Source organism: Microtetraspora sp. NBRC 13810 (assembly GCF_030268685.1).
Taxonomy (GTDB): Bacteria; Actinomycetota; Actinomycetes; order Streptosporangiales; family Streptosporangiaceae; genus BSRQ01.
In genome coordinates this window covers 108,858-164,759 of record NZ_BSRQ01000004.1, presented here as the reverse complement: position 1 = coordinate 164,759, position 55,902 = coordinate 108,858, and the positions used below count along the sequence as shown (strand labels likewise).

Here is a 55,902-nt window from a genome sequence, read left to right as displayed (position 1 = left end):
TATGGAGTGGGCCGCCTGATCCTCCCGGCCCCGTCCTACCGGTGAATCGCGCGCTTCGCCCGTGGTGACCACGTATCTTCCGGCGAGGCGGCCGGACGAGTGGTGTGGGTCACACTCCTATGCGGCCGTCGGAATGTGTGGCCGGGACACATAGTTCGCGATCTGCGGACGACCTATCGTTCCCGGGCACGGCGGCCTGGCGTGAGCGCTGGGCCGGCGCGGACCCGAGATGGTGAAGGAGGGGTGCATGACGGCGTTGACGCCGATCCTGTCGGCCCGGGGACTGGCCAAGGAGTTCCGGGGCTTTCGCGCCGTCGACGGTGTCGATCTCGATGTCGCCGAGGGCAGCGTGCACGCGCTCGTCGGGCCGAACGGCGCGGGCAAGACGACGCTGTTCAACCTGCTGACCGGGTTCCTGAAACCCACCGCGGGACGGATCACGCTCGGCGACCGCGACCTGACCGGCAAGCCGCCGGAGCAGGTGGCGCGGCTGGGCGTGGCGCGGTCCTTCCAGATCACCAGCCTCTTCGCGCAGATGACCCCGCGCGAGCACGTGGAGCTGGCACTGGCCTCCGGCACCGGGCTCGGCTGGCGCTTCTGGCGCTCGGACCGGCTGCTGGCCGCCAAGCGGGACCGTGCGATGGAGCTGCTGGACCGGGTCGGGCTCGCCGGCTACGCCGAGGTGCCCGCCGGATCGCTGGCCTACGGCCGCAAACGGGCCCTGGAGCTCGCGCTGGCGCTGGCCCTTGACCCCAAGGTGCTGCTGCTGGACGAGCCGACCGCGGGCATGGGCGTGGAGGACATCGACCGCACGGTCGAGCTGGTGCGGAGCGTGCGCGCCGGCCGCACGGTCGTGCTGGTCGAGCACAACATGAGCGTGGTGTCCAGGCTCGCCGACCGGGTCACCGTGCTGCAGTTCGGCCAGGTGCTGGTCGAAGGCCCGTACGCCGAGGTGCGGCGGGACCCCCGAGTGATCAACGCTTACCTGGGAGATGCCGATGCTCCGCATTGACGGCCTGTCCGCCTGGTACGGAGAGGCCAGGGCGCTGGACGACGTCTCCATCGAGGTGGCCGCCGGCGAGGTGGTCACGCTGGTCGGCCGCAACGGCGCCGGCAAGACGACCCTGCTGCGCAGCGTGATGGGCCTGGGCGGCTCCGGCCTGCGGGTCAGCGGGGACGTCACCTTCCTCGACGCGGGCATCGCCGCCCTGCCCGCGCACCGCAGGGCCAGGGCGGGACTCGGCTACGTGCCCGACGACCGCGGCATCTACGCCACGCTCAGCGTGGAGGAGAACCTGACCCTCCCGCCGCGCGTCGGCCCCGACCCGTGGTCCCTGGCCAAGGTCTACGAGACCTTCCCCCAGCTGCGCGAACGCCGCAGGTTCCCCGGCACCAAGCTGTCCGGCGGCGAGCAGCAGATGCTCGCGCTGGCCCGGGTGCTGCGGATGGGGGCCCGGCTGCTGCTGTGCGACGAGCCGACCGAGGGGCTGTCCCCGCTGATCGTGCAGCAGATCGGCGACATCCTGCGCGCCGTCAAGGCCCAGGGCGTGACGGTCCTGCTCATCGAGCAGAACGTGCACTTCGCGTCCTCCGTGGCCGACCGGCACTACCTGATCGCCGAAGGCCGCATCGTCGAATCGCTCGGCAACGCGGAGGTCAAGTCCCGCGAGCACGAGCTCCTCGCATACCTCGGAATCTGAACCCCCCAAGGAGACGGAAATGACACACCGCGTCACAAAGGCCGCCGCACTGTCCGTGTCGGCGATCCTGCTCGCCGCCGGCTGCGGCGGCGGCCCCGGCGGCGGCGGGGGCAAGTTCAGCGACGACGGCATCACCCTCGCGGTGCTCAACGACCAGTCCGCGATCTACGCCGACCTGTCCGGCAAGAACAGCGTCGAGGCCGTCAAGATGGCCATCGAGGACTTCAAGGCGAAGTACGGCGACAAGGCCGTCGTACAGAAGATCGACGTCGTGTCGGCCGACCACCAGAACAAGCCGAACATCGCCAACTCCAAGGCCCAGGAGCTGTACGACCGGCAGAAGGCGGACGTCATCCTGGACGTGCCGACCTCCTCGGCCGCGCTCGCGGTGGCCAACGTCGCCAAGGCGAAGAAGAAGCTCTACATCAACATAGGCGCGGCCACCACCGAACTCACCGGCGCCCAGTGCAACAAGTACACCTTCCACTGGGCCTACGACACCTACATGCTGGCCCAGGGCACGGGGGACACCGTGACCAAGGAAGGCGCCAAGGACTGGTACATCGTCTACCCGGACTACGCCTTCGGCCAGGACATGGAGAAGAGCTTCTCCACCGCCATCAAGGGGGCCGGCGGCAACATCGTGGCCAGCGACCCCACGCCGTTCCCCAACGACAACTTCTCCACCTTCCTGATCAAGGCGCCGGGGCTGAGCCCGAAGCCGGCGGTGCTGGGCACCATGCAGGCCGGCGGTGACCTGGTCAACCTCGTCAAGCAGTACAACGAGTACAAGCTGCGCGACAAGGGCATCGGGCTGGCCGTCGGGCTGATGTTCATCACCGACATCCACTCCCTCGGCCCGGACGCCCTGGCCGGCACCACGTTCACCGACGCCTGGTACTGGAACGCGGACCCGGCCAACCGCGCCTGGGCCGACAAGTTCCAGCAGCGCACCGGCACCCGGCCCTCCTTCGCGCACGCGGCCAACTACTCCGCCGCCCTGCAGTACCTGGAGGCCGTGCAGCGCACCGGCACCGACAACTCCGACGAGATCGTCAAGGCGCTGGAGAACTACAAGTTCGAGGACGTCTTCGCCAAGAACGGCGAGGTGCGCGCCGCGGACCACCGCATGATCCACGACGTCTACCTGGCCGAGGTCAAGCCGGCCAAGGACGTCGCGGAGCCGTGGGACTACGAGAAGATCATCAAGACGATCCCGGCGGCCGAGGCGTTCAAGCCGCTGTCGCAGAACACCTGCAAGTTCTGACCCCGCCCGGGCACGGCCGGACCGGCCCCGGCTGTGACCCGTCCACCCCTTCCCATCCTCTCCGGAGGTGAACGTGCTGCAACAGGCATTCAACGGCCTCGTGGGCGGAGCGTTCTACGCCCTGCTCGCCCTGGGCCTCGCCGTCATCTTCGGCATGCTGCGCGTGGTCAACTTCGCCCACGGCGCCTTCTACATGCTCGGCGCGTTCGGCGCCTACATCATGCTCAGCGAGTGGGGCGTGAGCTTCTGGCTGGCGCTCGTGCTGGTCCCCGCCGTGCTCGCCGTCCTGGGGATCGTGCTGGAACGCCTGCTCATCCGCCGCCTGGCCGACCTGGACCCGCTCTACAACTTCCTGCTCACCTTCGGGCTCACCCTCATCCTGCAGGACCTCGTCCGCAGCAGGTACGGCGTGCAGTCCCAGCCCTACCCGCAGCCCGCCGGGCTCACCGGCACGATCGACCTGGGCCCGTTCACCTACCCGGCCTACCAGGTGTTCGTGCTCGCCGTCTCGGTCGCGGTGTGCGTGGCCGTGTGGGCCGTGCTCGCCCGGACCAGGGTGGGCGTGATCGTCCGGGCGGCCACCGAGCGGCCCGAGCTCACCCGTTCGCTCGGCATCGACGTCGGCCGCTGGGTGGCCCCGGTGTTCGGGTTCGGCGTCGCGCTGGCCGGTCTCGCCGGGGTGCTGGCCGCCCCGATGCGCGCGGTCAACCCGCTCATGGGCGCCGACCTGATCATCACGGTGTTCGCGGTCGTGGTGATCGGCGGCCTGGGGTCGATCTTCGGCTCGGTCGCCGCGGGCTTCGCGATCGGGCTCATCGCCGCGATCGGCAACCTCTACGTGCCCGCCCTCTCCCAGACCCTGGTGTTCATCCTGATGGCCGTCGTGCTGCTGTGGCGGCCGGCCGGTCTGTTCGGACGTGAGGAGGCGCTGTCATGACCCGCCCGGCCCTGGCGTCCGGCCGCAGGAACCGGCTCGTCCTGCTGGTCGTCGGCCTGGTGGCGGCGCTGTCGCTGCCCTGGCTGATCTATCCGCCGGTCGCCCTGGACATCGCCTGCTGGGCGCTGTTCGCGGTCGCCGTGGACCTGCTGCTCGGTTACACCGGCCTGCTCTCCTTCGGGCACGCCGCCTTCTGGGGCGGCGCCGCCTACATCTCCGGCCTGATCGCGCTGAACACCGGCCTGCCCTTCCCGGTCGCCGTCCTCGGCGGCGCCGCGGGCGCGGCCCTGCTCGCCCTGCCCATCGGCTACCTGTCCGTACGGCGCAGCGGCATCTACTTCGCGATGGTCACCCTGGCCTTCGCCCAGATGGTCTACTTCGTCGTCAACCAGTGGCGTGACGTCACCGGCGGCGAGAACGGGCTCCAGGGCATCCCCCGGGAGTTCTTCGGCCTGGACCTGTCCGATCCGTTCTACTTCTACTATTTCGCGCTTCCGCTGATCCTGCTGGGACTCCTCGCCGCCTGGCGCATCGTGCACTCGCCGTTCGGCCGGGTGCTGACCGCGATCCGCGACAACCCGGCCCGCGCCCGCGCGCTCGGCTACCCGGTGGACCGGTACAAGCTGCTGGTCTTCGTCCTGTCCGCCGCGCTGTCCGGCCTGGCCGGCGGCCTGTTCGCGATCAGCCACGGCTTCTCCTCGCTCCAGGAGGTGAACTGGACCACCTCCGGAAACGTGATCATGATGGTGGTGCTCGGCGGCATCGGCACGCTGTGGGGCAGCGTCATCGGCGCGGCCCTGGTCGTGGAGCTCAACGACTATCTCGCCACCGCCGGCTTCGAGGAGATCGGGCTGGTGACCGGCGCCATCTTCGTCGTCATGGTGCTGCTCTTCCGCAAGGGCATCTGGGGGACGGCGCGCGACGCGCTGCGCCGCCGGGAGGCCCGGCCGTCCGGGGAGGATCCCGAGCCGGACGCGTCCGCCGAGGCGGGCACGCCCGCCGCGCCCGTGGAACGGGCCGGCCGGTGATCCTTCCGGCGTCTCCCGTGTCTCCTGTGTCTGTGCCGAGTCTCACGTCGAATGTGCCCAGGGGGGCCAAGTGGTGGCAGAAATGACGAAGCAGACGGCCGTGCGCGCCGTGCCGGACCTCGACCTGACCGGCAGGCGGGCGCTGGTGACCGGCGGCGCCCGCGGCATCGGCCGGGCCTGCGCCCAGCGGCTGGCCGCGGCCGGCGCCGAGGTGGTGATCGCCGACCTGCACCGGGACGCGGCCGAGGAGGTCGCCCGGGAGATCGGCGGCATCGCGCAGGCGGCGGACCTCGCCGACCCGGCCGCGATCGACCGGCTCGACTGCTCGGTCGACATCCTGGTGAACAACGCCGGCCTGCAGCACGTGGCCCCGCTGACCGAGTTCCCGCCCGAGCTGTTCAGCCGGATTCTCGCCGTCATGGTGGAGGCGCCCTTCCGCCTCACCCAGCGCGCCCTGCCCGGCATGTACGAGCGGGGCTGGGGCCGGATCGTCAACATCTCCTCGGTGCACGGGCTGCGCGCCTCGCCCTTCAAGTCGGCCTACGTCACGGCCAAGCACGGCCTGGAGGGCCTGTCGAAGGTGATCGCCGTGGAGGGCGCGCCGTACGGTGTCACGTCCAACTGCGTGAGCCCGGCCTACGTGCGCACGCCGCTGGTGGAGGGCCAGATCGCCGACCAGGCGAAGGCCCACGACCTGCCGCCGGACGAAGTCGTGGAACGGGTAATGTTGACCCGTTCCGCGGTGAAACGTCTGATAGAGCCGGAGGAGGTGGCCGAGGTCGTCGCCTTCCTGTGCACCGAGCAGGCTTCGATGGTGACCGGCGCCTCGCTGACGATCGACGGCGGATGGACCGCCCAGTAGCAGGCGCGGGCCGCAGGACGTCCGAGCCGTTCCTGGAACTCCTGGCCCGCGAGGCTTCCCCGGTCGAGTTCGAGGGACCGCTGATCGAGGCCAGGGCGGCCGGGGCGAGCCGCGAGGCGATCGAGGACCTCGAACGCCGCAAGCTGGTCGCCCTCCAGGTCCGCTCCCTGCTGCGGCACCGCGCACGGCGAGAGGCGGAGCTGTCCGCGCTGTTCGACACCGCGGGCGACCTCGCCGCCCTGCGCGACGTGGACGCGGTGCTCGACGCGATCGTGCGCCGCGCCCGCCAGCTCCTCAACACCGACCTGTCCTACATGACCCTGCACGACGGCGAGCGGGGCGACACCTATATGCGGGTGACCGACGGGTCGGTGTCGGCGGCCTTCCAGCGGCTGCGGCTGCCGATGGGCGCCGGCCTCGGCGGGCTGGTCGCGCAGAGCGGCGTGCCGTACGCGACCGCCGACTACTTCAACGACGAGCGGTTCCAGCACCTGAACGGGATCGACGTCGCGGTGCGGGAAGAGGGCCTGGTCGGCATCATCGGCGTGCCCATGCTGCTCGGCGGCCAGGTCATCGGGGTGCTGTTCGCCGCCGACCGCAGCCCCCGGCCGTTCGCCCAGGAGGAGGTGGCGCTGCTGTGCTCGCTCGCCGCGCACGCCGCCATCGCCATCGACAACGCCAGGCTGCTCCAGGAGACCCGCACCGCGCTGGAGGAGCTGAGCCAGGCCAACGAGTTCATCCGGGCGCACAGCGCCGACGTCGAGCGCGCGGCGCAGGCCCATGACCGGATGACCGACGTCGTGGTGCGCGGCGGCGGCGTGGCCGACGTGGCGGCCGTGGTCACCGACGTGCTCGGCGGCGCGCTCCTCGTGCTGGACGCCGACGGCCGCCGCCTCGCCGACGTCGGCGCGATCGGCGACCTGGACGACGCCGAGGTCGGCAGGGCCGTCGCCTCCTCCAGGGTGCTCGGCCGCTGCGTCCAGCGCGGCGACCTGTGGGTCACCTCCGTCGCCACCGGCACCGAGACCCTCGGCACGCTGGTCCTGCGCACCCGCGCCGACGTGACCGCCACCGACCAGCGCATCCTGGAACGCGCCGCGCTCGTCACCGCGCTGCTCCTGCTGTTCCAGCGCAGCGTCACCGACACCGAGGCCCGGGTGCGCGGCGAGCTCCTCGACGACATCATCGCCGGCCGGGTCGCCGACGCCGACGGCCTGGCCCGCCGCGCCAGGCGGCTCGGCGTGGACGTCGAGGCGCCGCACGTGGTGGTCGTGGGCCGGATCGACGCCGACGACGAGGGCCACCGGCGGCGGGCCGCGTTCTGGGCCGCCTCGCACGCCGCGGCCAACCACGGCCTGGCCGCCTCCCGGGGCGCGGAGATCGTCCTCATGCTCCCGGGAGACCAGCCGGGCCTGGCCGCCCGCCAGGTGGCCAAGGAGCTGACCTCCGGCCTCGGCAGCGTCGCCACGGCCGGCGCGGCGGGACCGGTCGGCCCCGAGGGCATCCCCGCCGCGTTCGAGGAGGCGCGCAGGTGCGCCGACGCCCTCCAGGCGCTGGGCCGCACCGGCGAGGGCGCGGGCGCCGGAGAACTGGGCTTCGTCGGCCTGCTCATCAGCGACCGGCGCGACGTGTCCGCGTTCGTGACCCAGGTGATCGGACCGGTGCTCGACTACGACAGCCGCCGCCGCACCGCCCTCATCCAGACCCTGCGCACCTACTTCACCACAGGATGCAGTCAGTCCAGGACGGCCGAGCAGATGCACATCCACGTCAACACGGTCATCCAGCGGCTTGACCGGGTCGGCCGCCTCCTCGGCGAGGGCTGGCAGGACTCCGAACGCGCCCTGGAGATCCAGCTCGCCCTGCGCCTGCACGCCCTGCGCTCGGCCCACCTGTAGCGCGCCCGGCCCCGGAAGCAGCTGCGCGCGCGGCCCGCCGGGGCGGGCTCGGCGCCGCGTCAGCCGCGCAGGTAGGTGAGCACGGCGAGGACGCGGCGGTGGTCGTCGGGGGCGGGGGAAGGTCCTCTGCTCGACGTACTGGGACAGGATCAGCACGGGCAGACCGGGGTGACGGCGGCGCAGGTCGAGGGCCGCGCGCAGCCCTTCGTCGCGGAACTCCGGCGGCATGCGGATATCGGTGATCACGATGTCCGGCGGGTCCTCGGACACGGCGGCGAGCAGCCCCGCCGCGTCGGCCACCGCCCGGACACCGTGCCCGAAATGGGTGAGGATGTGGGTGAGCCCCTCGCGCAGCAGGGCGGAATCCTCTGCGACGACTACACGCACGGCAGCTCCACGCCCAGTACTGTAGGCCCGCCCGCGGGGCTGGTCAGGGTGATCCGCCCGTTGAGCACGGAAACGCGGTCGGCCAGCCCGACCAGCCCGCTGCCCCGCCCCGAGTCGGCTCCGCCGGCGCCGTCGTCCCGGACCTCCAGCACCAGCACGCCGCCCCGCAGCCGCGCCCCGACCCAGGCCTGCTCCGCCCCGCTGTGCCTGCTCACGTTGGTGAGAGCCTCGCCGACGACGAACCAGGCGGCCGCCTCCACCGGCGCGGGCAGCCGGATGGGCAGGTCGACGCCGACATGGACCGGCACGGCACAGCGGTCGGCCAGCTCGGCCACGGCCGGGGCCAGGCCGTGCTCGGTCAGGACCTGGGGATGGCCCAGGGCGCCCGCGACCACGTCACCGCCCCGGTCGCCGTCGTCGCGGCCGGGGCGGCGGCGCTGCCGGACACGGTCGCGGCGGCGGCGCGCCGGGCGCCGGGCGTGACGGCCGCCGTGCGGGTCAAGCGGACCTCCGCCTACGACCGGGAGGACGGCATGGTCCGGCAGCGCGCCGCCTGGTACGTGGACGGCCCGGACGTGACGCGGGTGTTGCGCCTGCCCGTCACGGCGGGTTCGGCGGCCGGCCTGACCGGCGGCGCGGTCGCGGTGGCCCAGACGGTGGCCGACGCCCACGGCTGGCGGGTGGGCTCCCAGGCGACGCTCCGGCTCGGCGACGGCGCCGCCGTACGGCTGCGCGTGGCCGCGACGTACCGGGACCGGCTGGGGCTGCCCGCCTTCCTGCTGGCCTGGCCGCTGGCCTCCGGGCACACTGCGGTGCCCGCACCCGACGCGGTCTACCTGGCCCTCGCCCCCAAGGCCACCGCCACCGCCACCACCGCCACCGCCACCCCCACCGCCACCACCGCCAGCGCCGCCGCCGTGATCGAGGCGGTCGAGGCGGCCGTGCGGCCTCTCGGCGGGACGGTGGTCCCCACCGCCGTCCACCTGGCCGCGGTGGACGCCGAGTTCGACTCGCTCGCCCGCCTGGCGCTTCTCGCGATCATCGGCATGGCCGTCGTCTACACCGGCATCTCCGTCGCCAACGTGCACCTGATGGCCGCCACCGGCCGCGCCCACGATCTGACCACGCTCCGGCTCGCCGGCGCGACCTGGGGCCGGCTCTTCATGATCGCGGGGTGCGAGGCGGCCCTCACCGGCGTCGCCGGCGCGCTTCTCGCCTGCCTGGTCACGGCGGCGACCCTCGCCGCGGTCGCGGTCGCGGTGCGACCCCTCGTGTCCACCGTGCCGCTCGCGATCCCCTGGCCGCCCCTGCTCGCGACGGCCGCCGCCTGCGTCATCGCGGCCCTCCTCGCCGGGCTGCTGCCGATGGCCGGAGGCGCCCGCCGCCGGTGAGGACCGGCCGTGGACGGGGGGCGGCCCGATTCGGTTACGCTTCGCGCCTGAAGTATGGGAGCACGAGGGAAACGCGGGCCCGCGTGCTCCCGTCGCGGCCAGAGGTATTCACCCCCTATTAAGGAGCCATCGACCGATGGAGGAGATCGACCGCCGGATCGTGACGCTGCTGGCCGCCGACGGGCGGATGAGCTTCACCGATCTGGCCAGGGAGACCGGGTTGTCCGTGTCGGCCGTGCACCAGCGGGTGCGACGGCTGGAGAAGCGCGGAGTGATCCGCGGGTACGCGGCGCTGGTCGACCACGACGCGATCGGCCTCCCGCTCACCGCCTTCGTGTCGATCAAGCCGATCGACCCCTCCGCGCCGGACGACGTGCCCGAGCGGCTCACCCACCTGGCCGCGATCGAGTCGTGCTACAGCGTGGCGGGGGAGGAGAGCTACATCCTCAAGGTACGGGTCACCTCCCCGCTGGGCCTGGAGGAGCTGTTGCAGCAGATCCGCGCCTCGGCCAACGTCTCGACCCGGACGACGGTGGTGCTCAGCATCCCCTACGAGCACCGCGCGCCCGGTCTCACGCCGGGCGAGGAGGCGAACGGCCCCGCCTGACACGCCCGCCGTCTGACACGTCCCCGCCGCCGGTCGCGCTCCCTGGGGGGCCGGTTGTCCGTTCGCCGGTGGCGGCCGTGCGGCTTCAAGCTGGCGGACCATGTTCTAGAACAGAATTCGGTTACGATGCGGACAGGTCTCATGCTCGACCTGCCCCACGGGCCAGACACGCTCGACGTGCTGCGGGCCAAGGTGCGCGCCGCCGTCGGTCGCGCCCCGCAGGCGTGCCCGGCACCGCGGTCGCCTCGACCTACCCGCGGCCCCCGCGGCGCTCGCCCAGCAGGCGCTGACCGTCCACACCGCCCCGGCGGGCGGCTCGCGCTCGGCGTGGGCCTGTCGCACAGGGCGACCCGGACCGAGCCGGGCCGCACCCGGAACCTGCTGAAGACCCTGCTGTGACGCGGGAACCGATGCCCCGGGACCGGCCGGACCGGGACATCGGGACGGAAGAAGGGCGAACGTCACCGGCGAAGCAAAATGTGGACGCTTGGGGGAGGGGAAAACTCGACGGACCTGCTAGGGTGAGAGTTTGTCGTCACAACAAGCACACAGGCCCGGAGACTCCCATTACCACCAATATTAACGGAGCGGCGGCTCGCCGTCAAGCAGAGCTGGCCAAGGAGCAGGACTACGTGTCGCGGCTCTACCGGCGACTCGACGCCTTGCGCGAGCACACGCGGCGGCAACTGGACGGCGTGCTCGCCCAGGGCGGGGGAGGCACGATGCAGAACCGCTCCGAGCGTGACTCCTTCGCCGACATGTACGCCCAGCGCCTGGCGCGGCTGTGGGCGGTGGAGAGCGGCCTGTGCTTCGGCCGCCTCGACCACGCCGACCAGACCTCCCTCTACGTCGGCCGGATCGGGCTCTCCGACGACGAGCGGCGGCTGCTGATCGACTGGCGCGCGCCGGTCGCCCAGCCGTTCTACCGGGCCACCCCCGCCGCGCCGATGGGCGTCACCCGGCGCAGGCACCTGCAGACCAGGGAACGGCGGGTGACCGGGATCGACGACGACCTGCTCGACCTGGACAACCTCGCCGACGCCGACCGTGCCACGCTGAACGGCGAGGCCGCCCTGCTCGCCTCGCTCGGCGCGGCGCGCACCGGCCGCATGCGCGACATCGTCGCCACCATCCAGGCCGAGCAGGACCGGATCATCCGCGCCGACCTCGGCGGCGTCCTGGTGGTCCAGGGCGGCCCGGGCACCGGCAAGACCGTCGTCGCCCTGCACCGCGCGGCCTACCTGCTCTACACGCACAGGGACAAGCTCGCCAAACGCGGCGTGCTCATCCTCGGCCCCAACCTCACCTTCCTGCGCTACATCGAGCAGGTGCTGCCCTCCCTCGGCGAGACCGACGTGCTGCTGTCCACCGTGGGCGAGCTGTACCCGGGGATCACCGCCAGGGCCGTGGAGCCCGCCGCCGTCGCCGCGGTCAAGGGGGACGCGCGGATGGCGGGCGTCATCGCGCGGGCCGTACGCGACCGGCAGCGGGTGCCGCGCCGGCCCGTGGAGATCGACCTCGGCGACCGCCGGCTCGTCCTGGACGGGCGCGCCTTCGAGGCGGCCAGGAACAAGGCCGCGCGCTCGCGCCGGGGACACAACGAGGCCCGCGCGGTCTTCGTACGGCACCTGCTCAACGCGCTGGCCCGCCAGTCGGCCAAGCAACTCGGCCGGGGCGTCATCGACGACGAGGAACTCGCCGACATCCGTGAGGAACTGCGCACCGAGCCCGCCGTACGCGCCGCGCTGAACAAGATGTGGCCCTACCTCACCCCGCAGCAGCTCCTCATCGGCCTCTACACCTCCCCCGAGCGGATCGGCTACGCCGCCGCGGACCTCACCCCCGACGAGCGGGCCCTGCTGCGCCGCGAGCCGCCGCGGGCCGGCGCGGACTACTGGACCGAGGCCGACGTGCCGCTGCTCGACGAGGCGGCCGAACTGCTCGGCGACATCGACGAGCACGTGCTGCGGGCCAGCGCGTGGATGGCGGAGGAGGAGCGCGCCGCGGCCAGGGAGGCCGAGGAGGAGGAGCGCGAGCTGCAGCTCAAGTACGCCAAGGAGGTGCTGGAGCTGACCGGCATGGCCGACATCATGGACGCCGAGCGGTTCGCCTCCCGGCACACCGGCGACGCCGACTACCGCACCACCGCCGAGCGCGCCGCCGCCGACCGCACCTGGACCTTCGGCTACGTGATCGTGGACGAGGCCCAGGAGCTGTCCCCGATGGCCTGGCGGGCGGTGATGCGCCGCTGCCCCGCCAGGGCCATGACCATCGTCGGTGACATCGCCCAGACCGGTTCCACCGTCGCCCCGCGCTCCTGGGCCGAGATGCTCGCCCCCTACACCCAGGGCCGCCACCGCGAGGAGACCCTCACCGTCAACTACCGCACCCCCGCCGAGCTGATGGCGGTCGCCGCCGACGTGCTGCGGCTCATCGGCCCGGAGCTGAAAGTGCCCTCCTCGGTGCGCGAGGCCGGCGCCGCGCCGTGGGCGCTGGAGGCGGCGCCGGCGGACGTGGGCGAGATCGCCGGCGAGGAGGCCGCCGGAGAGGGACGGCTGGCGGTGCTCGTCCCCCGCTCGCTCGCGGCCGAGGTGGGCGCGGCGGTGACCGCGTCGGTGCCGGGCGCGGTGGCCGGGCCCGGCGCCGCCGCGCTGGACGCGCCGGCCGCCGTGCTCACCGTCGCCGACGCCAAGGGGCTGGAGTTCGACTCGGTGATCGTGGTGGAGCCGGGGCTGATCCTGACCGAGTCCCCGCGCGGCGCCGGCGACCTGTACGTGGCGCTGACCCGGGCCACCCAGCGCCTCGGCGTGGTGCACACCGGACGGCTCCCGCAGGTCCTCTCCCGGCTGAACGGACACCCCGGACACCCCGGACGGCTCGGCGGCCGGTAGGGGCCGCGTGTCGCCGCTCCGGCGTGGCACCACCCGGGGCGGCGGCCTTCCGCGCCCCTCGCGTCCCCGGAACCGGGGCCCGGCGAAGCGGCGCCCTGCGGCCTCTTGACCGTCTTCGTGGCCCACTCGCCCACGGGGTCCTCGTACATGGCGCTGTAGGCGGTGCTGCCGTCCTTGTTCTCGTTCGGTTTGGGGTTGCCCGGTTCCGTGCTCCTTGCGTGCGCCGGCCGTTGACCGGTGGATGACCGGTAAGCGGCGGAACGGGGGGCGGCGGCAGGGGGATTCCGGAGACTCGGCCACTCCCTGTCATCGGCCGACAAACGGCTGCCGGCCTGCGGATTCGCTGTCTCCCGGATCGGCAAAAGAAGGCCACAGCCAAACATTGCTTTCTCGCTGATCGGGGCACGGTTGACATCTGAGCTGAGGTCGGTAGTTTGCTGCGCAGTCCAGCACGGGACTGGCCGGTTGGCCGTCTCTGACATCGTCGGATCCTGCGCCCGTGACGGAGTGCGACTTCGTCCGTACAGCCAGGCGCAGGGCCGGTGATCCGTCGAGTCGGGGCACCCCAGCCGGGCGGGGGGTTGGACCCGGGACGGGCCCGGATGCCCAGTAGACAACGGAGTTCCGAGCTCGCCGCCGACGGGACGGATCCGGTCCGAAGGGTCTCCGGGCCCTCTTCCCGTTCCGTGCAGGTCACCGCACGCGTCGGGTGACCCTGGTGGCGGCCGGCCATCGGGGTCACCCCGCGACGCGGCGCCGATCGCGGTCCGGGGGCGCGATCGCGGCGGACGGCGCCGGAAATCAGGGCGTACCCCTTTCGTGCCACCGGGTTCGGGAAACGCACCCGGGAGCGGTAGCGTTTCGGCTATACGGTCAGGAGCACCCGCCGGCGGCGCCCCGACCAGTGCCGACGCAAGGAGAGCCCCCTCTCGTGGTGCAGGACAAGACTGGCGCCCCGGCCGCCGCCCCGGCCGCCGTGACACCCCCCGAGACGACAGCCGCGACACCGCGGGGCGCGGCCTTCCCCGGCGGTCTTCCCGCGCGGGTGGCCGCCGCCGTCGCCGGCGGCCTTGCGCTGTTCCTCGCCTTCCCGCCGATCAGCCTGTGGTTCCTGGCGCCCCTCGGCATCGCGCTGCTGACCCTGTCGGTGCGCGGCGTCCGCCTCCGGCGGGCCCTGTGGCTGGGCTACGTCGGCGGCGCGGCGTTCCTGCTGCCCACGCTGGCCTGGGTGCGCCCGATCGGGTACGACGCCTGGGCGGGCCTGGTCGCCATCGAGAGCCTCTACTACGCCGTGATGAGCGTGGGGGTCGCGCTGGTCTGCCGGCTGCGCTGGTGGCCGCTGTGGGCCGCCTGCCTGTGGGTGCCGACGGAGTGGGCGCGCGGCGCCTTCCCGTTCGGCGGCTTCCCGTGGGCGCGGGTCGGCTTCAGTCAGGGCGAGTCGGTCTTCACGCCCTACGCCGCGCTCGGCGGCGTTCCGCTGGTCACCTTCGCCGTGGCCCTGTGCGGCACGCTGATCGCCCTGACCCTGGCCTCCGTACGGCGGGGCCAGGCGCGCGACGCGGGCCGCTCTCGCGGGCTCACGCGTCTCCTGGCGCTGCCGGTGGCCGGGGCGCTGGCCGTTCCGCTGCTCGCCTACGCCGTGCAGCGGCCGGGCGGGGAGGGCGGCCGGACGGTGAACGTCGGCATCGTCCAGGGCAACGTGCCGGGCCGCGGCATGACCCCGATGGGCGACGAGCCCGCCGTGGTGCTGCGCAACCACACCGGCAAGCTGCACGAGATGGCCCAGGCGGTCCGCGAGGGCAAGCTGCCCAGGCCCGACCTGGTCGCCCTGCCCGAGAACTCCACCGACATCGACCCCTACCGTGACGCCTACGCCAACGCCACCATAGACGCGGCGGTCAAGGACGTCGGAGTGCCCGTCCTGGTCGGCGCGGTCGTCGCGATCGGCGACGAGCACCGGGCGACCCGCAGCCTGGTCTGGGACCCGGCCACCGGCCCGGGCGCCTTCTACGACAAGCAGAAACTGGTGCCCTTCGGTGAGTTCACCCCCATGAAGGACATCGTGCTGAAGCTGTTCCAGCGGGCCAACCTGGTGGGACGCCAGTCGGTGGCCGGCGACCGGGACGGCGACCTCAGGATGGGCCCGGTCACCGTCGGCGCGGTCAACTGCTATGAGGTGGCCTTCGACGGCGTGGTCCGCGGCACCGTGCGGGCCGGCGGCTCGCCGCTGGTCGTGCAGACCAACAACGCCACGTACGCCCTGACCAACCTGCCCCCGCAGCAGCTCGCCATGTCCCAGCTCCGCGCGGTGGAGCACAACCGCCCGGTGATCACGGCGGCGACCACGGGGATCTCCGCCTACGTCACCCCCGATGGTCATGTGGCCTGGGAGACGCGGGAACTCGTCCCCGACATGAATGTAGTGACTGTCCCGGTACGTACCGAATTGACCATCGCCACGAGGGTGGGCGCGGCGCCCGAATGGGCACTCATAGCACTGGGCGCCGGCGCCGTGGCCGCCGCGTTCTGGCAGGGCAGGAGACGCCGGGGCGAACTCGCGGAAGGCGGGGACTCGTGATGGAGCGGATGCTGGGCAGGGTCCTGGTGATCGTCCCGACGTACAACGAACGGGACAACCTTCCGCAGATCGCCGCGAGGCTCCGGGCCGCCGTGCCCGAGGTGCACCTGCTCGTCGTCGACGACGCCAGCCCCGACGGCACGGGCGAGATCGCCGACGCGCTCGCCGCCGGGGACGACCACGTGCACGTGCTGCACCGGGAGGCCAAGCAGGGTCTCGGCGCCGCCTACATCGCCGGATTCCGCTGGGGTCTGCGGGAGGGCTACGACGTCCTGGTCGAGATGGACGCCGACGGCTCCCACCAGCCCGAAGAGCTGCCCAGGCTGTTCGACGCGCTGCTGGACGGGGCCGACCTGGTGATCGGGTCGCGGTGGGTGCCGGGCGGCAAGGTGGTCAACTGGCCCGGCTCGCGGGAGTTCCTGTCCCGCGGCGCCAACCTCTACACCCGGATGATGCTGGGCGTGCCGGTCCGCGACGCCACGGCCGGGTTCCGGGTCTACCGCGCGGGCACCCTGGAGAAGATCGGCCTGGACGACGTCGAGTCGCAGGGCTACTGCTTCCAGGTCGACCTCACCCTGCGCACGGTCCGCAACCGGCTGCGGGTGACCGAGGTGCCCATCACCTTCGTCGACCGCACGGCCGGCCAGAGCAAGATGAGCCGGAACGTCGTGGCCGAGGCCCTGTGGCGGGTCACCGTCTGGGGCGTCACCGGGCTCCCCGGCCGCTTCGGCCGCCCCCGCTGACCGGCGGCACCGCCCCGCACCCCCGGGATCCGCCCGCGTAGGCTGGTGGAGAGGCGTTCCACGACCGAGCGCGGAGATCCTGAAGGCGCGCCGCCGGGCCCGGCCCGGCCGCCCGCCGGGGAAGAAGGATCCGATGCACGCGACCGAGACCCACCCGGTGCGCAGCGCCCAGCGGGTCATCGACGAACTCCAGGCCCGCGGGGTGCGGTACATCTTCGGGGTGCCCGGAGCGAAGATCGACCAGGTGTACGACGCCCTGGCCGACGGGGGACCCCGCCTGGTCGTGTGCCGCCACGAGCAGAACGCCGCGTTCATGGCCGCGGCCGTCGGCCGGCTGACCGGCATCCCGGGCGTCGTCCTGGTCACCTCGGGCCCCGGCACCGCCAACCTCGCCACCGGCCTGGTCACGGCCGACACCGAAGGCGACCCCGTGCTGGCGCTGTGCGGCGCGGTGCCGCGCGCCGGGCGGCTCAAGCGCACCCACCAGTCGATGAACGCCGAGACGCTGCTGGCGGCGGTCACCAAGTACACCGGCGAGGTCGACGACCCCGACAACGTGCCGGAGGCGGTGGCCAACGCCCTGCGCGCCGCGGTGACCGAACCCCGCGGCGCGGCCGCCCTCATCCTGCCGAGCGACGTCATGGCCGCCCCCACCGCCGAGCGCATCGCCAGGCCGCCGGCCGTGGGAGCCCTCGGCCCCGCCCCGGCCGCCGGCGTCGAACGGGCCGCGCGGCTGATCCGCTCGGCCCGCAGGCCGGCCCTGCTCGCCGGCGCGCGCGGCGCGGGACCCGCCGCCTCCGCCGCGGTGCGCGCGCTGCTGGCCGGCATCCCCGGCCTGCCGCTGGTGGAGACCTTCCAGGCGGCGGGCCTGGTGTCCAGGGAGCTGGAGTCGCACTACCTGGGCAGGGTCGGGCTGTTCAGGAACCAGCCCGGCGACATGGTCATCGGCGCCGCGGACGTCGTCGTCACCGTCGGCTTCGACCCGGTCGAGTACGACCCCGCCCTGTGGAACGCCGGAGCCCGGGAGATCGTGCACGTCGACTCGATCCCGGCCCAGATCGACAACCGGTACCAGCCCGCCCTGGAACTGCGCGGCGACGTCGCGGCCACGGTCGGCGAGCTGGACCGCGCGCTGACCGGTCTCACCCTGAACGACGAGCACCGGATGGAGATCGCCGCCCAGCGCCAGGCCCTCGCCGCGATCGACGACATCGCCGGGAGCCGCGACCACGGCCTGACCGGGATGAACCCGACGGCCCTGGTGCTGCGGCTGCGCGAGGAGCTCGCCGACGACGCGACGGTGACCTGCGACGTGGGCTCCAACTACGTCTACATGGCCCGCCACTTCCGCGCCTACCGGCCGCGCCACCTGCTGTTCAGCAACGGCCAGCAGACGCTCGGCGTCGCCCTGCCGTGGGCGATCGCCGCGACGCTCGTCCGCCCCGGCACGCAGGTCGTCTCGGTCTCCGGCGACGGCGGCTTCCTGTACTCCTCCATGGAACTCGACACCGCGGTACGCCTGGGGGCGACGTTCACCCACGTGATCATGCGGGACAACGGCTATGACATGGTGGGATTCCAGCAACTCCTCAAGTTCGGCCGCAAGGTCGGCGTCGAGCTGGGCGACCTCGACGTCGTCAGGTACGCCGAGGCGTTCGGGGCGCACGGCCACCGGGTGCGCTCCTCGGAGGAGTTCGTCCCCACGCTGAGGCGGGCCCTCGCCGAACCCGGCCCCTCCGTCGTCGACGTGCCGGTCGACTACACCCACAACACCGAGCTGTACGCCCATCTGTCCGACGATCCCTTCGAATAGCCGCATCGGGAGGCAGCGATGAAGGAGCCCGCCGCGCGCGACCGCTTCGGCGCGTGGGTGCGCACCGTGCTGGCGCACCACCACGGAGGCGGCGGCGACCCGGACGTCTCCCGCGTGATCTACCAGACCTCGACGATCGGCGCCCTGCTCGACGGCATCTACGTCGGCGACGTGACCGTCGCCGAGCTTCTCACCCACGGCGACTTCGGGCTCGGCACGTTCAACCGGCTCGACGGCGAGATGGTCGTCCTCGACGGCGTCTGCCACCATCTGCGCTCCGACGGCCGCGCCACCGTCGCCGCCCCCGGCGAGCGCACCCCGTTCGCCGTCGTCACCGGCTTCCGCCCCGAGACCCGCCTGTCCGTGACGTCCCCGGCCGGCAGGGACGCCGTCGTCGCGCTCATCGACCGGGCCGTCGGCACGAACAACCTCATCCAGGCCGTCCGGATCGACGGGACGTTCGCCCGGATGCGGACCAGGACGGTCATGGCCCAGACGCCGCCCTACCCGCCGCTGACCCGGGCGACGGAGAACGAACCGGTCACCGACCTCACCGGCGTCACCGGCACCCTGGCGGGCTTCCGCACCCCGGACTACGAGCAGGGCATCTCGGTGGCCGGCTACCACCTGCACTTCCTCGACGCCTCGCACCGCCGCGGCGGGCACGCGCTGGACTTCGAGCTGGCGCATGGGGAGATAGCGGTCGGCAGCTCGTCGGAGCTGCACCTGAGCCTGCCCAGGACGGAGGCGTTCCTGAACGCGAGGCTGTCCCTGGAGAACATCGCGGCACACGTCAGGAAGGCGGAAGGCGGCTGAGGGGGAGCCGGGGAGGAGGCCACGCCCCACGGCCCGCGGCGGGGCCGATACTTCGAGGACCCCCGATCGGCCGCACCCGCTCGGGCGCGCCGCCGGGACCGGATCCACTTCGCCCGCGGTGCGCCGTGCGCGGTTGCCGGTATCGGATCGGTTTTGCCTGCGGCGCGCCGTGCGCGGTTGTCGCTACCGGATCGGCTTCGCCCGTGGCGTGCCGAGGCGGCGGGGGCTGCGAAGATCGGCGGGTGGTTTTGCGCCGGCGTGGAACGCCGGGGCGGGTTTCGACGTTGAGTCTCCTATACGGCTGCCGCGTTGATTGAGGAAGAGATGCGCCTACTGTTGTTCCTCGCGTTCCTGGTGGTCCCGGTCCTGGAGATCTGGGTGCTCATCCAGGTCGGAGAGGTCATCGGGGGATGGCCCACCGTGGCGCTGCTGCTGGCCGACAGCCTGCTGGGCGCGTGGCTGGTGCGCCGGGAGGGCCGCCGCGTCTGGCGCAGCCTGCAGGACGCGCTGACCTCGGGCCGGATGCCCGACCGCGAGCTGGCCGACGCCGGCGCCGTGCTGGCCGGTGGCGCGCTGCTGCTGACCCCCGGCTTCGTCACCGACATCGCCGGCTTCCTGGCCGTGCTGCCCTTCACCCGGCCCGCCGTGCGCAGGCTCGCCCGCTGGTTCTTCACCCGGCGGATGAAGGCGATGGCCGCCGCGGCGCAGCGGCAGGGCGCCGCCGGATCCCCGTTCGGCCAGGTGCCGTTCGGCGGCTCACCGTTCGGCGGCCCTTTCGCCGAGCGCGAGGACAACCGCGGCCCGGTCATCCACGGCCAGGTCATCCGCGAGCAGGACCGGGACGAAGACCCCCGCCCGCCGCAACAGCGGCTGCCCTGACCGCCCTGACCATGGGGCGGCCCGGCGAGCTCGCCTCCAACCGACGTGCAGAGCAGGAGTGGCAGGGCGTGCTGACCGACGCCGACCGGCGGAGCCTAACCCCGATCTTTCACTCGAACATGACCCCGTACGGCGAGATCCAGCTGCGAACCGATCGCCGCCTGGAGCTGACCAGTCTGCCGGGCGAAGCGGGGCTTGATCAGCAACCGAACGGCCAGCGGCTTTAACGAGCCGTGGGGTTCGGGTCCTCGCCACTGGCCGTTCCGGTGCAGGTAGGCACTCTCGGGATGCGGATGCGGGTGTTCGCCCGCGTCCGCACCGTCGTGTCCTCTGGGCTGGCGATTGTGGCCCGGTCAACGTCGTGCCAGCCAGTCGGCGATGTCGGTGACCACGGCCGCGTCGACGTGCTGGGGCTTGTCGTAGTCCGCGGGCGTGGACGGGCCTGAGCCGGGGAAGAACAGGTGGTCGTCGGCGTCGTAGACGCGGATGGTGACGTCCGTACGGTGGGCGAGGCCTGCCTGCCAGCCCGCGAGGTCGTCGGCGACGGTCACCTGGTAGTCGCGGCCGCCCTGCAGGATGAGCATCGGCTTGTCCAGCGCGGCCGCGGTCGCGACCGGGTCGTAGCCGCGCAAGTCCAACCAGTACGCTCCCGAAAAGCCGAATGGCAGGTCCGCGGCGGGTGTCTCGGCCGACAGCTGAGGGCTGTCGACGAGTGCGGCCTGCCGCGTGATCGCCTCGACCGCGGCCTGCGCACCGGGATCGAGCGAGGCGAGATGGCGGACGACGCGAACGGCGGCCCGGTGCATCGGCTGGGTGTCACCGGCCAAGATCACCAGCCCGGCCACGGACGGCTCGGCGGCGGCGACCCGCGGGGCGACCTTGCCGCCCATGCTGTGGCCCACGACAAACACCCGCCCGGCGTCGACGGCCGGGCGGCGCTGGAGCAGGCGGATGGCCGCGACGGCGTGCGGGACGTACTCGTCGCTCATCGTGAAGTCCGAGATTGCCGCCACCTGGGCGGCGTGGGTGTGGGTCACCTCGTGATCCTGCCCCTGTTGACCAACCAGCCAACGCCGGACCGCACACAGCACCTGTTCAGCCCGATCTTCTTCCCGGTCGAACAGCCACCCGCCGACTCCGAATCGGGCCCAGATCGTCCTGACCCATGTGCGTGATAAGCACATCAGCAAGGCCGGCGCAACGAGCGCCGCCGGGCGGTCGGCATGAGCGCCGTGGCGAAGGTCACCGCCCTGCGCGGTGGAGGCGTCAGCCTCGCCGCGGCCGCCGACGCCTTCCTCCTCCCGGACGGCAGCACACGCACGCAGGGCCCGCTGTTCCTGTCCGAACGCCGCCCGGTCCCCGCCCGCCGTCCGGCGGCCGCCGACATCTGCCCGCACACCGGCCGCGCCCGCCTCGGCTACGACCGCGCCCGCGTCCTGCTGGAGAAGTACGCCGGGCTCGACCTGCACCAGCTGCGCCACAGCGCCGCCACCCACCTCGGCGAAGCCGAAGTCCCGCTGCAGCTCATCATGACACTCGCATAGCCAATGACATGGCACTCCGTTCGGTGCTCGTTGACGACCCCAGGCCAGGTGCCGGGCGGCTGGTGTCGCGTACCAGCGGGTGCGGTCGCGCGACCGGCAGCGCGTCCAGCCCCGCCGCGGAGTGCCACGTTAACTTGACACCTCCTCCCATCGCCGGTCATCGCCGGCTGCGGCGGGGATGGCGTTGTCGATGAGGACGGCGGCGATGGCGGCGGCGGTGGGGAAGGCGTCGGCGTTGAGGACCCGGGTGCGGGCCGCGGCGCCGTCGATGAGCAGGGCGAGCTGCTCGCCGAGCTGTTCGGGGTCGGCGGCGCCGGCTTCGCGGGCGGTGTCGGCGAACCGCGCGGCGACGGCTTTCTTGTAGTCGCGTGCGTACTGGGACGCGGGGTGCTGGGGGTCGTGGAGTTCAACGGCGGCGGCGATGAAGGGGCACAGGGGGGTGGTGGGGGGGATGTCGAAGGCGGCGAGGAGCCGTTCGCGGGGCGTGAGGTCGGTGCGGTCGAACACGCCGGACAGAACGGAGGGGTCGAACCGGCGCAGGTACTCGGCGACGATTTCGTCCTTGCCGGTGAAGTGCTGGTAGGCCGTGCGCTTGGACACCTCGGCCGCCGCGCAAAGCTCGTTCATGCCGGTGCGGTTGACGCCCTGCTCGCGGAACAGCTGCTGGGACGCACTGAGGATGCGCTCGCGGGCGCCCCGGCCGCGACGGCGGCCCTTGGGGCCCTTCTCCATCTCCGTCATGGGTCCATGGTACGCCGCTGGGTAACGACCGGTGTACATAGTTTGCGTCCCGGCCGTCCACCCCGTACCGTAAGCACACAGATCGGTGTACATAACATCGTCACCCCTGGTGCGCAGGGCACCACCGACCCAAGGGAGCGACTATGGGAAAGCTTGACGGCAAGGTCGCGGTCATCACCGGCGGCACCAGCGGCATGGCGCTGGCCGGCGCGAAGCTGTTCGTCGATGAGGGAGCGCACGTCTTCATCACCGGCCGCCGCCAGGAGGCCCTGGACGAGGCCGTGAAGCAGATCGGCCGCAACGTCACCGGCGTCCGGGGCGACGCTGCCGACCTGGACGACCTGGACCGCCTGTACGACACCGTCAAGCGGGAGAAGGGAAGCCTCGACGTGCTGTGGGCCAGCGCCGGAGGGGGCGAGCCCGCCCCGCTCGGCGAGATCACCGAGGCCCAGTTCGACACCTGGTTCGGGCTCAACGCCCGCGGCACCCTGTTCACCGTCCAGAAGGCCCTCCCGCTCTTCAACGACGGCGGCTCCATCCTCATGACCGGCTCCAACGCCTCCCTCGGCGCCTTCCCCGGCTGGAGCGTCTACGCCGGCAGCAAGGCCGTCCAACAAGCCTGGGCCCGAATCTGGCTCAACGAGCTCAAGGACCGCCGCATCCGCGTCAACGTCCTGACCCCCGGCCAGGTCGCCACTGCCAAGCAGGAAGAACTCTTCGACGAGGCCACCAAGCGCCAGTTCGAGTCCCTCATCCCCCGTGGCCAGATGGGCCGCCCCGACGAAATCGCCACCGTCGCCCTCTTCCTCGCCTCCGACGACTCCAGCTACGTCAACGGCATGGAACTCGTCGCCGACGGCGGCACCACCGCCATCTGAACCGACAACACACAACCCCAGGGCAGGACATCTTATGAGCAACATCAGCATCATCGGCACCGGGAACATGGCTCGCACCATCGGCGCGCGGGCGGTAGCGGGCGGCAACACCGTCGAGGTCATGGGCCGCGATCAGTCCAAGGCCGCTGACCTGGCCAAGGCTCTCGGCGGCAGCGCCACGACGGGAGAATGGGGCACCGCCCCGGCGGGGGACATCGTCATCGTGGCCTTGTTGTACGACAGTGTCGTGCCGGTCGTCGCTCAGTACGGAGACGCTCTCGCGGGCAAGGTCATCGTCGACATCAGCAATCCCTTCAATTCCACGTTCGACGGGCTAGCCCACCGCGAGGAGACCTCGATCGCGCAGGAAGTCGCCAAGGCGGCCCCGGCCGGCGCCAGCGTGGTGAAGGCGTTCAACACCATCTTCCGTCATGTCCTGGAGAAGGGTCGGCCCGACGTCTTCATCGCCGGCGATAACGCGCAGGCCAAGGCAAGTGTGGAGGCGTTCATCGAGAGCCTCGGGCTGCGCCCGCTGGACGTCGGCGGCCTGAAAATGGCGCACTGGCTGGAAGGCGCGGGCGTGGTCACGGTGGGCCTCGCCAACCACGGGGTGGGGAACCTGGACTTCGCCCTCAGCATCACCGAACTTCCCGTCTGAGCAAACGGTTGACGGATCACCGAATTGCTGGTGTCGCACCACGTAGCGGGTGCTCTCGGGGTCCAGTGGCATGCCCGGCATGCTAAGATCGCCTACGCTCTCACCGCTGAGATCGAGGGCGCCCGGGAGATGTCGAGCAGCGTGCTCACTCCCCGGCTTCGTCGTCCTCGTCCAGCCCAGGCGCGTCCGGGTCGCGCAGCGGGCGTAGGGCGCCGGCGGCCGGGACGCTGGCGGTGAAGCTGTAGTGGCCGAGCAGGTTCACATTGCGGTGCTTGAGCGGGGAAAGCCGGGCGATGTCCTCCTCGCGGATCTCGTGGCCCTCGGCCTGGAGCTGGGCGACGGCGGCGTCGATGTAGCGGGTCGTCCAGAGCGCGCGCCGCCCGCGATGCCGAGCTGCGCCGGCCAGGTGCTCGATCACGACCCACGGCACGTCTGGCGGGTCGTCCGGGAGGAACCGGCCGATGTAGCGCACCGTGCACATCTGGAGAGCGAACCCGAGCCGACTGTGGTCCCCGCGCCGCTTCGCGATCAGCTTGCGGTCCTCGTCATCCAGGAAGAAGAACCGCTCCAGCTCCGGTCGCGACAGGGCCGGGCGGCCACTCCTGCCACCTCGGCACGTTCGCGCCCAGAAGCGATCGCGGCTTGCCTCAGCCGGACGGCAGGCGTGCCGGGGTCCGGGAGTGGCCGGTCAGGGTGTATCCGGGGGTGACCGCGATGAGGTCGCCGTCCTCCCTGGTGGCGCTGACCAGGTGAGGAGGTCGGGGCGTGCCCTTTTCGACGGCCACTTGCAGTTTGACGGTGTCCCCGCTGGGAGCCAGGACGGCGACTCGCGGGCCGCCGGCGGCGATCGCCGGTGCGCGACCGGTCCACAGCGTGCCCCGTGCGTACCCGGCGGGCAGCGTGGAGGTGTCATGGCCGGACACGTACTGCCTGGTCCACGGGGGCGGGGCCGCGTCGGCGCTGACCCAGTGGGCGGTGCGGGTGTCGGCGTCCATGACGTACGCCAGGTGTCTGCGCTGCGGTCGGTCGGCGTCGAAGTCGTCCACCACGAGCCCGGTGGCGACCAGCACCGCCGCGAGGAGAAGGGCCGTCAAGGGTGCTGCGAGGACGGCGGCACGTCTCGGCCGGGTGGCGAGATCGGGCAGGAGCAGTTCCGCGATCGGCACGACGATCAGCCCGAACAGTGCCAGTACCAGCGCGCTCACCCCGCCGAGCGCCAGCCCCATCCCGTCAAAGGCGTCCCCGGCCAGGGACGGCAGCAGCATCGCGGCCGTGACCGGACCCGGCATCGCCACGACCGTCCGCGCCCAGGCCGGCGTACGGAGCAGGAGTGCGGCCAGCCAGCCGAGCGCGCCCACGAGCGCCGGCAGGGCGAAGAGGAAAGACGCCCCGGGAGCGGCCTGGGCGCACAGCGAGCCCAGCCCGGCGAACCAGGTCAGCGCCCCGACCGCCAGCGCCGCCGGACCGAGCCCGCGCCGCAGAAGCAGATACCAGCCGAGAACCGCCGACGCGCACAGGACCACGATCGCCGCCTGGTACGGGCGCGGGCTGTGCAGCAGACCGCCCATCAGGTCGTAGGCGGGCCGCCAGGCCACCAGCAGTTGCCACAGTCCTTGCGCCAACGCGGCCGACACCACCAACGGCACCAGCGCCGAGACCGTCGCCGCGATCAGCCGGGGCAGGCTCAGCAGGCGCCTGACGCGGGCCAGCACCGCCAGGCCGGCTACCGCGACGACGGCCAGCAACGCCAGCGGCCAGACGAGCTGGTTCGGATACGTGATCATGGTGCCGAGCGCGCGGAAGTAGGTGGCGTCGTGGTCGGGGGCCGGCATCCGCAGGTCCGCGTCGCCGAGGGCACGGGTCAGCGCCAGCATGTTGGTGCCGTGGTGTTGCAGGCTGCCCGGGTTGAGGTTGGCGATGGAGTCGTTCGCGGTGTGGTAGAGCGAGGAGCGCTGGATGTAGGCGAAGTTCATGCCGCTGAAGCCGGCCCTGGTCAGCGGGGTGAAGTCGGTGTTGTTGGGCAGCAGCCGATACAGCTCGGCCATGGCGGAGTGCCCTCGCGGAGCGGGGACGGCGTTGACGAAGGTCTCGACCAGGCGGGCGTTGTTCGCGGAGGTCTGGAACATCAGCGAGGGGCCGCTGACCCCGCGGGCCTCCCAGTTCAGCAGCACGCCTCCGGCCTTGCCCACGGGATGTTCGCGAGCGAAGGCCTCGGCGCCGAGCACGCCGTCCTCTTCACCGTCCGACATGAGCAGCACGATGTCGTTCCGCGGGCCGGGACCGGCGCGCAGCGCCCGGACGGTCTCGATCATCGCGGCCACCGCCGCGCCGTCGTCGGAGGCGCCCGGTCCCATGGCCGCGGAGTCGTGGTGCGCGGCGATGAGCACGGTGCCGGTCGAGTCCGTTCCCCGCAGCCCGGCCACGATGTTGTCGACCTGGCCGAACGCCGCCAGCCCCGCCGCGGTTGCGATCCGCAAGGCGGCCCAGGCCAAGGACAACCCCGCTGACTTGATCAATGTGGCGCTGGAGGAGCTGGTTCGCGCCGAGTGTGAGTTGCCCGGCTACACGACGCTGGATGAGATGACCAAGAAAATCCGCACCGAGGTGAACCGCGGATTCTTCACGCTGCTGTCCAGCCGGGTCGACTCCGGAGCCCAGGCGAGGCTGGCCCGGCTGCTGCTGGTCGACCCCATCACCCGGCGCAGCGCGTACGACGGGTTGAAGGACGCGGCGCAGGCGGTGTCGCTCAACAAGTTCAAGGGCCGTCTGGCGTTCCTGCGGGGACTGGACGCCCCCGGGCCGACCGAGGCGTGGCTGGAGGGGATCCCGCCGGGGAAGATCGCGCATTTCGCCGGAGAGGCGAGGGTCACCGATGTCGCGGACCTACGGAAGGTGCTGGATGAGGACAAGGGCATCACATTGATCGTGAGCCTGCTGCACACGGCGCGGACCGGGGTGCGGCGCGGTCAGGACGATCACGCTCTTGCGGTGTTTGTCGGAGACCTTTGCGAGCAGATCACCCAGGTCACCGACCGAAACGAGTCCTTCCACAACTTCGCCGACTGGCTGATGTTCGGCGGCAAGCTCATCGGCCACAACGATCCCGACTACCACGAGAAGATCATCACGTTCGACGAGTTGCCGGCCAACTGCGTCATTTACTCGACCGCTCGGGACATCACGGACGCGGCCAACGCCAGCGCCGCCGACGGCCACCCCGTCGACCTCGATGACCTGGCCACCGTCTCGCCCTACATCACCCACGTCATCCGCCGGTTCGGCAACTGGATCCTCAACCTGACCCCGCCGGTCGCCAACCCCACCACCCGACTCGACCTCGAGTCCCTAGTCCTCTTCGCCCCATAACCGGCGGCTCGCTCGCCGCTGCGGGTGTTCTTCGGCACCGAAGGGCTGCGGATGACCCAGCAGGCCTACGCCAAGCGGCTCAAGACGTCGGCCGACTGGGAGAAGCCGTCAGCGGCGGCTCACTGACCGCTTGGCCTCCTGACCGTTCGGCCCGGACGTCCCTCGGCGTCCGGGCCGCGGTCAGCCACAGGCCGGTGAGTACGGCGCAGGCCAGCGTCACGGCACCCGCCGCAAGGAAGGCGCTGTTGAGGCCGGATTCGAAGGAGGCGCCGCCGGACTCCCGCGTGTGGACGATCGCCCCGAGCACCGCCACGCCGAGCACCGCGCCGATCTGCCGGGTGGTGCTGCTGACGCCCGAGGCGAGGCCGCCCTCCTGCGGGCTGACCGCCTGGATTGCGGCCCCGGTCAGCGGCGACATGGTGAGAGCGAACCCGATGCCGACGACCGCCAGCCGCCACCACACGTTCCCGTAGCCGGTATCGGCGTGGACGAAGCCCAGCGCCAGCAGCCCCAGCCCGGCGAGCGCCAGGCCGATGCTGACGACGACACGGAAGCCGTACCTGGCCGCGAACCGGCCCGCGTACGGGCTGACGATCACCATGGCCAGCGAGACGGGCAAGGTCTGCAGGCCGGCCACCAGGATCGAAGTGCCCTGGACGTAGACGAAGAACTGGGAGAAGAAGAACGACGACCCCATCAGCGCGAACCCGACCACGACCATCGCCGTGTTGGACACCGTGAACAGCCGCTGACGGAACAGCCGCAGTGGCAGCATCGGCGTCGGCACCCGAGCCTCGACCACGACGAACGCGGCCAGGAGCACCAGTCCGGCGGCGAAACTGCCCAGGATCACCGGCGAGGTCCAGCCTCGGGAACCGCCCTCGATCAGGCCGTAGGTCACAGCGCCCACGCCCGCGGCGGACAGGACCGTGCCGGGGACGTCGATCGGCGGTGCGCTCGGGTTGTGGGACTCTCCCAGCACGCGCAGCCCGGCCAACAGCAGGACCGCCCCGATGGGCACGTTGACCAGGAAGATGGCGGGCCAGCCGAAGGACTCCACCAGGATCCCGCCCGCCAGCGGTCCGGCGGCCAGGCCGATGCCGCTGAACCCGGCCCACAACCCGATCGCTCTGACGCGCTCTCGCGGGGCGGGATACGCGGCGGCGAGCAGCGCTAGTGAGGCGGGGCTCAGTGCCGCGGCCCCGACGCCCTGCAGTACCCGCCCGGCGATCAGCCAGCCGATCGAGGGCGCGAGCGCACACACCACCGACGCGGCCGTGAACACCACCACCCCGGCCAGGAACACCCGCCTGCGGCCGAACCGGTCGGCGAAGACGCCGCCCGACAGCAGCAGCATGGCTACCAGCAGCACGTAGGCGTCGACGATCCACTGCAGGCCGGTCAGCCCGGTGTGGAGCCGCTGCTGCATGTCGGGCAGGGCGGCGCCGACGATCGTGTTGTCGAGCAGCACCATGAACTGACCTGCGCAGGTCAGGGTGAGCAACGCTTTCACGCACATCTCTCCTAAAGGCAGTTGATGACTGCGTTAACATAGGCTCACATAGGCTCTAACGCAAGTCTCGACTGCGTTAAGGTGGGGGCATGGATGAGCAGGGGCGGGCCAGGCGGCCCGGGGGGCGCAGCGCCCGGGTCCGCGCGGCCGTGCACCAGGCCGTTACCGACCTGGTCAGGGAGCGCGGCTACGGGAACTTCACCGTCGGCGACATCGCGGCCCGCGCGGGCGTGGCCGACACCAGCCTCTACCGCCGGTGGGGCAACCTCCAAGCCCTGCTCAGCGATGTGCTGCTGACCCGGCTCAACGCGCAGTCACCGATGCCTGACACCGGCAGCCTGGCCGGCGACCTGCGGACCCACGCCGCCAACGTGGCCCGCGAGGTCACCGGACCCGACGGCCTGGCGCTGGTGCGGCTGACCATCGCGCTGTCATGCGAGGGCCGGCAGGGCCTTCAGGCGCGCGACGAGCTCCTGGCCGACCGCACCAGGCAGTTGCAGGCCATGCTCGACCGCGCCCGCGGCCGCGGCGAGGACCCGCCTGACGTACTGGAGGTGCTGGACCATCTCCTGGCGCCGATCTACATGCGCGTCCTGTTCGGCGCGGGCCCGCTCACCCCTGACTACCTCGACGGGTTGGTCGACCGGTTGCTCGCCTGATCCAGTCCGTCGCGCTGTGGAACAGCCGCTACCTGTCGACCGCCGTCGGCGAGCTACGCCCCCATCACTACTCGTGGCTGGGGGTCAGTTTTGGGAACAGGATGCCGGGTTGGTTGCGGGATAACATTCGTTATCTGGCAAGACAGCGATCAGCGACGTAGCGCGAGCTGGGCGACCACCGTCCGGCGCGCACGCTTCGTATCCCGGTTATCTGGCAACTCGGCGGGTGGTGGAGGCGTACCGCATCGATCCGATCATCGCCGAGCAGCTCGGCCGTGCCCACCCGCTCGCCCGCCATCTCGACGACTTCCTCACCGACCTGGCCAACGCCGGCACCTCACCGCACACCCGGCGCGCCTACCGCAGCGACCTGATCGCTTTTGCCGCCCACCACGGCGAGGAGATCGGCGAGCTGACCGCGACGCCGATCCGCGCCTACCTGGCCGAGCTCGCCGAGCTGTCGCCGGCCAGCCGCAAGCGCAAGCGGGCCGGCTCCGGCAGCGCACGCCAAAGACTTCGAGGTCCCGTGCCCAGGGCGCAAGCGAGGTCCTCGCTGCAGAGCAGGCTGGAGACTCGCTGGAGCGCAACCGCCAACTGCGCGCCGAGGTCGCCGACCTCACCGCCCGGCTCGAAGCGGCCCATGGCGAACTGCGCAAGCTCCGGGTCCAGTCCACCAAGGCCGCGAGCCTATTGATCGGACCGTGCTGAGAGGGCGTCTCTGATCCTCTGCTGATCTTTCCCGGCGCCCCAATTGGGTCCACCCCTCGGGCCCGGCGTGGCAGGCTGAAGGGGTGCGGTATGCAGACTGGGGCGAACGTTCCCCACGGTGGGCCGGAATCCGCAGCCAGGAGATCGACGTCTCCGGCACCAAGGTCCATTACCTGAGCGCGGGGAAGGGCCAGGGCGGGCTCACCCACCTGCTGATTCACCCCATGGCCGGCAGTGCGTCGATGTGGACGGACACCATCGCCGAGCTGAGCGCCCACGGTCCGGTGATCGCGCCCGACCTGCCGGGCTCGGTCTTCGGCCATACCGACTCGCCGCACCCGCGCGCGTCCAAGGCCGAACTGGGCGCGCGTTTCCTGCGAGCGTTCACCGGCCGCATGGGGCTCAAGGCCACGAACCTTTGGCGACCTGGCGAAAAGCCGCCGCCCCCGCCCGCCGGTGCTCGGCGGGCGGGGGCGTCGGTAGTACGCGTTTCCCAGGGGCGGCGCGCCCTATCGTGCGCGTCGGGCTGCGCCCCCCGGTCAGGCGCTCTTGCGGCGCTGGGCGCGAAGGATCGCCAGCCGCTCGTTGAGGACCTCCTCCAGATCCTCGATGGTGCGCCGCTCCAGTAGCATGTCCCAGTGTGTCCGCGGGGGCTTCAGCTTCTTGGTCTGCGGCTGCTCACCGTCGACGCGCACCGCGACGAGGCCGCAACTGCGGCACTCCCACGTCGAGGGGATCTCCGCCTCGGCGGCGAGCGGTACGTCGAATCGATGGCCCTTCGGGCAGGTGTAGGACACCTCCTGGCGCGGAGCCAGATCGGTGTTGCGGTCGTTCTCGTAGCTGGTCGCGCCGAGTCGGGTTCCGCGAAGCGCACGCTCGCCCATGTTTTAATGCCTCCTGAGGGCCCCGTCGTGAGGGGTGTGTCTCCCACGGCGTACAACGCTTGATACCGTGGATGGATTCCCACGCAGAGGGAGATCCAATCGCGCTTTTTGTCGTGAGAACCTCACGACGGCCGCGAGGCGCCCTCCGGCGCGGGTGAGACGGGGCTCACCACGCGCCTCGTCGCGGGGCGTCACACCCGGTCGGGCACCTCGTTCCCGGCCGCCCGGATCGCCTTGGGCATGTTGATGAGTCCCAGCAGCACGAAGCCGAGCGCAAAGAAGATCAGCAGCGACAGGATGCCCAGCCGGTAGCTGTCGGTGAGCTGGAGCGCGATGCCGAGGGCGAAGGACCCGAGGAACGTCGAGCCCTTGTCGCTGATCTCGTACAGCGCGTAGTACTCCGCCTCCTTGCCCTTGGGGATCACGTGCGAGAAGAGCGACCTGGACAGCGCCTGGGTGCCGCCCATCACGATCGCGATCGCGATGCCCAGGGCGAAGAACGGCAGCGCCGACCCCGCCGGGAGGAAGTACGCCACGCCGACCACGGCGACCCACACGATCAGCGCGTACTGCACGACGCGCTTGGCGCCGTACCGCCCGGCGAGCCGCCCGAGCAGCAGCGCGCCGCCGAACGCGACGAACTGCACCATCAGCAGCGACCCGATCCGGACCGTCTCGCTCAGGCCGAGCTCCCGGTCGGCGTAGGTGGCCGAGAAGGAGATCACGGTCTGCACGCCGTCGTTGTAGATCAGGTAGGTGACCAGGAACGCCAGCGTCAGCGGGTAGCGGCGCAGGTCGGCGGCCGTGCGGGCGAGCTCGCGGAAGCTGCGGGAGACCGCCTGGCCCGCGTTCTCGGCGGCGATGGCCCTGCGGCGGTTGCGCAGCCGCAGCAGCGGGATGATCGTGAAGCCGCCCCACCACAGGCCCGCCGAGGCCAGCGCGATGCGCGCGGCGGTGCCGCCGTCGATGCCCAGGGCGTCGGTGTTGAGGTACATCCCGAGGTGGATCGCCAGCAGCAGGCCGCCGCCCAGGTAGCCGAACCCCCAGCCGCGGGCGGAGACCCGGTCGCGTTCGGCGGCGGTGGAGATCTCGGGCAGGAACGAGTTGTAGACCACGAACGCGGCCGCGAACCCCACGTTGGCCACGAGGAACAGCGCCCCGCCGAGCAGATACGCGCCACCGGTGACGAACCAGAAGCAGACCGTCGCCGCGGCCCCTAGGAAGGCGAAGACGCCGAGCAGCTCCCGCTTGCGGCCGGTGTGGTCGGCCAGCGCGCCGGCCACCGGCATCAGGATGATCTGCAGGATGGCGGCGGCGCCGACGACGAAGGAGTAGTAGGCGCTGGGCCGCACGTCGAAGCCGAGCACGTCGACGAACTCCCGGCCGGCCGCGGCGGTCTCGGCGACGTCGGTCAGGTACGGGCCGAGGAAGACCGTCAGGACGGTGGTGGGGAAGGCGGAGTTGGCCCAGTCGTACCAGTACCAGCCGCGTTGCTCGCGGAGGCGGGCGGCGGGGGACTCGCCGACGGTGGCGGGGGCGGTGGTCATGTGGTCTCCGGGGGGATGCGCGGTCAGGACGCCGCAGGTAGGGGATGCCAGACGCCCCGTGAGGTGAGCACCTGGCGCAGGCCCGTGATGTTGTCGGTCATGATGCCGTCCACGCCCAGGTCGAGCAGCCGTTCCATGGTCCCGGGGTCGTTGACGGTCCACACGTGCACCTGCATGCCGAGGGCGTGCGCGGTGCGCACCAGGGACCTGGTGACCACGCGCAGCCCGCGGAAGCCGATCGGCACCTGGGCGCAGGGCACCCCCGCGCGGGCCAGCCGGGTGAGCAGCCGGCCGTAGCCGGAGGTGCTGGCGGCGGCGCGCAGCGTGGCCACGCCGCGCGGGCCGAGCGCCGAGCACACCTCGCCGCCGACCGCGGCGCGGGCCCTGGCCAGGCGCTCGTCGGAGAAGGAGGTCAGGCAGATCCGTTCGTGGGCGCCGGTACGCCGGACCGCCCTGGCCAGCGGCTCGATCGCGCCCGTGTCCTTGACGTCGATGTTGAACCGGGCCTGCGGCCAGTTGCCCAGCAGGTCCTCCAGCAGCGGGATCTCGTCCACGCCGCCCACCCTGGCCCGCCGTACGACCCGGTAGGGCAGCTCGGCGATCCGGCCGTGCCCGTCGGTGACCCGGTCCAGGGTCTGGTCGTGGAAGGCCAGCAGGACGCCGTCGGCGGTGGCGTTGACGTCGGTCTCCAGGTAGGTGTAGCCGAGGTCCACGGCCCGGGTGAAGGCGGCCACGGTGTTCTCCCGGTTCTCCCGCGCCCCGCCTCGGTGGGCGAAGGCCAGCGGGCCGGGATGCTCCAGGAACGGGTGCCGGCGCTGCACGTGGAGGAGTATGCCCCTTTCACCGCCCCGTGCGTCAGTGCGCGGAGGTGAACGTTTGGGTCACGAACTAGATCATTATAGGTCGCTACCCGGCTTACCTGCCCATTCTTGCCGACGGGCTTCGGCGAGCGCGATGGCGGCGGCCACCGCGACGTTCACCGAGCCGACCCGGCCGACCTGCGGGATGTAGCAGACGCCGTCCACCGCGTCGAGCAGGGCGGGGGAGCAGCCGTGGTCCTCGCCGCCCACGACGAGGCACACGTCGCGGGCCAGGGACGCCTCGTGCAGCGGCACGGCGTCGCCGGTCAGCTCCACCGCGAGCACCGTGAACCCGTCGTCCCTGGCCGCCTGCACGGCCGCGACGGCCGGGACCGGGTCCTTCCAGTCCACGAGCCGGTCGGTGCCGAGCGCGGTCTTCTGCGCCTTGGGGTTGGTGGGCGGGGTGGCGTTGCCGGCCAGCCAGATGCGCTCCACGCCGAAGGCGGCGGCGGTCCGGAAGATGGAGCCGACGTTGAACGGGCCGGTGACCGACTCCAGGATCATCGCCAGCCGGTTGCCGGTGGACCGCCGCCAGGTGCGGTTGAGCCGCTTGACGTCGGTCGCCCGCAACTGCCTGCGCGCGCCGCCCGCCCCGCCCGCCATGGTGCCCGTCACGCTTCCCGCTTCCTTCCGGCTTCGACTTTGAGTATCCGGTACGCCGACCGGGACGCCACCCGCGAGGTGGGCCAGCCCTGCTCGCCGAGCCAGCGCTGCAGCGAGTCCGAGCCCAGGTGCTTCTGCACCACCAGATAGGCGCACCCGTCCGGGGTGAGCCGGGACAGCCAGCGGCCCAGCATCTCGTGCAGCGCCGCCTTGCCGATCCTGATCGGCGGGTTGGACCAGATGGCCTTGAACCTCACCTGCGGCGGCACCTCGTCGGCGTGCACCGGCCTTACTTTGTCAAGGGCGGCGGCCGCGGCGTTCCGCCCGCACAGCTCCAGGGAGCGGCGGTTCACGTCCACCGCCCACACGGTGGCGCCCGGCGCCCGGGTGGCCATCGTGAGCGCCACCGGGCCGTAGCCGCAGCCGAGGTCGAGCAGGTCGCCCTCGGCCGGCGGGGGCGGCACGCTCTCCAGCAGGATGCGGGTGCCGGGATCGACCCGCCCGGGGGAGAACACCCCGCTGTCGGTCTCCAGCCGCAGATGCAGGTCCGGCAGGACGAGCATCACCGCGCCCGGCCTGCTCACGGCCTGCGGCCGCTCCTCGAAGTAATGTGCCACGCAGACAGACGTTACCAACGCCCCGGCCGTCCCCGGACCGCCTCGCCCCCCGCTCAGGGCCCTCGCTCAGGCCCTCGCTCAGGGCAACCGGGAGCCCAGCAGCAGCGCCGAACCGGCCACGCACACCCCCACCAGGATCGCGGCCAGGTTGAACCACTGGCCGACCTCCTGGTTGACGATCCGGTAGCCGAGCGAGGTGCCGATCTGCTCGTAGACCTCCCGCAGCTCGGTGCCCGACTCCGCGCTGTAGGCCCGCCCGCCGGTGCCGTCCGACAGCGACTGCAGGACCGCCTTGTTCACCGGCACGTTCACCGGCCGCCCGTCGATCATCACGGTGCCGTCCTGCGTGCCGTACGCGATCGTGGAGACCGGCACCTTGGCCTTCATGGCCGCCTCCACGGCCTCGTTGACCGAGCGCCCGGAGGTGTTGTCGCCGTCGGACAGCAGCACGATCGCCGACGGCGGCGGGTCGGTCACCGCCTGCTGGTCGAAGGAGCGCACCGAGTCCAGGGAGTTGAACACCGCCTCGCCGATGGCCGTGCCCGGCCGGGTGCCGAGGTTGCCCACGGCGGTGATCACGGCCATGTGGTCCGTGGTGGGCGAGATGACCACCGCGGCCGACCGGGCGAAGGACACCAGGCCCACGTTGAACCGCTCGGGCAGGTCGCGGACGAACCGCTGCGCCGCGTCCTTGGCCGCGCTGATCCGGTCCGGGGAGACGTCGTCGGCCGCCATCGACAGCGACACGTCCAGCGCGATCATGATCGTGGCACGGTCGCGCGGCACCCGTACCTGGTCGGCGGGGCGGGCCGCGGCGACCACCATCAGGCTCAGCATGACCAGGAACAGCAGCGGCGCCACGTGCCGCCGCCAGCCGGGCGCGGCCGGGGCGACCAGGGTCAGCAGCGGCAGGTTGGTGAAGCGCACGGCGTAGCGCCGCCGGGCGAACTGCGCGGCCACGTAGGCGGCGACGACGAGCAGCACCGCCGCGAACAGCCACAGCCAGCCGGGAGAGAGGAACGTCACGAATGCACTCCTGACATCGGGCGCCGGTGCGCGAGGTGGGCCATACGCCGCTGACGTAGCACGAACTGCGCCACATCGAACACCCAGTCGCGGTCGGTGCGCAGCACCAGGTGGGCCACGCCGCTGCGGCGCAGCGCGACCCGGGTGCCCTCCCGTTGCAGCGCCGCGGCCTCGGCGTAGGCGCGGCGCACCTTGGCGGACAGGCGGATCTCGCCGGTCCGGCCGGTCTCGGGGTCGGTGAAGGTCATCTGGCCCACCTCGGGCAGCTCCAGCTCCCGCGGGTCGATCACCTCGACCGCGAGCACCTGGTGCCGGGCGGCCAGGCGGCGGATCGGCCGCTCCCACTCCCGCTCCACGCCCGGGTCCAGGACCGGCGTGGCGTCCAGGAAGTCGGAGACGATCACCCGCATGCCGCGCCGCCGCCTGGCCGAGGCCAGCACCCCGATCGCCTCGCCCAGCCGGGGCGCGTCCGGCGCGGGCGCCGCCCGGGGCGCGTCCATCAGCGAGTGCAGCAGGCCGTACAGCGCGGGCCGTCCCGGGCGGGCCGGCATCCGGTGCAGGTGCCGCTCGTGCAGCACGTAGGCGCCGAACCGGTCGCCGATGCGCCCGGCCAGGAAGCCGACGGCGCCGATCGCGGCCACCACCAGGTCGCGTTTCTCCATGTCGGCGGTGCCGAAGTCCATGCTGGGCGACAGGTCGGCCAGCGCCCACGTCTCCAGCTCGCGGTCGGCGATCAGGTCCCGCACGTGCGGGACCGTGGTGCGCGCGGTGACCGCCCAGTCCATCCGGCGCACGTCGTCCTCGCCGGGCACGTAGGGGCGGCTGTCGCCCATCTCGCTGCCAGGACCCGGCAGCAGGCCCTGGTGGGAGCCGTGGAGCATGCCGTCCAGGCGGCGCACGATGGTCAGCTCCAACCGGCGCAGCGCCTGCTCGGGGGTGTTGGCGGCGCCGCTCATCGGGGTCCTTGGTTCCACACCACGAGCGGCGGCGGGACGGCGGTGAGCAACTGCCGGACGACGTCGTCGGGGTCGATCCCGTCGGCCAGCGCGTCGAAGGTGAGCATCAGCCGGTGGCCCATCACGTCCACCGCGACGTCGCGCACGTCGTCGGGGAGCAGGTAGTCCCGGCCGCGCAGCAGCGCCAGCGCCCGGCCGGCCGACACCAGGCCGAGGGTGGCCCGCGGGCTCACCCCGATCTCGATCGTCTCGCGCAGGTCGGGCAGCCCGTAGTCGGCGGGCGCCCGGGTGGCCATCACCAGCCGCACGACGTAGTCGGCGACGAGCTGGTGCACCGAGACCTGCTCGGCGAGCTCCTGCAACGCCATGAGCCGGTCGGCGTCCAGCACGGTTCGCGGCGTGGGCGGCGCCACGCTCATCCGGTGCAGGATCTCCAGCTCGTCCTGGGCGCCCGGATGCCCGACGCGCACCTTGAACAGGAACCGGTCGCGCTGCACCTCGGGCAGCGGGTAGACGCCCTCGGACTCCACGGGGTTCTGAGTGGCCAGCACGATGAACGGCCGGGGCAGCGCGTGGGTCTTGCCGGCGAGGGTCACCTGCCGCTCGGCCATCACCTCCAGCAGCGCCGACTGCACCTTGGCCGGAGCCCGGTTGATCTCGTCGGCGAGCAGGAAGTTGACGAACACCGGTCCCAGCTCGATGCCGAACGTCTCGCTGGAGGGGTGGAACACCCGGGTGCCGACGATGTCGCTGGGCACCAGGTCGGGGGTGAACTGGACGCGGGCGAAGGTGCCGCCCACCACGGTGGCGAGTGTGGAGGCCGCGAGCGTCTTGGCCACGCCGGGCACGCCCTCGATGAGGCAGTGACCGCGGGCCAGCAGCGCGACGAGCAACCGCTCGACCATGTGCTCCTGACCGACGATGACCCGTTTGACCTCGGCCAGGGCCTGGCGCAGCACCTCGGCGTCGGTGTTGCCGGGAAGTTCTTCTGCGACGGTCATCTGCTTTCGCGGCGCGCCCGCCGGGACCTGGCAGGCCGGACGGCGCGCCTCTCCTTTCACTCGCGGGACGGCACGGATCTGCTGATGATTGTTATTCCACCAAACGCGCGGCGAACCTGCGCCGGACAGGTGTGCTTTCATGATGAGCGTGCCCAGTCCGCTTCAGCACGGCGACCCGCCCTACCTTGGGCCCTTCGTCATCCAGGCGCGCCTGCGGGTCGGGCCGGCCGGGCTGGTCTACCTGGCGCAGGCTCCCGACGGGCGGGCCGTCTCGGTCGCGCTGCTGACCACCGGCGCCGCCCTGGACGCCTCGGCGCGCGACCGGTTCGTCACCGCGATCCGCGACTCGGCGCCCGAGCGCGGCGGCGTGCGCGGCTGGGTGGCCCGGCGCTCCCAGCGCGGGCGCACGGCGGTGCTGGAGAACATGCCGCCGGTGCTGGCCATGGACGTCGGCCCCGCCCCCTGGGTCGCCACGCCGTACGTGACGGGGCGGGCGGGCGCCGAGCGGTTCCTGGAGCCGGTGATGGTCAGCGGCACGCTGATCGGCGAGCGGCACGGCCCGGACTTCGTGCCCTACTGGGTGTCGGACCGGGCTCCGGCGTTGCCCGCGCCGCCCCGGCCCAAGCCGCCGCCGACCGAGCCGCGGCGTGCCGTGGTGGTCGCCGGGTCGATACTGGGCGCGATGCTCATGCTGCTCTCCTTGGTCTTCTGGCTGCTGGTCTTCCGCCCGGCCGACGAGCCGCAGCCGCCGCGCCCGTTGCCGCCCACGATGTTCGTGCCGACCCCGCCGCCGGTGCCGGCCACCCCGATGCCGCGGCCCACGCCCGATCCCACGGCCACCCAGAGCGCTCCGGGCCAGTCACCCGCCCCCGACGGCGACCCGCAGGATCCCGGCTCCGAGATCTGAGGCCGCCCCCGGTAAGGGTCCGGGGCGTTCGGGTGCGGAGAGCCGGGCCGCTGCCGGGGTACCCTCGACAGGCCAACCGGATCTACCGGATTTTTGCGGCGATGGTCGGGGGTCGGGGGATCCGGGTGGGTGTGTGGGAGATCGTGCTGCTGCTCGTCGCGGCGGCCGGCGCCGGGTGGGTGGACGCCGTGGTGGGCGGGGGCGGGCTGCTCCAGTTGCCCGCGGTCCTGCTGGCGGGCGTGCCGCCGGTGCAGGCGCTGGCCACCAACAAGCTCTCCTCGATCTTCGGCACCGCCTCCGCCGCGATCCTCTACGCCCGCACCACCAAGATCGACCGGGCGGTGGCCGTGCCCGCCGCGCTGCTCGCCGTGGCGTCGGCCGGCCTGGGCGCGGCCTGCGCCGCCGCGATCCCCAAGGACGCGCTGATCCCGCTGGTGATGGCGGCCCTGATCGGGGTGGCGCTGCTCGTGACGTTCCGGCGCGGCTTCGGCGCCGCGGCCGCCCCGCACCTGCGCACCCGGCCCCGGGTTCTCGCCGCCGTCCTCGTCTCCGGCGGCGCCGTCGCCTTCTACGACGGGATCATCGGCCCCGGCACCGGCACCTTCCTGATCATCGCCTTCACCTGGATCCTCGGCACCGACCTGGTCGCCGGCTCGGCCACCGCCAAGATCGTCAACACCGGCACCAACCTGGGCGCGCTCGCGCTGTTCGCCTGGCAGGGGCACGTGCTGTGGGGACTGGGCCTGGCGATGGCCGTGTGCAACGTCGCCGGGGCCCAGGCCGGTGCCCGGATGGCGCTGCGCGGCGGGGCGAGGTTCGTCCGGGTGGTGCTGTTGTGCGTGGTGGTGGCCCTGGTGCTCAAGCTGGGTTACGACCGCTTTCTGGGGTAGCCGGTACGGCCTCGCCCTGCTCACCGGGGGAGGGGGCGGGAGCCTGCCGGGGACGCAGCGCGGGGGCGGCCAGCGAGACGAAGAACGCGAGCACCACCGGGATCGCCAGCGCGGCCGGCAGCCCGGTCAGCTCCGCGGCGGCCCCGATCAGCACCGGCCCGCTGAGGAACCCGGCGTACGCCAGGGCGGCCACCCGGGCGAGCGACCGTCCCGCACGGCCGGGATCCTGGTTGCCCGCGGCGGAGAACACCTGCGGCACGATGCACGACAGACCCGCCCCGAGGAAGGCGAAGCCGACCACACCGGCCACCGGATGGCCGATGAGCAGCGCCACGCCGAGCCCGGCGGCGGCGATCAGGCCGCAGCCGCGCACCAGGAGCACCGGCCCGAACCTGGCGGCGAGCCGGTCCCCGGCCAGCCGCCCGGCGGTCATCATGATCGAGAAGGCGGCGTAGGCGAACGCGGCGAGACCGGCCGAGCCGCCGAGCGAGTCGTGCACGTAGACCGAGCTCCAGTCGGCCGCGGCCCCCTCGCCGAGCATGCAGCCGAACCCCAGCGCGCCCAGAAGGAGCACCCACGCCACCGTGCCGCCGCCGCGCCGCCCCTGAGCCACGGGCCGCGCGGCGGCGGCCGGGGCGGGCGCGCGCAGCGACGAGGCGGGGGACAGCGCCCAGCGGGCCGCCCACCACGCCATCACGGTGATCAGGACGGCGGAGGTCGTGAAGGCCACGGCCGGGGAGGCGGCGGCGGAGGCGAACAGGCCGCCGAGGCCCGCGCCCAGGAAGCCGCCGACGCTGAACACGGCGTGGAAGGAGGACATCATCGGCCGCCCGGCGGCGCGCTCGACGTCCACCGCGCCGGCGTTCATCGCCACGTCCAGGGTGCCGTGCACCGCGCCGAAGGCGAACAGCGCCAGGCCCAGGCTCCACAGGCTGGGCGCGAACGCGGGCAGCACGAGCACGACACCCTGCAACAGCGCCATCGGGACCATGATCCGGGTGCTGCCGTACCGGTCGACCAGGCGGCCGACGGTCATCATGCCGGAGATCGCGCCGGCCGCGATGCCGAGCAGGGCCAGGCTCAGCTGGCCGTCGCTCACCTCCAGCGCGGCCTTGATCGCCGGGATCCTCGCGGTCCACGTGCCGATGGCCATGCCGGACAGCAGGAACAGCAGGCAGACCGCGACCCGGGCGCGGACCAGCTCGGCGTGGTCCCGCGTGCGCGGGCTCACGCGCCGGCCTCGGGCGCGGGGCCGGCCAGCCGTACGGCCACGCCCGCGGCGACCAGGGCGTCGTGCTGATCGGGCGGGATGCCGGGGTCGGTGACCACGACGTCCAGCCGGGAGAGGGGGCAGACGGCGCCGAAGGCGGTGCGGCCGAACTTGCCGGAGTCGACGGCGACCACGACCCGGCGGGCCGCGTCCATCGCCGCCTGCTTGACGGCCACCTCGGGAAGGTCGTGCGCGGTCACCCCGTGCTCGGCGGACAGGCCGCAGCAGCCGATGACCGCCGTGTCGAAGCGCAGGGCGCGCAGGGACGTCTCGGTGAGGGGGCCGGTGAAGTTCAGCTCGCCCTGGCGTACCTCGCCGCCGGGCAGGACCAGGCGGATCCGGGGGGCGGTGGCCAGCTCGCGCACCGCCTGCAGGGCCAGCGCGAGCACGGTCACCCGGCGCTCGCGCAGCGCCCTGGCCACCTCCAGGGCCGTGGTGCCGCTGTCCAGCAGGACGGCCTCGCCGTCGGCGATCAGCGAGGCGACCTCGGCGCCGATCCGGCGCTTGGCCTCGACCGCCTCGCGCTCGCGCACCCCGAACGGCGGCTCCTCGCCGCGCAGCAGCAGGCTGACCGCGCCGCCGCGCACCCGGCGGACGACACCCTGCTGGGCGAGGTCGTCCAGGTCGCGGCGGATCGTCATCTCCGAGACGCCGTGCCGGGAGGCGAGCTCGGTGACCAGGACCGTGTCGTTGACACGAAGAGCATTCATGATCGCCCTTATACGATCAGCACTTTCCATGTGTTCATATGAACATGTTTCGTGTGTGGTTCGCAATAGGCGGCCGTAATCAGCACACTTCTTCCCATGCGTGCCAGCCGCCTGCTCTCGTTGCTGCTGCTCCTGCAGGTCAGGGGCCATCTGACCGCGCCCGAGATCGCCGAGGAACTGGAGGTCTCGGTCCGCACGGTCTACCGCGACATGGAGGCGCTGTCGGCCGCCGGCGTGCCGGTCTACGCCGACCGGGGTCCCGCCGGAGGTTACCGGCTGCTCGACGGTTACCGGACCAGGCTCAACGGCCTGACCGTGGAGGAGGCGTCCTCGCTGTTCCTGGCGGGGCTGCCGGGACCGGCCGCCGACCTGGGGCTGGGGGAGGAGGCCGCCGCCGCGGAGCTGAAGCTGCTCGCCGCGCTGCCGCCCGAGCCCCGCTCGCACGCGGCCCGGATGCGCGAGCGGTTCCACCTGGAGGTGCCCGGCTGGTACCGCAGCGCCGACGCGGCCCCCCATCTCGGGGTGGTCGCCGACGCGGTGTGGGAGGGGCGCCCGCTGCGCATGGTCTACACCCGGTGGGGGCCGCGCGAGGTGGAACGGGTGGTGCACCCCTACGGCGTGGTGCTCAAGGGCGGATCGTGGTACTTCGTGGCGGGCGCCGAGGGCGGCGGCCCGCGCACGTACCGGGTCGCCCGCATCGTCTCGGTGGAGCCGCTGCCCGGCCGGTTCGACCGGCCGCCGGACTTCGACCTGATCGCCTACTGGAACGAGTGGTCGGCGGAGTTCCTGCGGCGGCTGTACACCGCGGAGGCCGTGGTGCGGGTCGCCGCCTCCGCCGTGCCGCTGCTGGCCTACACGGCCGGCCAGGACCTCGTGGACGCCGCCGTCGCCGCGGCCGGCCCGCCCGACGAGACCGGCAGGCTCACCCTGACCCTCCCCGTCGAGTCGATCACCCACGCCCCCTGGGTCCTGCTCCGCCTCGGGGCCGACCTCGAAGTCCTCGGCCCCCCGGAACTCCGCACCCGGATGGAACAGGTCGTCGCCGACCTCGCCGCCCTGTACCACAGAGCCGCCGATACTTTGTAAAGGCGCGCGGCGGAAGCCGTACGCGGCCCTCAGGGGCCGGTGTGGATCAGGGCGGCCCACAGGTCGGGGCGGTGCGGGTGACGGGCGCGCAGGGACATGCTCGCGCTGTGCACTGCGGCGGCCACGTGGTCCCCGGGCAGCGCGGTGGGGTCCAGCAGGCCGTAGACGTGGTCGGCGGCATGGGCGGCCTCCTCGTCCCTGATGCTCCACAGCGTGGCGATGACATGCTCGTAGCCCGCGAGCTGGAAGGCGGACGCGAGGTTGATCGCCTCGTCGGCGATCGCGCCGCTCGCCGCCGCCGTCTGGCAGGCGGACAGGTAGGCCAGCTCGGCGTGCGGCAGGTCCAGCCGGGCGATGTCCAGCACGGTGAGCCGGTCCGCGCCGAGCGCCAGGCTGCTCCTGGAGGGCCGTTGCGGGTCGGCGTAGGCGTGGCCGGCGAAATGCAGCCAGGCGTGGTCAGGCAGCGCGGCCAGGAGGCGTTCCCTGGACGGCGGTTCCAGCAGCACGGCGCCGGGGACGCGGCGCGCGATCCGCTCGGCCTCCACGGCGGTGGCCGGCAGGTCGGCCATGCCGGGCGTCTGCCCGACGGCCACGACCAGCGGGCGGCGCAACCGCTGCGGGGCGGGACGCTGCCGCCTGCCGTGCGCCAGCGCCCGGACGGTCGAGGTGTAGGAGGAGACGGCCAGGTCGAGGACCCCCGGCCAGCCGGTCCTGGCCGCCGCGTGCAGCGGCAGGTAGGCGAGCGGGCCGGTCGGGCACCAGCGGATCCGCGGCAGGGGCCGCCGCTTCGCAGGCCACCTGGAGATGCCGAGCGCGCGCAGCACGGGCTTCGCGACCGCCCGCCACAGCCAGGTCAGCGTCTCACCGATCATGGACTCGCCGATCAGCCGCTTGACGGTGGTGTCGGCCTTCAGGGAGTACCGGACGGCCACGTGGAAGCGCACGGCGTGCTCGGCCGCCTTGCTCCGGTCCAGCAGAGGCAGCGGGACGACCTCGATGCGGCCGCCGCGCAGGATCAGCGCGTCGCTGTGGTAGGGGCTGGCGTTGAGGACCACCACCGGGTCCTCGCCCACCGAGGCCAGCAGTTCCTCGGCGTGCGGCGGGGTCAGCAGGCCCATCGCCCGGACCTCGCCGAGTGCCTCCTCCCATTCGGCGGCCAGCCGCCAGCGGCGTTCGGCGCCGAGGCCCACCGCGGTCACCGACTCCAGCCGGCCGGGCCCGGCGTCGAGCAGTTCGCGCAGCCGCCGTACCCGTTCGGCCAGCTCGGGGGCGCGCTCGGTGAGGACGTCGAGGTCGGAACGGGTCTCCAGGGCCTGCGCGAACAGCACGCCGCGGCCGTACTCCAGGAGTTCCAGCGCCTGCGCCGGGTTCCCGAGGCGCAGGGCGCAGGCCGCCGCGTCCTGGCCGAGGTAGGCGTTGGTGCGCAGCGCGAGCTCCTGCTCGGTTCTGGGCAGCCGGCGGGTCACCGCCGTGGGCAGGATCCGCACGGCCGCCGCGTAGCCCTCCGCGGCCTCGGCCCAGCGTTCGTGCCCGGCGGCGGTCTCCCCCCAGGTCCACGCGGCGCTCAGCCGTGCCCGCACGCCGCCGGCGGGATTCTGCACGGTCGAGCGCAGCAGCCGCAGCGCCTCCGCCAGGTCGGCCGGGTCGCCGCGGGCGGTGTACCGCTCGTTCAGGGCGCGGCTCGTCCCCACCGGGTCCTGGCCCTCGCGCAGCATGCCGACGGCCTCGTCCAGTTCGGCGGGATCGCCGGTCTCGCGGGCGCGCATCAGCAGCAGGCCGCCGAGTTCCCGGGTGCTCACCGGCCGCTGCCCGTCCTGCCGCGGCGCCGCCGCGACCGCCGCCCGGGCGACCTCGATCGCCTCGTCCAGCGCGGCCCGGTCACCGCTGTGCTCATACGTCATCTTGAGCGCCCCGGCGAGCCCGGCGAGCAGCAGGGGGGCGTCTCGCGCCATGCCCGCGCCCTCCGCCACCGCCTGGCGCATCCGCCGGACGCACTCGGCCAGCAGGGTGGCGTCGCCGGTGATCCTGAACCGGAGCTCCAGGGCGGCGCCGAGGGAGCGCAGGTTCAGGACGCGGCCTATGTCGCCCGGCGGGGTGGCGTCGACGGCCTCCTCGAGCGCGTCGGCGGCCCGCGGCAGCAGCGACGTGTCGCCCCGGTGAGCGGAGCTGATCATCAGCGTGTCCGCGTAGGCCGCCAGGACCAGCGCGTGGTCCGGGGACCCCGTCGGCAGGCCGTCCAACGCCCGGGCGGCGATCGACGCCGCCTCGTCGAGATCGGCCTCACCGCCCCGGGCGGCGGCGCCGTACCCGATCGCCCTGACCAGCCGGACGACGGTCGCGGCGTACCGCGGGTCGAGGGGTCTCATGGCCGCCGCCGCCGCGCGCAGCAGCGCGATCGCCTCGTCCAGCGCGGCCGGGTCGCCGGTCCGCACGGCCAGGTTGCGCAGCGCGCTGCCGAGCCCGGCCTCGGCGCCGGCGCGTTCCTCCGGCGTGGCCGTGCCGAGCAGCGCCAGCGCCTGCCGGAACAGGCCGATCGACTCGGTGAGCGCCTCGTCGTCGGCGCGGCGGAGGTAGTCCTCCTCCAGCAGGCCGGCGAGGTGCGTCAGGCAGTGCGCCCGGACCTCCGCGGTGGCGTCCGCGGCATCGGCCAGGGCCTGCCGCGCCACCGGGACGGCCTCCGCCAGGAACGTCTCGTCGGAGGTGATGACGTACAGGTTCCGCAGCGTGACGGCGAGCCAGCCCGCCCACTCCGGGCGGTCGGGGTCCCCGGGCGGGAGCAGTTCGACGGCGCGGCGCAGCAGGTCGGGCGCGCGCCGCATCTCCGCGAGGTTCCCGGTCAGCCGCGCCCAGCTGAACAGCACGCCGCCGTAGTGGTAGAGCACGCCGGCCTCCATCGGGTCCCCCGGCGGGCACGCCTGCGCCGCCCGCGCCCCGGCGTCGGCCGCCTCGGCGAGGGCCGCGACATCGCCGGTCTCGGCGTAGCTGTACGGCAGCACGGCGCAGAGCCGGCCCAGGCAGAAGACCTGGGCCCGGCTGCCGGGCGGGGCGGCGGCCACCGCGTTCCGGTACGCGGTGACGGCTTCGTCGAGGAGTCCGGGGTCGCCGGTCACGTCGTAGTAAGCCCCCGCCGACTCGCCGAGCCCGCTCAGGTGGCCCGCGGTCTCCTCGCCCTCGGGCGGCAGCCCCGTGGCGACGGCCTCCCGGGCGGCCAGCAGGGCGTGGCCGAGGTCCTCCGCCGTGCCGGCCGCCTGGTGCCATGCGCGCACGTGCTCCCACATCAGGGCGCGCAGGAACGGCAGCGCCGGGTCCTGCGCGGGCGACAGCGACGCCGTGACCGTGTAGAGCAGCAGGCCCAGCGCGATCCGTTCGGCCGCGACCGGCACCTGCCACATCGGGGACCGCTGATGGGTGAAGTGGAGCAGCCGGTCCCGGTCGCCGGGCCTGTTCGCCCGCATGCCGTCGACGAACGGCCGCATCCGCTCCGACGCCGCGACGCCGCACAGGTCGGCGAGGTCGATCAGGACGAGCGCGGTGACGAAGTCCGGCGACTCGCCGATCGGCACCGGCCCGGCCTCGGTGTACCTGGCCAGGTGCAGCATGCCGACCACGTGCAGCGGCAGGGCCAGGTCCGCGGAGGGCAGGCCCTCCTGTCCGCGTAGCGCCGTGCCGACCGCGTGCAGCAGCGTGGCGGCGTCGGCGCACGCCCCGAGGCCGAGCACCTGATCCCGGTCGCCGTCGTTGACGACGGCGACCAGCTTGTCCAGGATCTGCCGGATATCGGTCACACGATCATTACAGGAGTGCGGGAAGCGCGCCGATAGGTGAAGATCGACCTTGTGACTGAGTCGAAACCCATCCATCCGGCCGAGCGCGGAATGACCGAGGTGCTGCTCGGCGCGCTCGCCGGCTCGACGCTGCTGCCGTTCTTCCAGGCGATCGCCACCAAGGCCGGCGAGGACCTCTACGCGAAGGTCCGGAGCCTGCTGTCCGGCGCGGACCGCGAGCGGGCGCAGACCGCTCTCGACACGGCGGGCTCCGTCACGCTGGCCGACCGGGGCACCATGACGATCCTGCGGCTGCCCGCCGAACTGCCCCCCGACGCGGCGGCCGCGCTGCGCCTCCTGGTCCTGCCGCCGCCGGCCGAGGGCTGGCGGATCGTCTACTGGGACGGCGCGCGCCGCATGTGGGTCGTGGACGACCTGGACGTGCCGCCGCGGAACGCCGTGCGGATCGACGAGGCCCCCGGGGAGAGCCCTTCCGGGGACTGACCCGGGGTCAGCGGCCGGTGGCGCCCGGTCCCGTTCTGCCGCGTTGCGCCAGGAGCGGGAGCACGCGGTAGGGCACGTGCTCCCTGAGCATGACCTCGGTCTTGGTGCGCACCACGCCGGGCAGCCGCAGCAGCTGCTGGATGACGTCCTCCAGGTGCGCGTTGTCCCGGGCGACGATCCGGCACACGAGATCGCCCTCACCCGCGATGGAGTGCGCCTCCACCACCTCCGCGATGCCGGCCAGCGACGTCACGGCCTGCTCCAGCCTGCCCTGCGCCAGGTGCAGGTGGGCCTGGGCGAGCACGGGGAACCCCAGCCGGGCCGGGTCGATCCGGGGGGAGTGGCTCGCGATGACGCCGCTGCGCTCCAGCCGGCTCAGCCTGCTCTGGACGGTGCCCCTGGCCACCCCGAGGATCCGCGCGTACTCCCGCATGCCCGCCCTGGGCTCCTCCAGCACGAGACGGAGGAGGGCGAGGTCGATGTCGTCCATATGTGTGCCGTTGGCCTTCCTGACAGCGCGCTCGGCGCCGGAGAGTGGGCCGATGGCCCAGACGCGCGTCGCGCCCATTGACCGGATGGAACACCCGAGTCCTACTATCTGCGCCAGATGCCCATTCTTTCACGAGTCAGGTGATGCTCCATGGCCGAACCGATCACCCTTGACGACCGGTACCTCCGCCGGGAGGGAGAGGTCTACCTGACCGGCATCCAGGCCCTCGTCCGGGTGCTGCTCGACCGGAGCAGGGCCGACCGGCTCGCCGGCGTGGACGGCGCCGCGTTCGTCTCCGGTTACGAGGGTTCGCCGCTGGCCGGATTCGACCTGGAGCTCGGCCGGCGGGCCGGCCTGCTCGCCGAGCACGGCATCGTGCACACGCCCGGCCTCAACGAGGAGCTCGCGGCGACCTCCGTGATGGGCAGCCAGCTCGCCGGGGCGATGGGCACCCTGCGGCCCGACGGCGTGGTCGGCGTCTGGTACGGCAAGGCCCCCGGGCTGGACCGGGCGAGCGACGCCATCAGGCACGCCAACCTGGCGGGCGCCCATCCGCGCGGCGGCGCGCTCGCGCTGGTGGGGGACGACCCGGGAGCCAAGTCCTCCACCGTGCCCAGCGCCTCGGAGCTCGCGCTCGCCGACCTGGCCCTGCCGATCTTCTACCCGGCCGACGTGCGCGACGTGCTCGACCACGGCAGGCACGCGGTGGAGCTGTCCCGCGCCAGCGGGCTGTGGACCGCGATGAAGGTGGTCACCGACGTCGCCGACTCGGCCGGAACCGTCGCCCTGGACACCGCCTGGGCCCGCCCGGAGCTGCCCGCCTCGCTCCGCCCCTACCGGCACGTCCCGAACGGCCGCCTGCTGGGCGCCGACCTCGCCGCGCTGGAACACGGCCTGTACACCGTCCGGCTGCCGATCGCCCTGGAGTATCTGCGGATCAGCGGGGTCAACCGGATCGGCGGCGCCGCCCGGGACGCCCGGATCGGCATCGTGTCGGCCGGGAAGACGTATCTCGCGCTCCGCCAGGCGTTGCGCGCGCTCGGCCTGGCGGACGCGGACCTGGAGAGGTACGGCATCAGGCTGCTCAAACTCGGCGTGATCCACCCGGTCGAACCGGAGATCGTGCGCGAGTTCGCCGCCGGGCTCGGCCAGATCGTGGTGGTGGAGGAGAAGCGGTCCTTCCTTGAGGGAGCCGTCAAAGAGATCCTTTACGGCCGGGCGGGGGCGCCGGAGGTGCGGGGGAAGTCGCTGTTCAGCCCCGCCGGGGAACTGGGACCGGACACGATCGCCTCCGGTCTCGCGCGCGTGCTGGGGGACATCGAGCCCGTCGCGGCGTGGCGGGGACGCCGCAGACGGGAACGCCTCTCCCTTCCGCTGCTGGCCCGCACGCCGTACTTCTGCTCCGGCTGCCCGCACAACTCCTCGACCAAGGTGCCTGAGGGGTCCCTGGTCGGCGCCGGGATCGGCTGTCACACGATGGCGCTGTTCATGCCGCCCGAGCAGGTGGGCGACGTGATCGGGCTGACCCAGATGGGCGGCGAGGGCGCTCAGTGGATCGGCATGGCGCCGTTCGTGAGCGACCGGCACTTCACGCAGAACATCGGCGACGGCACCTTCACGCACTCCGGCAGCCTGGCCGTCCGGGCCGCCGTCGCCAGCGGCGTCGACATCACCTTCAAGCTGCTGTACAACTCGGCCGTCGCGATGACCGGCGGCCAGCGGGCGGTGGGCGGGCTGACCGTCGAACGGCTGACCGCGCTGCTGCTCCTGGAAGGGGTCAGCAAGGTGATCGTCACCAGCGACGACCCCGGCAGGCTGCGCGGCCTGCCCAGGCAGGTGGAGGTACGGCACCGCGACGACCTGCTGCGCTGCCAGGAGGAACTGGCGGCGATCCCCGGGGTCACCGTGCTGGTGCACGACCAGGAGTGCGCGACGGAGAAGCGGCGCAGGCGGCGGCGCGGCAAGGAGCGGGCCCCGGAGACCCGGGTGGTCGTCAACGAACGCGTGTGCGAGGGATGCGGCGACTGCGGCGTGAAGTCCAACTGCCTGTCCGTGCAGCCGGTGGAGACGGAGTTCGGCCGCAAGACGCGTATCCACCAGTCCTCCTGCAACCTGGACCAGGCGTGCCTTTCCGGCGACTGCCCGTCGTTCGTGACCTTGACGCCGGTCAGGACGTCCGGGGGGAGGCCGGGCGGCCGGGCGGCGGACCCGGGCCTGCCGCCGGCGCCGCCGCCCGAGCCGTCCTGGCAGGCCCGTGACTTCACCGTGCGGATCACCGGCATCGGCGGGACGGGCGTCGTCACCACGGCGCAGGTCCTCAGCGCCGCCGCGGTGATCGCCGGGCGGAAGGTGCGGATGCTCGACCAGACCGGGCTGGCGCAGAAGGGCGGCGCCGTGGTCTCCGACATCAAGATCACCCTCGACGAGGTCGAGCAGGCCCCCAAGCTCGCCGCCGGCGAATGCGACCTCTATCTGGCCTGCGACGCCCTGGTCGGGGCCGACCCCGAGCGGCTCGCCGCCGCCGACCCGGCCAGGACCACCGCGATCGTCTCCACCACCGAGGTGCCGACCGGGCGCATGGTCGTCGACCCCCGCGTGTCCTTCCCCGAGTGGGACGGGGTGCGCTCGGTCATCGAGGAGGCCACCGCCCGCAGCGTGTACCTCGACGCACGCGGCCTGTCGGAGGAGCTCTTCGGCGACGACCAGTACGCCAACATCCTGCACCTCGGCGCGGCCTACCAGGCGGGCGCCGTCCCGCTGCCCGCCGACGCGATCGAGGGCGCCATCCGGCTGAACGGCACCGCCGCCGAGCGCAACCTCCAGGCGTTCGCGTGGGGCAGGCAGGTCGTCGCCGACCCCGCCGCCCTCACCGCCCGCCGCACGCTCCCCGCCGGGCCGGAGGCCGCCCCTCCCGCGCGGCGGAACGGCGCCGCGGCCGAGCGGCTCCTCGCCCTGGTGGCGACCGGCCCGGACACGGAGCTGGCCCGGCTGCTCGCCGTCCGGGTGCCGGACCTCGTCGACTACCAGGACGAGGCGTACGCCGGGGAGTACGTCCGGTTCGTCGAGCGGGTACGCGCCGCCGGCTCCGCCGAGGTGGCCGAGGCGGTGGCCCGCAACCTGTACAAGCTGATGGCCTACAAGGACGAGTACGAGGTGGCCAGGCTGAGTCTCGCCTTCGACCCGGGGCCGGGCGTCCGGCAGGCGTACCGGCTGCACCCGCCGCTGCTCAGGGCGCTGGGCATGAAGCGCAAGATCAGCCTGGGCCCGTGGTTCCGCCCGGTGTTCCGCCTGCTGTACGCGCTGCGCGGGCTGCGGGGCACCCCGCTGGACGTGTTCGGGTACCCGCGGCTGCGGCGGCAGGAGCGCGGCCTGCCCGCCGAGTACCGTGAGGCGGTCCTGCGGGCGGTGACCCTGGGCGACGAGGCCACCGCCCTCGAACTCGCCGCCCTGCCCGACATGGTGCGCGGTTACGAGGACATCAAGCTGAGGGCCATCGCCGCCTACCGGGACAGGCAGGCGGCGCTGCTGCACTCCCTCACCGGCGCGACCGCCTCCGCCGACTCCGCCCCGTGAGCCCGCGCACCGAGAGATCTACATTGTAAAGGCGGCCTGCCGGTGCGGTTCGACCGGTCTCAGTCACCCGCCAGGGCCGCGTCGAAGCGGTGGCGGAGATCGGCGAGGCGTTCGACGGGTTCGTTGCTGTAGACGAGGCGGACGTATCCGGGGGCGACCGTCCCGCCCCAGGCGGTCATGGGGGTGGCGGCGACGCGCCCGTGGCGGAGCAGCCGGGAGGACAGCTCGGGGGCGGTGAGGCCGAGGGCGGTGGCGTCGACCAGGCAGGACCAGCCGCCCGCCGCGCGGATCACCGGGAGACCGGCGAGCTGCCCGAGGACCGTGTCGTGCCGCCGCCGGTATTCGGCCGTGGCCTCGGCGACGCCCGAGCCCGCCGGGTCCGCGAGCGCCGCCGCGGCGCCGAGCTGGGCGAAGCCGCTGGCCACCGTGGTGTTGTAGATGACCGCCATCCGGATGCGGGCCATCAGGTCGGCCGGGCCGGCGATCCAGCCGATCCGCCAGCCGATCATCCGGTACTCCTTCGAGACCGAGCCGATGGTGACGGTCCGGTCGGCCAGGCCGTCGACCTGGCAGGGGTTGATCCGCGGGTGGCCGTCGTAGACGAGGCGTTCCATGGCGGCGTCGTAGACGAGGTAGGCGCCGGTCCTGGCGCAGGTCTCGGCCACGGCGGCCCAGTCGTCGCGGTCGAGGACGACGCCCGAGGGCATCGACGGGCTCATCAGGAGCAGCACGGCGGCCGTGGTGATCCGGGTCAGGGCGTCGCGGTCCAGGCGCCAGCGGCCGTCCTCGACGTGGAGCGGGAGGAACTGCGGTCGGGCGCCGGACAGCCGTACCCGTTGCAGGAGGCCGGCGTAGGTGGGGTCGGTGAGCACCACGGGGTCGCCGGGCTCGGTGGTGGCGAGCAGCACGGGCATGACGGCCGAGGTGCCGCCCGAGGTGATGACGATCTGCCGCGAGGGGTCGTGGTCGAGCCCGGTGCGCCGGTGCAGCTCGGCCGCGACCGCCTCGCGCAGCACCGGCAGGCCGGTGAGCGGCAGCCAGCTGTTGCCCTCCCCGCAGGCCAGCGCCCGGGTGGTGGCGGCGACGGCGGCCGGCGGTGGAGGCACGTCGGTGTCGAGGTTCTCCATGCGCAGCACGTCCGGGTCGGTGCCGGCGGCCTCGGCGACCGCGTCGAGGCCGATCGGCTGTACATCGGCGAAACGGGTGTTGGGCCGCACGGGACACCTCCGAGTGTTCGGTTTACAGAACACAAGATGTGCCGTCGCCGTCCGGACGTCAAGCGCTCCGGCGCGGAGATGTCCCCGCCGGCCCCGCCGAGCCCGCCCCGGCTCCCTTTATGGGGATTTATTCGCGATTAAACGCCCAGCCCGCATTGTTGTGCACTATCGAATCCATTTACCAATATGCGGGCGTCGAATATTAATGCCTTGACTCCCACTGACGGCACACGTAACTTTGAATTACTCACCTCTTGCCATCGGGGGCTTTTTTCGGCACTTTCAAGAAAGTGATCGGAAGCGGTTCCATATGTCGAAGCGCGGCTTTGCCGTGCCCGTGACAAGGCGCCGGAGAAAGGGGGGAGCGGATGTCGATCCGTGGAAAGGGTCCACATGCTTCTCAGCCACGCGGGAACACGCGGCGAAACGCTGGTCGAGCGGTTCGACCGGGTCGCCGCCGCGTCCGGCGACCGGGTCGCGGTCGAATGCGGAGACGCCCGGCTGAGCTACGCCGGACTGCGCGACGCGTCACTCAGGCTGGCCGCCTACCTGCGGACCGGCCACGGCGTGCGGCGCGGAGACCTGGTCGCCGTCTGTCTGGAACCCTCGCTGGACACCGTCGTCACGATCCTCGCCATCCTGCGGTGCGGCGCCGCCTACGTCCCGCTCGACGTCGAGAACCCGGTCGCGCGCAACCGGCTGATCCTCGGCGACTGCGCCCCCAGGGCCGTCGTCGGAGACCTGGACCCGCCCGCGATACCCGTCGCCGCTCTCCGCCGGGCCGCTCACGACATCAGGGCCCCCGCGCGGCCGGCCGGGCCGGCGACCTCCGCCGACGACGTCTGCCACGTCATCTACACCTCCGGGACCACCGGCACGCCGAAGGGCGTCCCCATCACCCACCGCAACGTGCGCGCGCTGTTCGACGCGACCGCCGACCTGTTCGGGTTCGGCGCGCGGGACGTGTGGCTGCTCTACCACTCGGTCGCCTTCGACTTCTCGGTGTGGGAGCTGTGGGGGCCGCTGCTCACCGGCGGCAGGCTGGTCGTGGCCGGCCGGTGGGACAGGCTGACCCCCGAGACGTGCGCCGGGCTGGTGCTGGAGCGGGGGGTGACCGTGCTCAACCAGACCCCGACCGCGTTCGGCGTGCTGGCCCGGGAGATCTCCGCGCGGGTCCCCGACCCGGCCGCCGTGCCGCTGCGCCACATCGTCTTCGGCGGCGAACCGCTCGGCGCCGCCACCCTGGCCCCCTGGGTGGAGCGGTTCGGCTTCGACCGGCCCGCGCTGGTCAACATGTACGGCCTGACCGAGGCGACCGTGCACGCCACCTACCACCGCCTCGGCCCGGCGGACCTGGCGGGCGAGTGGTCGAGCATCGGCGCACCGCTGCCGGGCTTCACGGCCCGGGTGGTCGACGAGCACGGCAGGCCCGCCAGGCGCGGCGAGCTCCTCCTCGCCGGACCGCAGGTCGCCGCCGGATACCTGCACCGCCCCCAGCTCACCGCCGACCGCTTCGGCGCGCTCGACGGAGTCCCCTGCTACCGCACCGGAGACCTGGTCGAATGGCACGGCCCGGCCCTGACCCACCTCGGGCGGGCCGACCAGCAGGTCAAGATCCGCGGCCACCGGGTCGAGCTCGGCGAGGTCGCCGCCGCCGCGTCCACCGTACCCGGCGTCGGCCAGGTCTGCGTCGTGCCGATCCGGCGCGACGGCGAACCGGCGCTCGCCTGCGCCTACACCAGCGAAACCGGAAAACCGATATCGCCGCGAGCCTTCCGTGAATCGCTCCGCACGCGAATTCCCCCTTACATGCTCCCCGGCCGGTTCCGCCTTTACGACCGGCTCCCCACCACCGTCAACGGAAAGATCGACCCCGAGAGGATCAGAAAAGACATGGAGCCGAACAGTTGACCCCGGACCACGCCGCGCCGGCGGTGGACGACATCGAGCGGGAATTCGTTTCCTGGGTCCGGGACGCGGTCGAGGACGCCGACGTCTCGGGCGCCGACAACTTCCTCGACGCCGGGGGGAACTCGATGACGGCCATGCGCCTGCGGGCCATGCTCATCGCCAAGCACGGCGTCGCCCTCGATCTCGCCGAACTGTTCCGCAGGCCGATGCGGGAGGCACTGGCCGGCGCGGCCCGACGCCTCCCGGACCACACCGGCGCAACCCCTGACCACGGAAGGACCAGCAGATGACCGACTACCGGCTGTCCGCCGCCGAGCTTGAGCGGTTCGAGCGGAACGGCTACATCGGGCCGTTCACGATCTACTCGCCGCGGGAGATGGACGAGCTGTGGGGGAAGGCCCGCATCGAACTGCTCGACCGGACCCACGCCGCCTACCCGATCGACGTGCTCGACGAGGTGGCGGGCGTGACCAACATCGCCAACTACGACCGGCACCTCGACGTCGACTTCCTCACCGACCACGTCTGCGACCCCAGGATCGTGGACCGGGTCGCCTCGATCCTGGGCGACGACGTGCTGTGCTGGCGGACCGAGTTCTTCCCCAAGCACGCCGGTGACGAGGGCACCGACTGGCACCAGGCCGACACGTTCGCCAACGCCAGCGGGACCCCGCAGATCCTGTGGCCGGCGGGCGACCCGAGCCTCGTCCGCGGCGGCACGGTGACCGTGTGGACGGCCTTCACCGACGCCACCCTGCGCACCGGCTGCCTCCAGTTCATCCCCGGCACCCACCGGGAGATGAACTACGACGAGAGCAAGCCCATGACGTTCAAACCCGACAAGATCAACGCCGTCGAGAAGGACGGCGTCCGGCGCGGCTTCTACGGCTACGACTACCGTGAGCTGCAGATCGACCCGGACTTCGTGCCCGACGAGAGCAAGGCCGTGCCGATGGTGCTGGAGCGCGGCCAGTGCATCATCTTCCTGTCCACCCTGATGCACGCCTCACTGCCGCACACCGGGAGCAAGAAGGAGATGCGGCTGGGGTTCGCGGCACGCTACGTCCCGACCCGGGTCCGGGTGTACCCCGGCAGCGACGCCATCGAGGAGTACGGCGGCCGGATCTCGCTGGACCGGTTCGGTTCGGTGCTGGTCAGCGGGCACAACGCCTACGACTTCAACAAGATCGCCGAAACCAACCTCAAAGGCCATCCGTTCGCCACCAGGACCCCGTGACCGGTCCCGCGTGCCAGCTCGATGAACGAATCCGACAGCCGGCCCGACGAGGATTTCGCGCGGGCGCACGGCTTCGACGGCGACCACGTCGCCGGGCTCGACCCGCTGCGGATGGACGGCCTCCTCCCCGCGCTGCGCACGATGAACGCCGCGGCGGACCTGCGCGGGCTGACCGGCATGCTGCACGCGCGGGTCCTGGCCCTCCCGGAGCCCGCGGCGTTCTCCGTGGCCGAGTGCCTGGCGGCGATGCGCGACCTCGGCCTGCTCGCCGGTTCGGTCAAACGGCACGGCGCCGAACCCGTGGACGCGGTGCCCGGCCTGGAGGCGGTGCTCCTGGAGCTCGGCCGCAGGACCAGGATGGTGCCCAGGGACACGGTGCACCACTACGTCCGGTGGAACCCGGCGGGCGCCCGCGCGCGGATGTACACCGGCGACCGGATGGAGACCATGCTCATCTCCTCGGTGCGGATCAGCCTGCCCCGGCTGAGCGCGGCGGTGCGGGTGTGCCGCCGGCTGGCGGCGCTGGAGCCGCACGATCTCCGCTTCGTGGTGGCGGCGAACGAACTCGTGAGCCTGCTCGGCTCGCTGGAGGACTCCCTCGACACCGTGATCGCCACCGTGAGCCCGGAGTTCTTCGCCCGCACGCTGCGCCCCTACTTCGAGGACATGCGCGTCGGCGGAGCCCGCTACCTGGGCCCCGCCGCCGCGCACGTGCCGCTCGGGCTGGTCGACCTGGTGCTGTGGGCCGGCGACCACGCCGACGCCGGCTACGAGGAACTGTGGCGGGAGTCGGCCAGGTACGGGCTGCCGGGCTGGCGGGCCCTCAGCGAGGAGTGGGCGGCCGGCCCTTCGCTGGTGACCCGGCTCGGGTCCGCCCTGGCGGCCGGCGAGACGTCGCCGAACATCCGGGCGGGCGCCGAGGCGCTGTCCCGCGCGCTGCACTCCCTGGTGGCCTTCCGCGGCAAGCACCTCACGATCGCCAGGA

At 72.6% G+C, this 55,902-nt stretch carries 52 protein-coding genes and 2 pseudogenes (1 of these 54 cut by a window edge); 32 read left to right on the top strand and 22 right to left on the bottom strand.

Features of this window, described 5'->3' with window-relative positions:
* Positions 1 to 247: 247 nt before the first annotated feature.
* The 7 genes from QSK26_RS10405 to QSK26_RS10375 all read left to right on the top strand — a co-directional run bounded on the left by QSK26_RS10405 (position 248) and on the right by QSK26_RS10375 (position 7,692).
* Positions 248 to 1,012 carry an ABC transporter ATP-binding protein gene (locus QSK26_RS10405; RefSeq protein WP_285774832.1) on the top strand — a complete coding sequence of 255 codons (765 nt, stop codon included), beginning with the start codon at positions 248 to 250 and terminating at the stop codon, positions 1,010 to 1,012.
* On the top strand, positions 999 to 1,700 hold the full coding sequence (locus QSK26_RS10400) for an ABC transporter ATP-binding protein (RefSeq protein WP_285774831.1): 702 nt from the start codon (positions 999 to 1,001) through the stop codon (positions 1,698 to 1,700). Before QSK26_RS10405 ends, QSK26_RS10400 begins: the two co-directional genes overlap by 14 nt.
* Positions 1,701 to 1,719: 19 nt before the next feature.
* Complete coding sequence (locus tag QSK26_RS10395; RefSeq protein ID WP_285774830.1) at positions 1,720 to 2,967, top strand: ABC transporter substrate-binding protein; 1,248 nt, start codon at positions 1,720 to 1,722, stop codon at positions 2,965 to 2,967.
* A gap of 67 nt (positions 2,968 to 3,034) precedes the next feature.
* Positions 3,035 to 3,904 (top strand): branched-chain amino acid ABC transporter permease, encoded by an 870-nt coding sequence (locus tag QSK26_RS10390; protein ID WP_285774829.1) that lies wholly within the window; start codon positions 3,035 to 3,037, stop codon positions 3,902 to 3,904.
* Entirely contained in the window at positions 3,901 to 4,932 is a 1,032-nt protein-coding gene (locus tag QSK26_RS10385; protein ID WP_285774828.1) for a branched-chain amino acid ABC transporter permease, read from the top strand. The genes QSK26_RS10390 and QSK26_RS10385 overlap by 4 nt, the downstream gene beginning before the upstream one ends.
* Positions 4,933 to 5,014: 82 nt before the next feature.
* Entirely contained in the window at positions 5,015 to 5,794 is a 780-nt protein-coding gene (locus QSK26_RS10380) for a 3-hydroxybutyrate dehydrogenase (protein ID WP_285774827.1), read from the top strand.
* A complete protein-coding gene (locus QSK26_RS10375) occupies positions 5,779 to 7,692 on the top strand; it encodes a helix-turn-helix domain-containing protein (protein WP_285774826.1) in 1,914 nt (637 codons plus the stop codon). The genes QSK26_RS10380 and QSK26_RS10375 overlap by 16 nt, the downstream gene beginning before the upstream one ends.
* 126 nt (positions 7,693 to 7,818) lie before the next feature.
* Here QSK26_RS10375 and QSK26_RS10370 read toward each other — a convergent pair.
* Positions 7,819 to 8,079: pseudogene (locus QSK26_RS10370) on the bottom strand (response regulator); the annotation flags it as partial.
* On the bottom strand, positions 8,070 to 8,474 hold the full coding sequence (locus QSK26_RS10365) for a sensor histidine kinase (RefSeq protein WP_285774825.1): 405 nt from the start codon (positions 8,472 to 8,474) through the stop codon (positions 8,070 to 8,072). The pseudogene QSK26_RS10370 and the gene QSK26_RS10365, both read right to left, overlap by 10 nt.
* Between QSK26_RS10365 and QSK26_RS10360 the strand changes: the two genes are divergently transcribed.
* From QSK26_RS10360 to QSK26_RS10315, 10 genes are all read left to right on the top strand, one after another.
* Positions 8,451 to 9,470: an FtsX-like permease family protein gene (locus QSK26_RS10360; protein ID WP_285774824.1), complete on the top strand. Its 1,020-nt coding sequence runs from the start codon at positions 8,451 to 8,453 to the stop codon at positions 9,468 to 9,470. The two genes, QSK26_RS10365 and QSK26_RS10360, sit on opposite strands and share 24 nt — an antisense overlap.
* A 136-nt stretch (positions 9,471 to 9,606) precedes the next feature.
* A complete protein-coding gene (locus QSK26_RS10355; RefSeq protein WP_285774823.1) occupies positions 9,607 to 10,077 on the top strand; it encodes an Lrp/AsnC family transcriptional regulator in 471 nt (156 codons plus the stop codon).
* Between the two features lie 141 nt (positions 10,078 to 10,218).
* Positions 10,219 to 10,476, top strand: a complete 258-nt coding sequence (locus QSK26_RS10350; protein ID WP_285774822.1) for a hypothetical protein — start codon at positions 10,219 to 10,221, stop codon at positions 10,474 to 10,476.
* Between the two features lie 80 nt (positions 10,477 to 10,556).
* Positions 10,557 to 12,968: a HelD family protein gene (locus tag QSK26_RS10345; RefSeq protein WP_502888690.1), complete on the top strand. Its 2,412-nt coding sequence runs from the start codon at positions 10,557 to 10,559 to the stop codon at positions 12,966 to 12,968.
* Positions 12,969 to 13,902: 934 nt separating this feature from the next.
* Positions 13,903 to 15,546, top strand: coding sequence for an apolipoprotein N-acyltransferase (gene lnt / locus QSK26_RS10340; RefSeq protein ID WP_285774821.1), 1,644 nt, complete (start codon positions 13,903 to 13,905; stop codon positions 15,544 to 15,546).
* Positions 15,546 to 16,289 (top strand): polyprenol monophosphomannose synthase, encoded by a 744-nt coding sequence (locus QSK26_RS10335; RefSeq protein ID WP_285774820.1) that lies wholly within the window; start codon positions 15,546 to 15,548, stop codon positions 16,287 to 16,289. The genes lnt and QSK26_RS10335 overlap by 1 nt, the downstream gene beginning before the upstream one ends.
* Before the next feature lie 133 nt (positions 16,290 to 16,422).
* A complete protein-coding gene (gene alsS, locus QSK26_RS10330) occupies positions 16,423 to 18,102 on the top strand; it encodes an acetolactate synthase AlsS (protein WP_285774819.1) in 1,680 nt (559 codons plus the stop codon).
* Between the two features lie 18 nt (positions 18,103 to 18,120).
* Positions 18,121 to 18,918, top strand: a complete 798-nt coding sequence (budA, locus tag QSK26_RS10325) for an acetolactate decarboxylase (protein WP_285774818.1) — start codon at positions 18,121 to 18,123, stop codon at positions 18,916 to 18,918.
* A 324-nt stretch (positions 18,919 to 19,242) separates the two neighbouring features.
* Complete coding sequence (locus tag QSK26_RS10320; protein WP_285774817.1) at positions 19,243 to 19,797, top strand: FxsA family protein; 555 nt, start codon at positions 19,243 to 19,245, stop codon at positions 19,795 to 19,797.
* Between the two features lie 68 nt (positions 19,798 to 19,865).
* On the top strand, positions 19,866 to 20,024 hold the full coding sequence (locus QSK26_RS10315) for a hypothetical protein (protein ID WP_285774816.1): 159 nt from the start codon (positions 19,866 to 19,868) through the stop codon (positions 20,022 to 20,024).
* A 126-nt stretch (positions 20,025 to 20,150) separates the two neighbouring features.
* Here QSK26_RS10315 and QSK26_RS10310 read toward each other — a convergent pair whose 3' ends face one another.
* Positions 20,151 to 20,834: an alpha/beta hydrolase family protein gene (locus QSK26_RS10310; RefSeq protein ID WP_285774815.1), complete on the bottom strand. Its 684-nt coding sequence runs from the start codon at positions 20,832 to 20,834 to the stop codon at positions 20,151 to 20,153.
* 186 nt (positions 20,835 to 21,020) lie between these two features.
* Between QSK26_RS10310 and QSK26_RS10305 the strand changes: the two genes are divergently transcribed.
* On the top strand, positions 21,021 to 21,341 hold the full coding sequence (locus tag QSK26_RS10305; RefSeq protein ID WP_285774814.1) for a hypothetical protein: 321 nt from the start codon (positions 21,021 to 21,023) through the stop codon (positions 21,339 to 21,341).
* Positions 21,342 to 21,470: 129 nt separating this feature from the next.
* Here the strand turns inward: QSK26_RS10305 and QSK26_RS10300 are convergent, their stop codons facing one another.
* Positions 21,471 to 22,082 carry a TetR/AcrR family transcriptional regulator gene (locus QSK26_RS10300; RefSeq protein ID WP_285774813.1) on the bottom strand — a complete coding sequence of 204 codons (612 nt, stop codon included), beginning with the start codon at positions 22,080 to 22,082 and terminating at the stop codon, positions 21,471 to 21,473.
* 143 nt (positions 22,083 to 22,225) lie between these two features.
* On the opposite strand from QSK26_RS10300, the gene QSK26_RS10295 reads away from it, so the two are divergent.
* Positions 22,226 to 22,960, top strand: coding sequence for an SDR family NAD(P)-dependent oxidoreductase (locus QSK26_RS10295; RefSeq protein WP_285774812.1), 735 nt, complete (start codon positions 22,226 to 22,228; stop codon positions 22,958 to 22,960).
* Between the two features lie 34 nt (positions 22,961 to 22,994).
* Positions 22,995 to 23,618 carry an NADPH-dependent F420 reductase gene (locus tag QSK26_RS10290; RefSeq protein ID WP_285774811.1) on the top strand — a complete coding sequence of 208 codons (624 nt, stop codon included), beginning with the start codon at positions 22,995 to 22,997 and terminating at the stop codon, positions 23,616 to 23,618.
* 145 nt (positions 23,619 to 23,763) lie between these two features.
* Here QSK26_RS10290 and QSK26_RS10285 read toward each other — a convergent pair whose 3' ends face one another.
* The 3 genes and pseudogenes from QSK26_RS10285 to QSK26_RS10275 form a co-directional block, all read right to left on the bottom strand.
* A complete protein-coding gene (locus QSK26_RS10285; protein ID WP_502888694.1) occupies positions 23,764 to 24,036 on the bottom strand; it encodes a Tn3 family transposase in 273 nt (90 codons plus the stop codon).
* Positions 24,016 to 24,201: pseudogene (locus QSK26_RS10280) on the bottom strand (DUF4158 domain-containing protein); the annotation flags it as partial. The pseudogene QSK26_RS10280 and the gene QSK26_RS10285, both read right to left, overlap by 21 nt.
* A gap of 64 nt (positions 24,202 to 24,265) precedes the next feature.
* Positions 24,266 to 26,095 (bottom strand): M28 family peptidase, encoded by a 1,830-nt coding sequence (locus QSK26_RS10275; RefSeq protein ID WP_285774810.1) that lies wholly within the window; start codon positions 26,093 to 26,095, stop codon positions 24,266 to 24,268.
* Here QSK26_RS10275 and QSK26_RS10270 point away from each other — a divergent pair.
* On the top strand, positions 26,043 to 26,984 hold the full coding sequence (locus QSK26_RS10270; protein ID WP_285774809.1) for a Tn3 family transposase: 942 nt from the start codon (positions 26,043 to 26,045) through the stop codon (positions 26,982 to 26,984). The genes QSK26_RS10275 and QSK26_RS10270 overlap by 53 nt on opposite strands.
* Positions 26,985 to 27,063: 79 nt before the next feature.
* Here QSK26_RS10270 and QSK26_RS10265 read toward each other — a convergent pair whose 3' ends face one another.
* Complete coding sequence (locus tag QSK26_RS10265) at positions 27,064 to 28,497, bottom strand: MFS transporter (protein WP_285774808.1); 1,434 nt, start codon at positions 28,495 to 28,497, stop codon at positions 27,064 to 27,066.
* 89 nt (positions 28,498 to 28,586) lie between these two features.
* Between QSK26_RS10265 and QSK26_RS10260 the strand changes: the two genes are divergently transcribed.
* Entirely contained in the window at positions 28,587 to 29,156 is a 570-nt protein-coding gene (locus tag QSK26_RS10260) for a TetR/AcrR family transcriptional regulator (protein ID WP_285774807.1), read from the top strand.
* Between the two features lie 226 nt (positions 29,157 to 29,382).
* On the top strand, positions 29,383 to 29,850 hold the full coding sequence (locus QSK26_RS10255) for a site-specific integrase (protein WP_285774806.1): 468 nt from the start codon (positions 29,383 to 29,385) through the stop codon (positions 29,848 to 29,850).
* A 231-nt stretch (positions 29,851 to 30,081) separates the two neighbouring features.
* Here QSK26_RS10255 and QSK26_RS10250 read toward each other — a convergent pair whose 3' ends face one another.
* The 9 genes from QSK26_RS10250 to QSK26_RS10210 form a co-directional block, all read right to left on the bottom strand.
* The gene (locus QSK26_RS10250; RefSeq protein WP_285774805.1) at positions 30,082 to 30,216 is read right to left on the bottom strand and encodes a hypothetical protein; all 135 of its coding nucleotides are present in this window, start codon (positions 30,214 to 30,216) and stop codon (positions 30,082 to 30,084) included.
* Positions 30,217 to 30,403: 187 nt separating this feature from the next.
* On the bottom strand, positions 30,404 to 30,748 hold the full coding sequence (locus QSK26_RS10245; RefSeq protein WP_285774804.1) for an RNA polymerase-binding protein RbpA: 345 nt from the start codon (positions 30,746 to 30,748) through the stop codon (positions 30,404 to 30,406).
* A 191-nt stretch (positions 30,749 to 30,939) separates the two neighbouring features.
* Entirely contained in the window at positions 30,940 to 32,295 is a 1,356-nt protein-coding gene (locus QSK26_RS10240; protein ID WP_285774803.1) for an MFS transporter, read from the bottom strand.
* Between the two features lie 23 nt (positions 32,296 to 32,318).
* Entirely contained in the window at positions 32,319 to 33,116 is a 798-nt protein-coding gene (locus QSK26_RS10235) for a glycerophosphodiester phosphodiesterase family protein (protein ID WP_285774802.1), read from the bottom strand.
* Between the two features lie 75 nt (positions 33,117 to 33,191).
* Positions 33,192 to 33,758, bottom strand: a complete 567-nt coding sequence (locus QSK26_RS10230) for a TrmH family RNA methyltransferase (RefSeq protein ID WP_285775089.1) — start codon at positions 33,756 to 33,758, stop codon at positions 33,192 to 33,194.
* 8 nt (positions 33,759 to 33,766) lie between these two features.
* Positions 33,767 to 34,321 carry a class I SAM-dependent methyltransferase gene (locus QSK26_RS10225; RefSeq protein WP_502888693.1) on the bottom strand — a complete coding sequence of 185 codons (555 nt, stop codon included), beginning with the start codon at positions 34,319 to 34,321 and terminating at the stop codon, positions 33,767 to 33,769.
* A gap of 132 nt (positions 34,322 to 34,453) precedes the next feature.
* The gene (locus QSK26_RS10220; protein WP_285774800.1) at positions 34,454 to 35,401 is read right to left on the bottom strand and encodes a VWA domain-containing protein; all 948 of its coding nucleotides are present in this window, start codon (positions 35,399 to 35,401) and stop codon (positions 34,454 to 34,456) included.
* Positions 35,398 to 36,357, bottom strand: a complete 960-nt coding sequence (locus QSK26_RS10215) for a DUF58 domain-containing protein (RefSeq protein WP_285774799.1) — start codon at positions 36,355 to 36,357, stop codon at positions 35,398 to 35,400. The genes QSK26_RS10220 and QSK26_RS10215 overlap by 4 nt, the downstream gene beginning before the upstream one ends.
* Complete coding sequence (locus tag QSK26_RS10210) at positions 36,354 to 37,358, bottom strand: AAA family ATPase (RefSeq protein ID WP_285774798.1); 1,005 nt, start codon at positions 37,356 to 37,358, stop codon at positions 36,354 to 36,356. The genes QSK26_RS10215 and QSK26_RS10210 overlap by 4 nt, the downstream gene beginning before the upstream one ends.
* A 142-nt stretch (positions 37,359 to 37,500) precedes the next feature.
* Between QSK26_RS10210 and QSK26_RS10205 the strand changes: the two genes are divergently transcribed.
* Together QSK26_RS10205 and QSK26_RS10200 are read left to right on the top strand one after the other, a co-directional pair.
* Positions 37,501 to 38,265 (top strand): hypothetical protein, encoded by a 765-nt coding sequence (locus tag QSK26_RS10205; protein WP_285774797.1) that lies wholly within the window; start codon positions 37,501 to 37,503, stop codon positions 38,263 to 38,265.
* Positions 38,266 to 38,366: 101 nt separating this feature from the next.
* Positions 38,367 to 39,155 (top strand): TSUP family transporter, encoded by a 789-nt coding sequence (locus QSK26_RS10200; RefSeq protein ID WP_285774796.1) that lies wholly within the window; start codon positions 38,367 to 38,369, stop codon positions 39,153 to 39,155.
* Here the strand turns inward: QSK26_RS10200 and QSK26_RS10195 are convergent.
* Together QSK26_RS10195 and QSK26_RS10190 are read right to left on the bottom strand one after the other, a co-directional pair.
* The gene (locus QSK26_RS10195; RefSeq protein WP_285774795.1) at positions 39,124 to 40,386 is read right to left on the bottom strand and encodes an MFS transporter; all 1,263 of its coding nucleotides are present in this window, start codon (positions 40,384 to 40,386) and stop codon (positions 39,124 to 39,126) included. The genes QSK26_RS10200 and QSK26_RS10195 overlap by 32 nt on opposite strands.
* The gene (locus QSK26_RS10190) at positions 40,383 to 41,165 is read right to left on the bottom strand and encodes a DeoR/GlpR family DNA-binding transcription regulator (RefSeq protein ID WP_285774794.1); all 783 of its coding nucleotides are present in this window, start codon (positions 41,163 to 41,165) and stop codon (positions 40,383 to 40,385) included. Before QSK26_RS10190 ends, QSK26_RS10195 begins: the two co-directional genes overlap by 4 nt.
* A 66-nt stretch (positions 41,166 to 41,231) precedes the next feature.
* Between QSK26_RS10190 and QSK26_RS10185 the strand changes: the two genes are divergently transcribed.
* A complete protein-coding gene (locus QSK26_RS10185; RefSeq protein WP_285774793.1) occupies positions 41,232 to 42,221 on the top strand; it encodes a helix-turn-helix transcriptional regulator in 990 nt (329 codons plus the stop codon).
* Between the two features lie 29 nt (positions 42,222 to 42,250).
* On the opposite strand, the gene QSK26_RS10180 is transcribed toward QSK26_RS10185, so the two are convergent.
* Entirely contained in the window at positions 42,251 to 46,006 is a 3,756-nt protein-coding gene (locus tag QSK26_RS10180; RefSeq protein WP_285774792.1) for a CHAT domain-containing protein, read from the bottom strand.
* Positions 46,007 to 46,057: 51 nt separating this feature from the next.
* Between QSK26_RS10180 and QSK26_RS10175 the strand changes: the two genes are divergently transcribed.
* The gene (locus tag QSK26_RS10175) at positions 46,058 to 46,489 is read left to right on the top strand and encodes a hypothetical protein (protein ID WP_285774791.1); all 432 of its coding nucleotides are present in this window, start codon (positions 46,058 to 46,060) and stop codon (positions 46,487 to 46,489) included.
* Between the two features lie 7 nt (positions 46,490 to 46,496).
* On the opposite strand, the gene QSK26_RS10170 is transcribed toward QSK26_RS10175, so the two are convergent.
* Complete coding sequence (locus tag QSK26_RS10170; protein ID WP_285774790.1) at positions 46,497 to 47,057, bottom strand: Lrp/AsnC family transcriptional regulator; 561 nt, start codon at positions 47,055 to 47,057, stop codon at positions 46,497 to 46,499.
* Between the two features lie 72 nt (positions 47,058 to 47,129).
* Between QSK26_RS10170 and QSK26_RS10165 the strand changes: the two genes are divergently transcribed.
* Positions 47,130 to 50,552 carry an indolepyruvate ferredoxin oxidoreductase family protein gene (locus QSK26_RS10165; protein ID WP_285774789.1) on the top strand — a complete coding sequence of 1,141 codons (3,423 nt, stop codon included), beginning with the start codon at positions 47,130 to 47,132 and terminating at the stop codon, positions 50,550 to 50,552.
* A 59-nt stretch (positions 50,553 to 50,611) separates the two neighbouring features.
* Here QSK26_RS10165 and QSK26_RS10160 read toward each other — a convergent pair whose 3' ends face one another.
* The gene (locus QSK26_RS10160) at positions 50,612 to 51,769 is read right to left on the bottom strand and encodes a pyridoxal phosphate-dependent aminotransferase (RefSeq protein WP_285774788.1); all 1,158 of its coding nucleotides are present in this window, start codon (positions 51,767 to 51,769) and stop codon (positions 50,612 to 50,614) included.
* A gap of 393 nt (positions 51,770 to 52,162) precedes the next feature.
* On the opposite strand from QSK26_RS10160, the gene QSK26_RS10155 reads away from it, so the two are divergent.
* The 4 genes in view from QSK26_RS10155 to QSK26_RS10140 are tightly spaced (at most 21 nt apart) and all read left to right on the top strand, a layout consistent with a single transcriptional unit that may run on beyond the window.
* Positions 52,163 to 53,680, top strand: a complete 1,518-nt coding sequence (locus QSK26_RS10155; protein ID WP_285774787.1) for an amino acid adenylation domain-containing protein — start codon at positions 52,163 to 52,165, stop codon at positions 53,678 to 53,680.
* Positions 53,677 to 53,970, top strand: a complete 294-nt coding sequence (locus tag QSK26_RS10150) for an acyl carrier protein (protein ID WP_285774786.1) — start codon at positions 53,677 to 53,679, stop codon at positions 53,968 to 53,970. Before QSK26_RS10155 ends, QSK26_RS10150 begins: the two co-directional genes overlap by 4 nt.
* Positions 53,967 to 54,917, top strand: a complete 951-nt coding sequence (locus QSK26_RS10145; RefSeq protein WP_285774785.1) for a chlorinating enzyme — start codon at positions 53,967 to 53,969, stop codon at positions 54,915 to 54,917. Before QSK26_RS10150 ends, QSK26_RS10145 begins: the two co-directional genes overlap by 4 nt.
* A 21-nt stretch (positions 54,918 to 54,938) precedes the next feature.
* Positions 54,939 to 55,902, top strand: the 5' portion of a protein-coding gene (locus QSK26_RS10140) for a monodechloroaminopyrrolnitrin synthase PrnB family protein (protein ID WP_285774784.1). It continues 191 nt past the right edge of the window; only the first 964 of its 1,155 coding nucleotides appear in the window; its start codon is at positions 54,939 to 54,941; the stop codon falls past the right edge of the window.

Excerpts from the sequence above, each read along its gene's own strand:
- QSK26_RS10205 (WP_285774797.1), top strand. The coding sequence starts at position 37,501 with ATGAGCGTGCCCAGTCCGCTTCAGCACGGCGACCCGCCCTACCTTGGG.
- QSK26_RS10405 (WP_285774832.1), top strand. The coding sequence starts at position 248 with ATGACGGCGTTGACGCCGATCCTGTCGGCCCGGGGACTGGCCAAGGAG.
- QSK26_RS10215 (WP_285774799.1), bottom strand. The coding sequence starts at position 36,357 with ATGAGCGGCGCCGCCAACACCCCCGAGCAGGCGCTGCGCCGGTTGGAG.
- QSK26_RS10200 (WP_285774796.1), top strand. The coding sequence starts at position 38,367 with ATGGTCGGGGGTCGGGGGATCCGGGTGGGTGTGTGGGAGATCGTGCTG.
- QSK26_RS10240 (WP_285774803.1), bottom strand. The coding sequence starts at position 32,295 with ATGACCACCGCCCCCGCCACCGTCGGCGAGTCCCCCGCCGCCCGCCTC.
- QSK26_RS10165 (WP_285774789.1), top strand. The coding sequence starts at position 47,130 with ATGGCCGAACCGATCACCCTTGACGACCGGTACCTCCGCCGGGAGGGA.
- QSK26_RS10360 (WP_285774824.1), top strand. The coding sequence starts at position 8,451 with ATGGCCCAGGGCGCCCGCGACCACGTCACCGCCCCGGTCGCCGTCGTC.
- QSK26_RS10210 (WP_285774798.1), bottom strand. The coding sequence starts at position 37,358 with ATGACCGTCGCAGAAGAACTTCCCGGCAACACCGACGCCGAGGTGCTG.
- QSK26_RS10385 (WP_285774828.1), top strand. The coding sequence starts at position 3,901 with ATGACCCGCCCGGCCCTGGCGTCCGGCCGCAGGAACCGGCTCGTCCTG.
- QSK26_RS10190 (WP_285774794.1), bottom strand. The coding sequence starts at position 41,165 with ATGGAAAGTGCTGATCGTATAAGGGCGATCATGAATGCTCTTCGTGTC.
- QSK26_RS10295 (WP_285774812.1), top strand. The coding sequence starts at position 22,226 with ATGGGAAAGCTTGACGGCAAGGTCGCGGTCATCACCGGCGGCACCAGC.
- QSK26_RS10300 (WP_285774813.1), bottom strand. The coding sequence starts at position 22,082 with ATGACGGAGATGGAGAAGGGCCCCAAGGGCCGCCGTCGCGGCCGGGGC.
- QSK26_RS10395 (WP_285774830.1), top strand. The coding sequence starts at position 1,720 with ATGACACACCGCGTCACAAAGGCCGCCGCACTGTCCGTGTCGGCGATC.
- alsS (WP_285774819.1), top strand. The coding sequence starts at position 16,423 with ATGCACGCGACCGAGACCCACCCGGTGCGCAGCGCCCAGCGGGTCATC.
- QSK26_RS10145 (WP_285774785.1), top strand. The coding sequence starts at position 53,967 with ATGACCGACTACCGGCTGTCCGCCGCCGAGCTTGAGCGGTTCGAGCGG.
- QSK26_RS10225 (WP_502888693.1), bottom strand. The coding sequence starts at position 34,321 with ATGCTCGTCCTGCCGGACCTGCATCTGCGGCTGGAGACCGACAGCGGG.
- QSK26_RS10380 (WP_285774827.1), top strand. The coding sequence starts at position 5,015 with ATGACGAAGCAGACGGCCGTGCGCGCCGTGCCGGACCTCGACCTGACC.
- budA (WP_285774818.1), top strand. The coding sequence starts at position 18,121 with ATGAAGGAGCCCGCCGCGCGCGACCGCTTCGGCGCGTGGGTGCGCACC.
- QSK26_RS10270 (WP_285774809.1), top strand. The coding sequence starts at position 26,043 with ATGTTGTCGACCTGGCCGAACGCCGCCAGCCCCGCCGCGGTTGCGATC.
- QSK26_RS10185 (WP_285774793.1), top strand. The coding sequence starts at position 41,232 with ATGCGTGCCAGCCGCCTGCTCTCGTTGCTGCTGCTCCTGCAGGTCAGG.
- QSK26_RS10320 (WP_285774817.1), top strand. The coding sequence starts at position 19,243 with ATGCGCCTACTGTTGTTCCTCGCGTTCCTGGTGGTCCCGGTCCTGGAG.
- QSK26_RS10260 (WP_285774807.1), top strand. The coding sequence starts at position 28,587 with ATGGATGAGCAGGGGCGGGCCAGGCGGCCCGGGGGGCGCAGCGCCCGG.
- QSK26_RS10355 (WP_285774823.1), top strand. The coding sequence starts at position 9,607 with ATGGAGGAGATCGACCGCCGGATCGTGACGCTGCTGGCCGCCGACGGG.
- QSK26_RS10245 (WP_285774804.1), bottom strand. The coding sequence starts at position 30,748 with ATGGGCGAGCGTGCGCTTCGCGGAACCCGACTCGGCGCGACCAGCTAC.
- QSK26_RS10400 (WP_285774831.1), top strand. The coding sequence starts at position 999 with ATGCTCCGCATTGACGGCCTGTCCGCCTGGTACGGAGAGGCCAGGGCG.
- QSK26_RS10155 (WP_285774787.1), top strand. The coding sequence starts at position 52,163 with ATGCTTCTCAGCCACGCGGGAACACGCGGCGAAACGCTGGTCGAGCGG.
- QSK26_RS10290 (WP_285774811.1), top strand. The coding sequence starts at position 22,995 with ATGAGCAACATCAGCATCATCGGCACCGGGAACATGGCTCGCACCATC.
- QSK26_RS10230 (WP_285775089.1), bottom strand. The coding sequence starts at position 33,758 with ATGGCGGGCGGGGCGGGCGGCGCGCGCAGGCAGTTGCGGGCGACCGAC.
- QSK26_RS10170 (WP_285774790.1), bottom strand. The coding sequence starts at position 47,057 with ATGGGCGCGACGCGCGTCTGGGCCATCGGCCCACTCTCCGGCGCCGAG.
- QSK26_RS10335 (WP_285774820.1), top strand. The coding sequence starts at position 15,546 with ATGGAGCGGATGCTGGGCAGGGTCCTGGTGATCGTCCCGACGTACAAC.
- QSK26_RS10375 (WP_285774826.1), top strand. The coding sequence starts at position 5,779 with ATGGACCGCCCAGTAGCAGGCGCGGGCCGCAGGACGTCCGAGCCGTTC.
- QSK26_RS10350 (WP_285774822.1), top strand. The coding sequence starts at position 10,219 with ATGCTCGACCTGCCCCACGGGCCAGACACGCTCGACGTGCTGCGGGCC.
- QSK26_RS10305 (WP_285774814.1), top strand. The coding sequence starts at position 21,021 with ATGAGCGCCGTGGCGAAGGTCACCGCCCTGCGCGGTGGAGGCGTCAGC.